Below are 52,232 nucleotides of genomic sequence, written 5' to 3' on the forward strand. Positions count from 1 at the left end.
GAGTACGAGGACGGCTACGCCAGCCAGGTCCGGTTCACCATCGACGCCGGGGTGCTGGCCGACGAGTACGTGCTCGCCTACGAGTACTCCGAGGACCTGACCCGCATCGAGTGGCACCTGGTGGCGCCCTCGAAGATGCAGCGCTCCCAACACGGGTCGTACGACCTGGTCGGCAACGCGGACGGGACGACCACGGTGACCTACACCCTGGAGGTGGAGCTCTCCGTGGGCATGCTGGGCATGTTTCGGCGCAAGGCCGAAAAAATGATCATGGATACGGCGTTGAAGCAGCTCAAGCTTCGGGTAGAAGAATCCGGTGCGGCGCGTTGACGCGACCTGCTGCGGCACGCCCGGCACGGTAGAGGAGCCGACCATGGGGGGTACCGAGCCGGGTTCGGCCCGGGAAGAGGCGGAGCGGCTGGTCGCCACGGCGCTCGCGGCGGCCCGGCTGGCCGGGGCTCGCGCTGGGTCCGGTTCCGGGGCGGGCCCGTGGGGTCCGGTCGGTGGGATGCTGTCGAGTGTCCTCGGTCACAGTGCCGGCGGGCGGGCGGCCGGCGGGCCCGCCGAGTCCGGCCGGGGCGGGTTCGCCACCGGTGCGGCAGAATGCTGCATCTGCCCGGTGTGCCGGGGTATCGCGGCGTTACGCGACCCGAGTCCGGAATTCGCCGAGCGGCTCGCCACCGGAGCGGGTGATCTGGCCGCCGGCGTGGCCAGCCTGCTGCGCGCGTTCGCCTCGGCCGACGACCCCGCCCACCGCCCGGCGGAGCCGGGCGACGCGGCGCCGCCCCCGCCCCGGGCCGGGGCGCGCCAGGAGTCGGGCGATCATGTGTGGCGCGAGGCCACCCGTACCGGGCATGATTCTCAGCCGGCGCCGGAGCAGGACGTGTGGTCCGCCGCGACCCGGGGGGAGGGTCGGGGCGTTCCGGTTGCCGACGTGCCGCCCGCCGACGACGCCGGGTCGGACGCGCCGGGGGACTCCCGGCCGACGGCCGGCCACCCCGGGGGGCCCGTCTCGCGGACGCCCGGCGGCGCGGGCGAGGACGCACCAGGCGACGAGGCCTGACCACCGCACATCCCGACCCACCCCACGGCGGTTTCGCCGTGACGGTGCCGGACAGCACAGCAGAGGGGAGTGGCAGCGGTGACGCTGACCATCGGAGTCGACGTCGGTGGCACGAAGGTGGCCGGCGGTGTCGTGGACGACACCGGCAAGGTTCTCGTGCAGGCCCGACGGGACACCCCCGCCGACAACGTGGCCAAGACCCGCGACGTCATCATCGATGTGGTCACCGAACTCGCCGCCGGCCGGCAGATCTACGCCGTCGGCATCGGCGCGGCCGGCTGGATCGACGTCAGCCGATCAAATGTCCTCTTCGCCCCGAACCTGGCCTGGCGCGACGAGCCGCTGCGTGAGTACGTCAGCGCCGCGACCGGCCTGCCGGTGATCGTGGAGAACGACGGCAACGTCGCGGCCTGGGCCGAGTTCCGCTACGGCGCGGCCCGGCACGCCGACGACTCGATGGTCATGTTCACCATCGGCACCGGCGTCGGCGGCGGCATCGTGCTCGGCGGTGAACTGGTGCGCGGGGCCAACGGCATCGCCGCCGAGCTGGGCCACATGCTCACCGTCCCCGACGGCCACCAGTGCGGCTGCGGCCGGCTCGGCTGCATCGAGCAGTACGCCAGCGGCAGCGCCCTCGTCCGGTTCGCCCGCGCCGCCGCCCGGCAGGAGCCGCACCGGGCCACCGCGCTGCTGGAACTGGCCGGCGGCGAGGCCGAGGCCGTCACCGGCCCGATGGTGACGGCCGCCGCCCAGGGCGGCGACCCCGTGTCCGCCGAGGCGTTCGCCCAGGTCGGGCGTTGGCTCGGCACCAGCCTCGCCGACATGGCGCAGATCCTCGACCCGCAGGTGCTGGTCGTCGGCGGTGGCGTCGTCGAGGCCGGCGATCTGCTGCTCGGCCCGACCCGGCGGTCCTTCACCGACGCGCTGGCCCAGCGCAGCCGGCTCCCGGTCGCCGAGGTGCGCCCCGCCGAGCTGGGCAACACCGCCGGCGTGATCGGCGCCGCCGACCTGGCCCGTCGGGTCTGAGGCGGGCCGGGATGAGCGAGAACTCGGGCGTGCCGCTGCGCGTCGTGTCGTACAACATCCACAGCCAGCGTGACGACACCGCCGCGCTGGCCGCGGTGGTCCGCGAGGCCGCGCCGGACGTGGTGATCGTGCAGGAGGCCCCCCGGCGGTTCCGGTGGCGGCAGAAGTCGGCCACGCTGGCCGGGTCCTTCGGGCTGGTGGTCGCCGCCGGCGGGCTGCCGTCGCTGGGCAACCTGCTGCTGACCAGCCTGCGGGTGCGGGTGCTCGACACCCGCTGCCAGCGCTACCCGCTGACTCCGGGCCGGCACCTGCGCGGCGCCGCGTACGCCGAGTGCCGGGTGGGCGGGGCACGGTTCCTGCTGGCCGGCTCGCACCTGTCCACCGACCCGGCCGAGCGGCCCGCCCAGGCGGCGGCGTTCAAGCGGGAACTGGCAGCCGCCGACCTGCCCGTGGTGGCCGGCGCCGACCTCAACGAGGGCCCCGACGGCCCGGCCTGGGCGACGGTGGGGGAGGGGCTGACCGACGCGGCGGTCGCGGCCGACCGGGCCGACCGGCACACCTACTCGTGCGCCGACCCGCGCCGGCGCATCGACGCGGTCTTCGTCGACCCCCGGATCACCGTGGTCGACTACGACGTGGTCGACACCCCCCAGACCCGCCGCGCCAGCGACCACTTCCCCGTCCTGGTCGACCTGCTGCTGCCGGCCACCGGCTGACCGCGCCGGGGCGTCCGACCCTCCACAGGGGCTGGACAAACCGGTTGGGTTACCGGAAGGATTTCGCAGCGACCGGCACTCGTGCCGCACCTAAGGAGAATCCGGTGTCCCCCTCCACCGACCCCGGCCGTCCCGAGCCGGAAGCGGCGACGCCCGCCCCGACCCGGGAGGGCCGCCCGGTCTCCGACCGGGGCGACACGGTCTGCGTCATCGGGGCCGGGGCCAGCGGCCTGACCGCGGTGAAGAACCTGCGCGAACACGGCTTCGGCGTCGACTGCTACGAACGGGAGACCGGCGTCGGCGGCGCGTGGAACTGGCGGCACGACCGCAGCCCCGTGTACGCCAGCACCCACCTGATCTCGTCGCCGCCGTTCACCCAGTTCCCCGACTTCCCGATGCCGGACGACTGGCCGGACTACCCGCACCACAGCCAGTTGCTGTCCTACTTCGAGCGTTACGCCGACCACTTCGACCTGCGCCAGCACGTCTGGTTCGGCACCGAGGTGGTCCGGGTCGAGCCGGTCGCCGGCGACCGCTGGGACGTCACCACCCGCAGCACCGGCGGGTACGGCCCGGAGCGCACCTCCCGGTACGCCGCCGTGGTCGTCGCCAACGGCCACAACTGGTCGCCGAAGCTGCCCCGCTACGAGGGGCTGGAGGAGTTCCGGGGCGAGATCATGCACGCCTCGTCCTACAAGGACCCGGCTCAGTTGCGCGGCAAGCGGGTGCTGGTCGTCGGGGCCGGCAACACCGGGTGCGACATCGCGGTCGAGGCGGCCCAGCAGGCGTCCCACTGCTGGCACTCCACCCGCCGCGGCTACTGGTACGCCCCGAAGTACGTCCTCGGGCGCCCCGCCGACCAGGTGAACGACCGTCTGCTGGCGCTGCGGGTGCCGCTGCGGATCCGGCAGTGGCTCTACCACTGGACGCTGCGGCTCACCGTCGGCGACCTGACCCGGTTCGGCCTGCCGAAGCCCGACCACCGGGTCTACGAGACCCACCCGATCGCCAACAGCCAGCTCGTCTACTACGTCGGACACGGCGAGATCGCCCCGGTGCCGGACGTGGCCCGGTTCCACGCCAAGGCGGTGGAGCTGACCGACGGCCGCCGGATCGAGCCGGAGCTGGTCGTCTTCGCCACCGGCTACCTTCCCCGCTTCGAGTTCCTCGACCCGAGGATCCTCGGCGACGCCGACGGGTCGGGCCGGCCCCGGCTGTGGCTCAACGCCTTCGCCCCCGGCCATCCGACCCTCGCCGTCGCCGGCCTGGTCCAGGCCGACTCGGGGATCTTCACCCTGTCGCACTGGCAGACCGTGCTCTTCGCCCGGCTGCTCACGCTGCGCCTCACCCGGCCCGACCGGGCCGCCGCGTTCGCGAAGCGGGCCGCGGCCGGGGTCGGCGAGCGCTACTCCGGCAAGGTCAAGGAGAGCAGCCGGCACTGGTTCGAGGTCGGCCACGCCGACTACCTGCGCGCCGTGCAGCGCGCGATGTACGACCTGGAGGAGAAGTGAGCGGCGGCGGGGAGCGGGTGCGGATCATGCGCGGCCGGGAGTGGGCCCGCCCGGTCCGCCCGGCCCGCCGCGAGGTGCTCAGCGCGCTCCCCGAGCTGGAGCAGGGCCGCCCGCCGCTGCTGTTCGTGCCCGGCTTCGGGCACGGCGCGTGGGCGTTCGCCGAGCACTGGCTGGAGCACGCCGCCGGGCGCGGCTTCCCGGCGTACGCGCTGAGCCTGCGCGGGCACGGCGGCAGCGAGCCGGCGCCGGAGGCGACGCTGCGGGCGTACACCCACGACGTGACGCAGGTGGCGGCGGGCCTGCCGCGCCAGGCGGTGCTGGTGGGGCACGGCGCCGGGGCGCTGGTGGTCCGGCATGCCCTGGCCCGCTACCCGGCCCGGGCGGCGGTGCTGGTCGCCCCGGTGCTCGGCGAGTGGGGGACGCTGGGCACCGCGCTGCGCCGCAACCCCGGCGGCACCCTGCCCGCCCTGGTCGGCGGCGGGCTGCGGCTCAGCCGCCGGCAGCTGTTCAGCCGCGAGTTGCCCGACGCCGAGGCCCGCCGGTACGCCTCCCGGCTCGGTCGGGCCGGCCGGCGCGCGCAGTGGCAGCTGCTGACCCATCGCGACCCGGAGCCCGCCGTGGGCCACCCGCCGGTGCTGGTGCTGGGCAGCCCGGACGACCGGGTGGTCCCGCCGGCCGCGCTGACCCGGGCCGCCCGGCGGCACGGCGGCGCGCCGCTGCTCTTCCCCGGGATGGGGCACGACCTCATGCTGGACGCCCGCTGGCGGGAGCCGATCGACGCCATCCTGGACTGGCTGGAGAAGGAGCACGCACCGGCCTGACCCGAGCCGGCGCGGCCGGCCGGTCAGCCGGTCGTGCTGATGTGGTTCAGCAGCGAGCCCTCGTCGTCGAGGGCGCTGAGGTAGGAGCGCGCCCAGGCGTGGATGTCGTGGCGGTGCAGGTGCTCGCGCATCGCGCGCATCCGGGCGGTCACGTCGGCCGGGTCGGCCTGGAGCGCGGCCAGCAGCTCCTGCTTGAGCCCCTCCAGGTCGTGCGGGTTGACCAGGTACGCCTGCGGCAGCTCCGCCGCCGCGCCGGCGAACTCGCTGAGCAGCAGGGCGCCGGTGTCGTCCACCCGTGCCGCCACGTACTCCTTCGCGACCAGGTTCATCCCGTCCCGCAGCGGGGTCACCGCCATCACGTCGGCGACCCGGTAGAGCGCGGCCAGTTCGGCCCGGTCGAACGGCTGGGTGAGGTAGTGGATGGCGGGCTCGCCGACCCGGCCGAACTCGCCGTTGATCCGTCCCACCTCGCGCTCGACCCGGTCGCGGAGGATCTGGTACTGCGTCACCCGCTCCCGGCTGGGCACCGCCACCTGCACCAGCACCGTGTCGCGCACCTTGACGTGCCCGCTGGCCAGCAGCTCGCTGTACGCCTTGAGGCGCTGCTCGATGCCCTTGGTGTAGTCCATCCGGTCCACGCTGAGGATGACGTGGTCGGGGTCGCCGAGGTCCTGGCGCAGCCGTCGGGCCCGGGCGGCCACGTCGGGGCGGCCCGCCAGGGCGGCCATCTCGGCGGTGTCGATCGAGACGGGGAACGCCCCGATCCGGACCACCCGGTCGCCGACGCTGATCCGCCGGTCGGTGGCCGGCAGTTCCAGCACCTTGGCCACCAGCTGGGCGAAGTTGTGCGCGGCCTGGGCGCGCTGGAAGCCGATCAGGTCGGCGCCGAGCATGCCGCGCAGCAGTTCCGCCCGGCGGGGGAGCTGCATGAACAGCTCCGGCGGCGGGAACGGCACGTGCAGGAAGAAGCCGATCCGCAGGTCGGGGCGCAGCTCGCGGAGCAGGCCGGGGACCAGTTGCAGGTGGTAGTCCTGCACCCAGACCACCGCGCCCCGCTCGGCCACCTCGGCCGTCGCCTCGGCGAACCGCTGGTTGACCCGCTGGTACGCCTCCCACCAGCGGCGGTGGTACTCGGGCTGCTCGACCGCGTCGTGGTACAGCGGCCACAGGGTCGAGTTGGCGAAGCCCTCGTAGTGGTCGCGAAGATCCTCGAAGCTCAGCGGCACGGTGTGCATCCGGACGCGGTCGACGTCGGGCAGGGCCGGTGCCGGCCCGGTGCCGCCCGCCCAGCCGACCCAGGTGGCCGGGGTGTGTCGGAGCAGGGGGTGCAGGGCGCTCACCAGCCCGCCGGGGCTGCTTCGCCACTCGCAGGCGCCGTCCGGCGCCACACTGTCGTCGATGGGGAGGCGGTTTGCCACCACCACGAGTGAACTCTGTCGCATCTCGGGCATTCCGATCAGCAGAGACCGACCGCCGCGAGCGAGGAACAACCGGGCAGTCAGTGGGGGAAGTGACGTACAGCGGTATTCCTACTGACAGTAAGTTACACCACTGTTACGCCTCTCGCGGTGGGCGGCGGCGTCCCGCAATCCGGGCACCCGGCGTCCGGGCCCGGGACGCGACGGAGCGTGCCCCCCCGGCCGCCTCAGACCCGGGCGCCGTTGTCCGGGTCGTCGTCGGAGTCACCGGGGCGCAGCCGCCAGATCAGCGTCACGAAGCCGGCCAGTATCCCGGTGAACCCGAACAGGGTGACCACCGACCTGTCCACCGGCAGCAGCGACGGCTTCAGGAAGAGCACGAAGCCGACGATGATGGCGAGCACGCCGGCCACCGCGTACTTGGAGATCCGGGGCAGGGGTGGGGGCGGCGGCGGGGTGTAGCGCTCCTCCGCGCCGTCGGGCAGGTCGGCGCCGAAGGTGTCCAGCCCGTCCAGCAGCGACGGCTCGTCCTGCCGGCCCTGGCCCACGGAGACGCCGGAGATGTCGGCGGCCCAGGGCAGCCGGCGCACGTCGGTGGCGGTCCCGCCCTCGTCCGCCCCGACCCGGCCGGCTCCGCCCGCCGCCGGCTCACCGGGCTCGTCGTCGACGTCCTCCGCCGCGGGCCAGGGGTGCGCCCCGGCGGCCGGGGCGGTGTGGAAGCCGGCCACGATGCGGGCCCACTCGGCGTCCACGTCCGGCTCGTTCCGGGCCGGCTCGGCGGGGGTCTCGTCGGCGAGCTGGGTGAGGTAGTCACGCGCCGTGGTCAGGTGCGACCGGTCGACGTAGAGCCGGTCGACCGGCCGGGACGGAACGGTGGTGGTGCGGGTGACGGGGTTCAGGTCGGCCGACGGCTGAAGGTACGCCGCGATGCCGCCGGCGGCCAGCACGTCGAGCAGGTGCTCGCCGACGCGCGGATCCACGTCGCCGGCGACGGCGTACTCGCTCGCGTCGAGCCCGTTGTCCCGCCGCCCTCGGCGGGCCCCACCCGCTGACACCGGAAATCCTCCCTCGGCGCACCTCGCGGTGCGGTCGCCCCGGCGCTCCGCACGCCGTGCCCTGAATCGTGACACGTCGGGGCCCCGTTCCGGGAGTGCGTTGTGGCGTGCCGCTCCTGGTTCGTCGGCTCATGGCCGACGGTTTCTCCCGCCGACGGCACCCCCGTGGCTGATGAAGTACATCATCCTCGCGAGCAACCACCTGTCCTTCTCCGATTCGATCTTCACGCTGCTGGTCGTCAAGCGAAAAGTCACATTCGCCGCCAAAGCGGAGTAGTTCACCGGTAAGGGGCTCAAGGGCCGGCTGGCGAAGCATCGCCGGCAACGTCCTCGCCGGTTGCGTTCTGTGCGTCCCTGCCGCGCGAGCACGACCGCACCTGCCTCAAGCCTGCCGGGAGCACGCCCGCACCTGCCTCAAGGCCCGTCCCGAGATCCTTGACGGGTTGACCGAGTGGACAGCCGGAAGGGCTACGTCTGCGGGCCAGCACCAGTACCGGCACCGGCGAGGCGGAGCAGGCCCGGCGCGTGGTTGCGGGTGGCGAACTCCCGCACCTGGGCCAGCACCTCGGCCGCGCCCGCCGAATCCACCTCGCCCAGGGTGGGCAGCGCGAGGGCGAGGGCGAGCGCGTGGTCGGTGACGTCGCCCATCCGGCGGTACTGTTCGGCCGCCGACCGGAACAGCCCGGCGGCGGCGAGGGTGTCCCCGGCCGCCCGGGCGAGCGCGGCCTCCGCCTCCTGGCCGGCGGCCAGGGCCCACGGGGTCGTCCGCGGCGAGCGGGCCAGCAGCTCCCGGACCCGTCGGGCGGCGTCCCCGCCGAGCACCACCGCGACGTGCCCGATCGCGGGAACCCACTCGGCGAACGGGATCATCCGGGTCCGCCGCCAGTCGTCGTCCAGTTCGGCGAGCAGCCGTAGCGCCTCGACCTCGCGTCCCTGCACCGCCCGGCAGAGCGCGGCGTGGGCCAGCGTCGAGCGGAGCACCCGGTGGAAGCCCGAGCGTCGGGCGGCCAGCACCGCCCGCTCCACCTGGCCGCCCTCGCCGCCCTCCTCGGCCCCGACCCCGCCGGCGCCGTTCGGCCCGGTGGCGGCCCGTTCCGGGTGGTCGCGCAGCGCCCGCAGCCAGCCGGAGACCGCGACGATGTGCAGGTCCCACTCGGCGGTGGGCCGCCGGGTCGACTCGGCCACCAGCGCTGCCGCCGAACCCCAGTCCCCGGCGTAGTACGACCGGGCCCACTGGTCCTCGAAGCTCGTCGCCAGGCTGTGCTCGCCGCCGAGGTCCAGCGAGCGTTGCTCGTCCACCAGCCGGGCCGACCCGGCCAGGTCGCCCTCCTCCTGCAACACCCAGGCCAGGTTGTGCACCGCCCGGCGGCGGCTGGTCAGCCGCTCCACCCGGCAGTGCTCGGTGATCTCGGCCAGTTCGGCGTACGCCTCGCCGACGCCGGACAGGTAGCGGGCCACGGCGAGGGTGATCCGGGCGTTCGCGCTCACCTCGCGCAGTTGCAGGCGTTCGGCGAGCCCGGCGGCGGTCCGGGCCGCCGCGCAGGCCGGGTCGGTCTCCGCGTTGAGCATGTGCACCCGGGCCAGTTCCAGCAGGGCGCCCGCCTTCTCCTCGGTGTCCGGCAGGTCGACGTAGATGCCCAGCGCCCGGTCCAGGCAGCGCAGCGTCTCCGACCGGTCGGCGCGGCTCCACGCCGCCGTGGCGAGCAGCGTCCAGGCCCGGGCCGCCCCCGTCCACTCGCCGGCCTCGGCCAGCCGGTCGGCCAGCTCGGTCAGCTTGCCCGCGCCCCCGGCCACCAGGAACGCGTCGCCGTCGCGGTAGAACGCCAGCTCGGCGTCGAACAGCTCCAGCGTCGGGTCGGGGTCGCCGGCCAGGGCCAGCGCCCGACCGACCAGGGTCGCGGCGGTGTCCAGCGCGTGCAGCTCGTTGGCCCGCCGGGCCGCGCGGTGCAGGGCGGCCCGCGCCGCCGGGGCGTACGGGCCGGTGTCCAGGCCGACTGTGCGGGCGATCTCGTGCGCCGTCCAGCGGTGGTTGGCCAGCACCTCGACGAGGTCGTGCTGCCGGCCGTCGGTGACCTGCTCCAGCCAGTCGGCGGTGCGCTGGTGGCGCAGCACCCGCTCGGCCCGGGGAAGCCGCTGGTAGCAGACGTCCCGGACCAGGATGTGCCGGAAGCGGTACTCGGGCTGCCCGGGCATCGCCGAGGTGGGCTGCTCGTACACCAGGTCGCGGCGTTGCAGCCGGTCCAGCGCCCGCTCGACCCACTCCACCGGCCGGCTCAGCGCGGTGGCCACCGGCGCCGGCCAGAACTGCACGCCGACCACCGCGGCGGCCTGGAGCACGGCCCGGTCGGACGGGTCGAGCAGGTCGAGCCGGTTGGCGATGACCGCCTGCACGGTGCGCGGCATCCCCGGGGAGCCGGCCGGGTCGAGCCGGACGTCCGGCCGGGTCGCGTCGAGCAGCCCGCCGTCGAGCAGCATCCGGGCGTACTCCTGGGCGTAGAGCGGGTTGCCGTCGGCGAACTCGATCAGCGGCCCCCGGGACTCGGGTGGCAGCGCGGCCTGCCCGAGCAGCAGCGAGTAGAGGGCGTCGATGTCCGCGTCGTGCATCGGCGGCACCGAGATCGACATCGCCCCACTGATCGTCCCGGTCCAGGCCGGGTGGCGCTCCCGCAGCTCCGGCCGGGCGGTGGCCAACACCAGCAGCGGCACGCCGCGTGCCGCCGCGCCGAGCTGCTCGACGAAGGCGAGCATGGCCTGGTCGGCCCAGTGCATGTCCTCGAAGACCAGCACCGTCGGGCCGGCGGCGGCCAGGGTGAGCAGGAACCGTCGCCAGGACGCCTCGGTCTCGCCCGGGGTGAGCCGCTCGCCGGGCAGGCCGATCAGCGGGCCGAGCTGACCGGCCAGCCGGACGCCGTGCCGGTCGGCCAGCCCGCCCAGGCGGCGCCGCAGCAGGTCGTCGAGGGCCGTCGGGTCGTCGATGTCCGACACGCCGACCCACCCCTTGACGATGTCGGCGAGGGCGGCGTAGGTGACGTTCTCGCCGAACGGCGGGCACTGCCCGACGAGCCAGGTGACCGGCGGCCCGGGCAGGCTGGCGGCGTGCCGGGCCAGCTCGCGCAGCAGCCGGCTCTTGCCCACCCCGGCCGGGCCGAAGACGGTGACCAGCTGCGAGGTGCGTTCGGTGATCGTCCGGTGCAGGGCGTTGACCAGCAGGCCGCGCTCGTGCTCCCGGTTGACCATCGGCGTCAGCTCGGCGGTGCTCAGGTCCCGCTGGGGCAGCGCGCGGACGGCCAGCCAGATCCGGCTGATCGCGGAGCGGCCCCGCAGTGTCACCGGGGGCTGGACGGCGTATTCCATGTCGTGCCGGGTGGCCGCCCAGGTGCTCTCGTCCACCACCACCCCGCCGGAGGGGGCGAGGGACTGCAACCGGGAGGCCGTGTTCACCACGTCCCCGGTGACGAAGCCCTGCCCGCCGTCGCGGGCGGCGGAGAGGTCGACCAGCGCCTCGCCGGTGGCGATGCCGACCCGGAACCCGAGCGGCGGGTGCGGGCCGGCGGGCTGGCGGGCCAGGTTCCGTTGCAGTTCCAGCCCCGCGCGTACGCAGCGCAGCGCGTCGTTGTCGGTGGCCACCGGCGCCCCGAACAACGCCATCACCGCGTCGCCGATGTACTTCTCGACCACCCCGCCGTACTGGTGCACCAGCCGGCGCACGGTGGCGAAGTAGCCCTGCTGGAGGCTGCGGGCCTGCTCCGGGTCGGCCCGCTCGGCGTACGTCGTGAAGTCGACGATGTCGATGAACAGGACGCTGACCTGGCGGCGGTCCTCCTGCACCGCCAGCGGCCGGTCGTGCAGCGGCTGGCCGCAGCTCGTGCAGAAGTTGGCCTCGGCGCCGTTGGGGTGCCCGCAGCGGGCGCAGCTTCGGCTCAATGCCTGCCCGCACCCGCCGCAGAAGCGGTCGTCGGGACCGGCTCCGCGTGAGCAGTGTCCACACTTGAGGTCGATGGTCGGCTCCGTAGCGCGAGGTGACCTTAGTATCACGCCCCCGTCGCTGAGTCGGCTACCCGATATGTGGACGGACTGTGCGGCTGATCGGGCCAGACTAACCTTCCACTCAGGAGATACCCCGTCAGGAGAGTGCCGTGCACGTACGACTGTCCGCCCCGTGGATGGATTCGCGCGGGACCGTGTGGGCCCCGGGCGACACGGTCGAGGTCGACGCCGTCACTCTCGCCTCACTGGAGGAGCAAGGCATGGTAGAAGCACCGGACGGCCAGGGCACTGGTCCCGAGAACACCACGAACAGCACGTCGACGCCCCCGCCGACGCCCAAGCCGACCGATCCGACAAAGATCGGCCCCGGCCCGGGTGCACCGCCTGCGGACGAGCCGGGCAACTGAATAACGGGACACGTCAATAACCGGTGAAAAGGGCCGGTGGGCCTCGCCCGCCGGCCCTTTTCGTCGTCAGGGGCCGCCGTGCCGGGGTGGCTCAGCGGTCGTTCATGCCGGCCCGGCGGCGCAGCGCCCCCACGTCGGTGACCACGATCCGCCGGCCCTCGGTACGCAGCCAGCCACGGCTGGCGAACGAGCCGATCGCCTGGTTGACGCTCTGCCGGGAGCCGCCGGCCATCTCCGCGAGCTGACTCTGGTTGAGCTCGATCGTGATCATCGGGGCCTGGCTCTCGCCGGCCAGGCGGACCAGCGTCTTGGCGACCCGACCGGGCAGGTCCAGGAAGACGTGGTCGGCGTTCTGCTCGGTCAGCCGGCGGATGAGTCCGCCGAGCGAGCGCATCACCGCGTCGAGGATGCGCGGGTTGGAGTGCACCAGCTCCATGAAGGCGGGGCGGGACAGCGCGAGCGCCGCGGAGTCCTCGATCGCCTCGGCCGACGCCGAGCGGGTGGACGCGTCGAGCAGGGAGACCTCGCCGAGCACGTCCGGGGGGCGGATCACCGACAGCACGGCCCGTTCGCCGGTCGGCGCGGTGCGGAACACTGCCACCGCGCCCCGGCGCAGCACGATCAGCGACTCGCCCGGGTCGTTCTCGACGAAGAGCAGCTGGCCCTTGCGATACGTTCGCGGCACCGCCGCCGCGATCACCCGCTGGCGCACCTCCGGCTCGAGGCCGGCGAACATGTCGACGCCGGTGAGGGCGTCACCCGGCTCCGGCAGGCGCATCTCCACGGCCCAACCCCTCCCCGGTCAAGGACCACAACTCGCAGCCGGGTGAACCTGACAGCCCCCGGTACGAGGTTCTGAACCGGTTCGGCGTCCGGTAGCGGTACACATCAGATCATGACGGTCCAGTCGCTTGCTGTACACCCCTGGAAACACTTCCGTGACACTCCCGAGCTGCGACGAAGGGCGGCGGGGCGGGCCCCGGCCGACGGCGGGTGACGCGGGTGGGCCAGGATGGGCACGATGGTCTACCGCTACTTCTACGACTGCGAGTTCATCGAGGACGGGCGCACCGTCGACCTGGTGTCGATCGGCGTCGTCGACGAGAACGGGCGCGAGTTCTACGCCGTCTCCACCGAGTTCGATGACTCCCGGGCCGTGCCCTGGGTGCGCCGCAACGTGCTGGACAAGCTCCCCTCGCCGGCCGACCGGGCCTGGCGGTCACGGGAGCGGATCCGCGACGACCTCCACGAGTTCCTGGTCGAGCCGGTCCGGGACCGGCCGGGCGAGCAACTGGAGCTGTGGGCCTGGTACGCCGCGTACGACCACGTGGTGCTGGCCCAGCTCTGGGGTGCGATGCCGGCGCTGCCCCGGGAGATCCCCCGGTTCACCAAGGACCTGCGGCAACTCTGGGACGACCGGGGACGCCCGCCGCTGCCGAACGCCGACGCCGCCCGGCACGACGCGCTGGTCGACGCCCGGCACAACCTCGCCCGCTGGCGCGCGATGACCGCCCGCTGACCTCGTCGGCTCCTTCAGGTTTGGTCGGGTCCGTCCCGGGCACCGCGTCGACATCCGGTCGATCGAGGGGGTATCGCCATGAGCAGTGAGCCGACTAGTGCCGCCGATGCCCGGCGCCGGGTCACCGAGCTGGTCCGGGAGGCACGGATCTGCATGCTGACCACCATCGGCCTGGACGGGCGGTTGGTCAGCCGGCCGATGGGGCTCCAGGCGGCGGAGTTCGACGGCGACCTGTGGTTCTTCGCCCACGCCGACTCGGCGAAGGTCCGCCAGCTCCGGGTGAACCCGGAGGTCAACGTGGGCTTCTCCGACCAGCGGAACAACGCCTGGGTGTCGCTGTCCGGCACCGCGCAGGAGGGGTACGACCGGGCCCGCGCCGAGCAGCTGTGGAACCCGTTGCTGAAGACCTGGTTCCCGGACGGCCCGGGCACCCCCGGGCTGACGCTGATCAAGGTGCACGCCAGCTCCGCGGAGTACTGGGGCTCGCCGAGCGGCACCGTGGTCAGCCTGCTCGGCTTCGCCAGGTCGGCGGTCACCGGGAAGCAGCCGAGGGCGGGGGCGAACCGGGAGGTGATCTTCTGAGCGGTGGGCGAGGGCTGCCCGGGGCGCGCGGTCGACGCGCAGCTACGACGGCTACAGTTCGCACTGACGGCCCGCCCCGGGCCGGCAATGGCGCCGATGGTCTGATCTGACACATATCCTGGGGCAAATCGGGCTTTTCCTGATGCTCCAGGAGGATGAGCAGATCATGCGTATCGGCGTGCTCACCGGCGGCGGCGACTGCCCAGGTCTCAACGCGGTAATCCGGGCGGTGGTCCGCAAGGGCGTCGCCAACTACGGTCACGAGTTCGTGGGCTTCCAGGACGGCTGGAAGGGCCCGCTGGAGGGCCTGTCCAAGCCCCTGGGCATCGCCGAGGTGCGGGGCATCCTGCCGCGCGGCGGCACCATCCTCGGCTCGTCCCGCACCAACCCGTTCAAGATCGAGAACGGCGTCGAGCGGATCAAGGACAACCTTGCCGCCCAGGGCGTGGACGCGCTGATCGCGATCGGCGGCGAGGACACCCTCGGCGTCGCGACCAAGCTGTACGAGCTGGGCGTCAACGTGGTCGGCGTGCCGAAGACGATCGACAACGACCTCGGTGCCACCGACTACACCTTCGGCTTCGACACCGCCGTCAACATCGCCATGGAGGCGATCGACCGGCTGCACACCACCGCCGAGAGCCACCACCGCACCCTGGTCGTCGAGGTGATGGGCCGGCACGCCGGCTGGATCGCCCTGCACGCCGGCCTGGCCGGCGGCGCCAACGTCATCCTGCTGCCCGAGCGGCAGTTCGACGTCGAGCAGGTCGCCGGGTACGTCGAGAAGCGCTTCCAGCACCAGTACGCCCCGATCGTCGTGGTCGCCGAGGGCGCCCAGCCGCTGGACGGCCAGATGGTGCTGCACAACCAGGAGCTCGACTCGTTCGGCCACGTCCGCCTCGGCGGCATCGGCCAGTGGCTCGCCGAGCAGCTGGAGGCCAAGACCGGCAAGGAGGCGCGGACCGTCGTGCTGGGCCACATCCAGCGCGGTGGCACCCCGACCGCGTTCGACCGGGTGCTCGCCACCCGGCTCGGCCTCCAGGCCATCGACGCGGTGCACGAGGGCGACTGGGGCAAGATGGTCGCGATGCAGAGCACGGACATCGTCCGGGTGCCGCTGGCCGAGGCCACCCGCGAGCTGAAGACCGTGCCGCTGGAGCGGTACGAAGAGGCCGAGGTCTTCTTCGGCAGCTGACGCCCACGCGGCGCGTGCGGCACCCCCTGGTGGGGCCGCCGCACGCGCCGCCGGGCTTCCGCCGCGGCCGGTCCAGGGCGTCCGCGGCGGCCGGCGCGCGGGCCGCGGCCTCCGGGGCGGGCGGCGACACCCTGGGGCGACGCGAGGCGGGCGACTGAGGGGGTACGGCCATGGCGGCGGGGAAACACACCGTGGCGGTGATCGGGGCCGGCAAGATCGGCGAGCTGATGCTCTCCGGTCTGCTGCGGTCCGGGTGGCCGGTGGAACGGCTGCTCGCCACCGCCCGGCGGCCGAGCCGGGCCGAGGAGCTGACCGCCCGCTACGGCGTCCGGGTGGTCGACAACCTGACCGCGGTGGACGAGGCGGCGGTGCTGGCCGTCTCCGTGAAGCCGCAGGACGCCTCCGCCCTGCTCGACGAGATCGGGCCGAAGGTGCCGGCCGACAAGCTGGTCATCTCGCTCTGCGCCGGCCTGCCCACCACCTTCTTCAACCGGCGGCTGCCCGCGGGGACCCCGGTGGTCCGGGTCATGACCAACACCCCCGCCCTGGTCGACGAGGCGATGAGCGCGATCTCGGCCGGCGCGCACGCCACCGGCGAGCACCTGGCCCTGGCCGAGGAGATGTTCAAGCCGCTGGGCGCGACCGTCCGGGTCCCCGAGTCCCAGCAGGACGCCGTGACCGCCCTGTCCGGCTCCGGGCCGGCGTACTTCTACCTGCTGGTCGAGGCGATGATCGACGCCGGAATCCTGCTCGGCCTGCCCCGACAGGTCGCCCACGAGCTGATCGTGCAGACCGCGATCGGCTCGGCGGTGATGCTGCGCGACTCCGGCGAGCACCCGGTGAAGCTGCGTGAGGCGGTCACCTCGCCCGCCGGCACCACGATCTCCGCCATCCGGGAGCTGGAGAACCACGGCGTCCGCGCGGCCATGCTCGCCGCGCTGGAGGCGGCCCGGGACCGGGCCCGCGAACTGGCCGCCCAGTCCGAGTAGCGGCCCGGTCCGGCACCGGTCACCGTCCCGCCGCAGCGTCGGTCGCCGGCTCCTGGACGGGCCGGCGGGACATGTCGTCCACCGGAATGCCCCATACTGTCGCGGTGTTCACACTCGCCCAGGCGCGGTACCTGGCGGCCACCCTGCTCCCACGCGTCGACGAACTGATCCGGCTCCGGGCCGACCTGGCCGAGCTGCGGGCCGACCTCGCCGACGGTGGGCTGAGCCCGCTCGGCGGCCTGGCCGAGGTCAAGGGCCTGGAGGCCCGGTTGCACGGGATCGTGGACGAGCTGCACGAGCACGACATCCAGGTCAAGGGCATCGCCCCGGTGCTGCTGGACTTCCCCGGCGAGCGGGCCGGCCGCCCGGTGCTGTGGTGCTGGCTGGAGGGCGACACCGACGTGCGGTGGTACCACCGCCCGAGTGCGGCTTCGCCGGCCGCCGCCCGGTGTGAGCGCAGGGCACCGCGCCGGCGACGACCGTCCGCCCCGCCACGGTCCGGTGTCCGACTGAGCCGCCCGGAGCCGGCTGCCCCGCCGTTAGCCTGGGCAGGTCTTTGCTCGAAGCGGGGGCGGGTCAATGCAGGTCAGGCTTCTCGGACCGGTCGACGTGATGGTGGACGACACGCCGCGAACGGTTTCCGGCCTGCGGCGCAAGGCCGTGCTCGCCGTGCTTGCCCTGCACTCGGGCGAGATCGTCAGCACCGGCCGCCTCGTCGACGTGATCTGGGGCGACCAGGCGCCCGCGACCGCGCAGAACACCTTGCAGAGCCACGTCTCCCACCTGCGCCGGACGATCGGCGTACGGAACGTGATCGTGTCGCGACCGCCCGGCTACGAGCTGGACGTGCCGGGTGAGGCCACCGATGTCGAGACCGCCGAGCGCCTCATCCGCGACGGCACGCGCACCACCGATCAGGCGTACGCCCGCTCGTGCCTGCGGGCCGCGCTCGGCCTGTGGCGCGGTCGGGCGCTGGTGGACGTCGCCGGCCTCGCCTGGCTGGACGAGCAGGCCGAGCGCCTGGAACACGTCCGGCTGGTGGCGGTGCGGGCCCTCGCGGATGCCCGGTTGGCCCTCGGCGAGCACGCGCAGCTCGTGCCGGAGCTGGACCAGCTCAGCCAGGAACACCCGCTCGACGAGCACATCTACCGACAGCTCATGTTGGCGCTCTACCGCACCGGCCGGCAGTCCGACGCGCTGGCGACGTACCGGCGGCTGCGTCGCACGCTCCGCGAGGAGCTGGGGATCGAGCCGAGCCCGGACCTGCGTGAGTTGGAAGGCGCCATCCTGATCCAGGACCCGGCCCTCGACCCGGCCCCGGAGCCGATCGAGGTGGCCGCCGGTGCGAGGCGCCCGTCGATCCCCGCACACCTGCCGCCCGCGGTGCGTGCCTTCGCCGGCCGTACCGCCGAACTCCACCGACTCGACGAGCTGCTCGCCGGGACGGACGAGAACGGTCCGACGGCGGTGGTCATCTCGGCCGTGTCGGGAACCGCGGGCGTGGGCAAGACGGCGCTGGCCCTGCACTGGGCCCACCAGGTCGCCGACCGTTTCCCCGACGGTCAGCTGTACGTGAACCTGCGCGGATTCGACGCCGGCGGCTCGGTGCTGGACCCCACCGAGGCGGTGCGGGGGTTCCTCGCCGCGCTCGGAGTTCCGGTGGAGCGCATCCCGGCGGACCTGCCGGCGCAGGCTGGTCTCTACCGCAGCCTGCTGACCGGCAAGCGGGTCCTCGTGCTGCTGGACAATGCCCGCGACGCGGAGCAGGTCCGCCCGCTGCTGCCCGGCTCGGCCGGCTGTCTCGCCGTGGTGACCAGCCGCAACCAGCTCACCCCGCTGGTCGCCATCGAGGGCGCCCACCCGATCGCCCTGGACGTGTTGCCGACCGCAGAGGCCGAGGACCTGCTGGCCCGCCGGCTGGGCGCCGACCGGGTGGCCGGGGAACCGGACGCGGTGCGCCAGATCATCACGAGTTGCGCACGGCTGCCCCTCGCGCTGGCCATCACCACCTCCCGGGCCGCGACGCGCCCCGGCTTCCCGCTGGCCGCGCTCGCCGAGGAGCTGCGGGACGCGGCGGACGCCCTCGACGCCTTCGACGGCGGGGACCCGGCCACCAACGTACGAGTGGTCTTCTCCTGGTCCTACCGCGCCCTGGGCCAGGATGCCGGCCGGTTGTTCCGGCTGCTGGGTCTGCATCCCGGCCCGGACATCGCCGTGCCCGCCGCCGCCAGTCTCGCCGGCATCGCGCCGCGCCAGGCGCGGGTCCTGCTGGCCGCGCTGGCGCGGGCCCACCTGCTCATCGAGCACGCGCCGGGGCGGTACCTCTTCCACGACCTGTTGCGGACCTATGCCACCGAGCTGACCCGCGACCTCGACAGCGAGGCCGACCGGCGCGCGGCGGAGCGCCGGCTGCTCGACCACTACCTGCACGTCGCGTACGCCGGTGCCCGGCTGTTGCAGCCGTTCCGTGAGCTGATCGACCTGGAACCCGCCCTGCCCGGCGTCACGACGGTGTCGCCGGCGGACGCCGAGCAGGCGATGGCCTGGTTCGACGCCGAGCATCCGGTGCTGCTCAACGCCGTGGCCCGGGCGGCCGAGGACGACATGCAGGGACACGCCTGGCGGCTGGCCTGGACCCTGTCCGACTTCCTGGACCGCAGGGGACACTGGCACGACTGGGTGGTGACCCACGAGACCGCGCTGGCTGCCGCCCAACGGTTGGCGGACCTCCGAGCCGCCGCGAGGGTCCACTGCGGCCTCGGCCGCGCCCAGGCCCAGTTGGGCCGGTTCGCCGACGCCCATGCCCACTTCCGATGGGCGGCCAGCCTGTCGGGCCAGCTCGCCGACCCGGCCGGTCAGGCGCACGCCGATCGCAGCATCGCCTGGTTGTACTCCCGACAGGGACAGCACCGGAGGGGACTCGTCCACGCGCTGCGCGCGCTCGAACTGTTCGAATCGGTCGGCGACCGTCCGATGCAGGCCCGGGCCCTCAACACGGTCGGCTGGCAGTACGCCCAACTGCGTGACCACGGGCCGGCACTGCGCTACTGCCGACGGGCGTTGCGCCTGCTCCGCGAGGTCGGCGACCGCTTCGGCGAGGCCAACACCTGGGACAGCCTCGGCTACACCCACCACCACCTCGGCGAGTACCAGGAGGCCACCGCCTGTTACCGGCGGGCGGTCGAGCTGTTCCGCGATGTCGGCGACCGCTACTACGAGGCCGACACGCTCAGCCACGCCGGGGACAGCCGCCAGGCGGAGGGCGACCTCGACGGCGCTCGCCGGTCCTGGCAGCGGGCCCTGGACATCCTCGACGCGCTCGGTCACTGCGACGCCGAACGGGTCCGCGTGAAGCTGCGCCGGTTCCGGCGACCGCCGCGACCGCTCGGCCCGGCTTCGCCGAACCACCTGGACGCCGGTTCGCCCAGGTGTGGCTGATCCGTCAGGACGTGTGTCGAGGTGCGAAAGACGCACGGCCGTCTCCGGCGGCAGGCAAGCGCGATCGCCACCAACCGGGCGCTGCCCTGACGATCAGCAAAGACCTACCAGCACCGGAGCGTTCCGGGGCCGGGCGGCCACCCGGGAACCGCCGGCGACCCGCCAGGCGCGCAAGATCGTGCTCGATCCCGGAAGGTGTGGCCTCCCACCCGTAACGAGGCCACACCTTCCCTGATCGAGCACGATCTTGTTCCCTGATCCAGCACGATCCGGGCCCGATCCTGTGCGCTCGTACGGACCCGGACCACGCCAGGGGTTCGCCAGGGCCCGCCCGCGCGGGAAGCAGGCCTGAACGCCCGAAGCGGGCCGGCCCCGGCGATCGGCCCGAGTGCCGCTCCGTTCGGATGCTCGGGTCGGCGGCGGTGCTCGGGCGGGTCAGGGCGAGCAGGTGCTCGGAATAGACGTTGTTGAAGCCCTTGACCACCCCTGACTTCGGCAGGTGCCGCTGGAGCAGCTCGTTGGTGGTGGACTCGTCGTCCAGCCCGGCGGGGGCGCATTCCCGGCCGATCCGGTCCGGTTGGTCCGCCACTCTGGACGGTTGCGGACCGAACCACCCCTATCCACCCCTGTAGGCAATCGGTGATCTTCCATAAGGCCTGTATTCAGTGATACCTATCTCTTACCACGACTTCCCACCCCCAGGAGTGCTACGTGCGGAGATCCCGCTTCATTACCCTCGCCGTGAGTGTCGCGGCGTCCCTCGGTGCCACGCTCACGCTGGCCGTTCCCGCCCAGGCGTCCGCCAGCGACCACTACGTCGCCCTCGGCGACTCGTACGCCTCCGGCGTCGGCGCCGACAACTACACCGCCGAGAGTGGTGCCTGCAAGCGCAGCACAAACGCGTACTCCGCGCTGTACAACACCAAGATCAAGCCCGCCTCGTACAAGTCGGTGGCCTGTTCCGGGGCGATCACGTCGGACGTGATCAACAAGCAGATCTCGGCGCTGTCGTCGAGCACCACGCTGGTCAGCGTCACCATCGGCGGCAACGACGTCGGCTTCTCCACCATCATGCAGACCTGTGTGCTCCAGGGCGAGAGCCAGTGCGTGGCCGCCGTTGCCGCCGCCGAGGTGAAGGCGCGCACGGAGCTGCCCGGCAAGCTGGCGAACGTCTACAACGGAATCAAGGCGAAGGCGCCCTCGGCCCGGGTTGTGGTCGTCGGCTACCCGGTCTTCTACCAGCTCGGCACGCCCTGCGTCGGGCTCACCACGACCTCCCGGACGAGGCTCAACGCGGGCATCAACCTGGTCGACGACATCATCCGCACCGCCGCCACCTCGGCCGGGTTCAAGTTCGCCGACGTGCGGTCGGCCTTCGTCGGCCACCAGCTGTGCAGCTACGGCGAGAAGTGGATGCACGCCCTGAACTTCCTCAACATCGGCGTCTCGTACCACCCGACGGCGGCCGGTCAGTCCGGCGGCTACTACCCGGTCTTCCGCTCCGCCGCGGGCTGACCGGGCCGGCCCCGGCCGGTGACCTCCGAGGCCGCGCCCCCACCCCGACGGGTGGGCGCGCGGCCTCGATCAATTCGGGGAGGGGCCGGCGGGCTACGCCGGCAGGATCTTCTCGATCGCCGCGCGCAGCTCGGGGGAGTCCGGCGCGACGGTCGGGGCGAACCGGGCGGCCACCGTGCCGTCCGGCGCCACCAGGAACTTCTCGAAGTTCCACCGCACGTCGCCGGCGTGCCCGTCGGCGTCCGGCGCGGTCACCAGCTCCGCGTACAGCGGGTGCCGGGCCGGGCCGTTGACGTCCACCTTCTCCGTGAGCGGAAAGGTCACCCCGTAGTTGACCTGGCAGAAATCGCCGATCTCGGCGGCGGTGCCCGGCTCCTGGCCGGCGAACTGGTTGCACGGCACGCCGAGCACCACCAGGCCCCGGTCGGCGTAGGTCTCGTGCAGGGCCTGGAGGCCGGCGTACTGCGGGGTGAGGCCGCAGCGGGACGCCACGTTCACCACCAGCAGGGCCCGGCCCCGGTGGCGGTCGAGGTCCGCCGGGCCGCCGGTCAGCGCGTCGATCCGAGTGTCGAAAACGGTCATCCGTCGAGGCTACCGACCGGCCGCGTCGGCCGGACGGGCCCCGGTTTCTCCTAGATCGACGCATGTACATCTTGACGAAGTGATGACGCCGTGAGTAGCGTCTCAGCATCCTTTAGGAAAGTTTCCTAACTGTTTGGGGAGACGCCAGATGAAGAGATCGTTCCGCCGGGCCCTCTGGGCCGGCGCCGTGGTCGCGGTGACCGCCGCAGCGGTCCCGATGACCTCGGCGTTCGGCGCCGGAAGTGTGACCGCCACGTTCGCCAAGGCGCAGGACTGGGGGACCGGTCACGAAGCCCGGGTGACCGTCGCCAACGACTCCGCCGCCAGCATCAGCAACTGGCGCATCGAGTTCGACCTGCCGGCCGGCACCACCATCAGCAGCTCCTGGGACGCCGACGTCACCAGCAGCGGCAACCACTACGTCGCGGTGAAGAAGAGCTGGGGCGGCCCGATCGCCCCCGGGGCGAGCTTCAGCTGGGGCTACAACGGCGTCGGGGCGTACAAGGCGCCGCTGAACTGCACCATCAACGGCGCGCCGTGCGCCGGGGGCGTCACCCCGACCACCAGCGCCCCGCCGCCGACGACGACCCCGCCGACCACCGCGCCCCCCACGACCCCGCCGCCGACCACCCCGCCGCCGACCACCCCGCCGCCGGGCGGCAAGAAGGTCGTCGGCTACTTCGCCGAGTGGGGCGTCTACGGCCGCAACTACCACGTCAAGAACATCCACACCAGCGGGTCCGCCGCGAAGCTGACCCACATCCTGTACGCCTTCGGCAACACCGCCGGCGGTCGCTGCAGCATCGGCGACAGCTACGCCGACTACGACAAGGCGTACACCGCCGCGGACAGCGTCGACGGCGTCGCCGACACCTGGGACCAGCCGCTGCGCGGCAGCTTCAACCAGCTCCGCAAGCTGAAGAAGATGTACCCGCACCTCAAGGTCATCTACTCCGTCGGCGGTTGGACCTGGTCGGGCGGCTTCACCCAGGCCGCGCAGAACCCGACCGCGTTCGCCGAGAGCTGCTACAACATGGTCGAGGACCCGCGCTGGGCGGACGTCTTCGACGGCATCGACGTCGACTGGGAGTACCCGAACGCCTGCGGCCTCACCTGTGACACCAGCGGCCCCAACGCCTTCAAGAACGTGGTCGGCGCGCTGCGGACCAGGTTCGGCTCCTCGGCGCTGGTCACCGCCGCCATCACCGCGGACGGCAGCGACGGCGGCAAGATCGACGCCACCGACTACGCCGGCGCGGCGGCGAACCTCAACTGGATCATGCCGATGACGTACGACTTCTTCGGCGCCTGGGCGGCGCAGGGTCCCACCGCCCCGCACTCGCCGCTCACCTCCTACCCGGGCATCCCGCAGCAGGGCTTCTGGAGCGACGCGGCGATCCAGAAGCTCAAGAGCAAGGGCATCCCGTCCGACAAGCTGCTGCTCGGCATCGGCTTCTACGGCCGAGGCTGGACCGGGGTCACCCAGGCCACCCCGGGCGGCACCGCCACCGGCGCGGCCCCCGGCACGTACGAGGCCGGCATCGAGGACTACAAGGTCCTCAAGAACACCTGCCCGACCACCGGCACCGTCGCCGGCACCGCGTACGCCAAGTGCGGCAGCAACTGGTGGAGCTACGACACCCCGTCGACCATCGGCGGCAAGATGACGTACGCGAAGAACCAGGGCCTCGGTGGCGCATTCTTCTGGGAGCTCTCCGGCGACACGAGCAACGGTGAGCTGATCGGTGCCATCAAGGGCGGCCTCGGCTGAGCCGAGGGCCGACGCAACACCCACACGGCGGGGAGGGACCAGGCACCGGTCCCTCCCCGCCCGCTCGTGCCGCCGGCACCCCGATGACACCCCGACGACGCCCGACCCGTGGACACCCCGCCCCACCCGCCCCGCCCGCCCCGACGTGGCGCACCGGGTGCTCGGCGGGGCCGGGGTGATGTGTCAGACTCGCGCATCGGCACCTGCCCGTGCCGGGTCGAGGGGAGGGACGGATGGCTGTGGCTCACTCCAGGTCGGCGCTCGTCGCGGCGCTCGCGCTCCTGCCGTTCGCCCTGTTCGGCTGCGGGCTCGGCGGCGACGACGACGAGAAGGCGGCGGAGCAGCCCGGGCGGGCGCCCGCCGAGGAGGCGGCCACCAAGGCCCGCGAGCGGGTGCAGGCGTACCTCGACGCGATGATCGCCAAGGACGCCGCGGCCGGGCGCAGCCAGCTCTGCACCCCCGCCCAGGGGAGCTTCGACTCCGCCGCCACCGGCCCGAACGGCGACTTCGCCGACCACTTCACCGTGACGGAGGCGGCCATCACCGACGTCCGCCCCGGCTCGGCCGGGCAGGAGGTCAGCACGTCGGTCACCGTCACCGTCGGCGCCCGGAAGGCCAACCGGCCGCTGCTGTTCACCGTCACCCGCAGCGGCGCCGACTGGTGCGTCGCGGGGGAAGCGCCGGGCGGGCACACCCCGGCGCCGACGGTCACCCCCTGACATCCTCCCGCCACGCCGGGCTGCGGCCTCCCGGCGCTCCCAACCTCCGGAACCGTCCCCCTCGACGCCCGGTCCCTCCGGGGGCCGCCGTACGCTTTCCCCATGCGCCATGAGTGGCATCAGCTGAGCCATCCCGCGGTGGGCAGCCCCGGCCTGCAGACCAGCCGTCCGACCGTCGACTCCGCCGAGGACGCAGCCCTCGGCCTGGACCGCTGGCGGGACCTGCCCCGGGCACAGATCCCGCCGTGGCCGGACCCGGCCGCGGTCGCCGAGGTCTGCAAGGTGCTCGACACCGTGCCGTCGGTCGTCGCGCCCTACGAGGTCGACCAGCTCCGGAACCGCCTCGCGCTGGTCTGCGAGGGCAAGGCGTTCCTGCTCCAGGGCGGCGACTGCGCGGAGACCTTCGTCGACAACACCGAGCATCACCTGCTCGCCAACGCCCGCACCCTGCTCCAGATGGCGATCGTGCTGACCTACGGCGCGTCGCTGCCGGTGATCAAGGTCGCCCGGGTCGCCGGGCAGTACACCAAGCCCCGGTCGCTGCCGACCGACGCCCGGGGGCTGCCCGCCTACCGTGGCGACCTGATCAACTCGCTGGAGGCCACGCCGGAGGCGCGCGTCGCCGATCCGCAGCGCATGATCCGGGCGTACGCGAACTCGGCCGCCGCGATGAACATGCTCCGGGCGTACCTGGCGGGCGGGCTGGCCGACCTGCACGCGGTGCACGACTGGAACAAGGGCTTCGTCAAGAACTCCCCGGCCGGCGAGCGCTACGAGGCGATCGCCCGGGAGATCGACCGGGCGCTGGCCTTCATCAGCGCCTGCGGGATGACCGAGGACGACGCGCTGCGCACCGTCACCCTCTACTGCTCCCACGAGGCCCTCGCGCTGGAGTACGACCGGGCGCTCACCCGGGTCTCCGGCAACCGGGGGTACGGCCTGTCCGGGCACTTCCTCTGGATCGGCGAGCGGACCCGGCAGATCGACGGCGCACACATCGACTACATCTCCCGCATCGCCAACCCGATCGGCGTGAAGCTCGGCCCGACCACCACCCCGGACGAGGCGATCGAGCTCTGCGAGAAGCTCAACCCGGACAACATCCCCGGCCGGCTGACCCTGATCAGCCGGATGGGCAACCACAAGGTCCGCGACGCCCTGCCGCCGATCGTGGCGAAGGTCACCGCCGCCGGCGCGAAGGTCGTCTGGCAGTGCGACCCGATGCACGGCAACACCCACGAGTCCTCCAACGGCTACAAGACCCGGCACTTCGACCGGATCGTCGACGAGGTTCTCGGCTACTTCGAGGTGCACCGGGGCCTGGGGACCCACCCGGGCGGCCTGCACGTCGAGCTGACCGGTGAGGACGTCACCGAGTGCCTCGGCGGGGCCCAGGGCATCGAGGACCTCGACCTGCCGGACCGGTACGAGACCGCCTGCGACCCGCGGCTGAACACCCAGCAGTCGCTGGAGCTGGCTTTCCTGGTGGCGGAGATGCTCCGTGGCTGACGCGAGGAGTGAGCTTGCGAGCCCCGCAGTCGGCGGCTGAAGGGACAACTGTGGCTGACGCGAGGAGTGAGCTTGCGAGCCCCGCAGTCGGCGGCTGAAGGGATGATTGTGGCTGACGTGAGGAGGGACAACTGTGGCTGATCTTCTCGTCGACCTGCGATCGGACACCGTGACCCGGCCCACCGCCGGGATGCGGGAGGCGATGGCCAACGCCGAGGTCGGCGACGACGTCTACGGCGAGGACCCGACGGTCAACGCCCTGGAGACCGAGGTCGCCGCCCTGTTCGGGCACGAGGCGGCGCTGTTCGCCCCGACCGGGTCGATGGCCAACCAGATCGCCCTGCAACTGGTGGTGCCGCCCGGCGACGAGCTGCTCTGCGACGCCGACGCGCACATCGTCACGTACGAGATCGGCGCGGCGGCGGCGTACGGCGGGATCTCGTCTCGGACCTGGCCGGCGGACGGCGCGGACATCAACCCCGAACTGGTCGCCGGCATGGTCCGGCCGGACGGCTACTTCGCGGTGCCGACCCGGGCCATCGCCGTGGAGCAGACCCACAACCGGGGCGGCGGCGGGGTGATCCCGCTGGACACCCTGCGCGAGCTGCGCCGGGTCGCCGACGCCAACGGGCTGGCCCTGCACTGCGACGGCGCCCGGATCTGGCACGCCCACGTCGCGGACGACGTGCCGCTGGCCACCTACGGAGCCTTGTTCGACACCATGTCGGTCTGCCTGTCCAAGGGCCTCGGCGCGCCGGTCGGCTCGCTCGTCGTCGGCAGCGCGGAGAAGATCGAGCGGGCCCGGTTCGTCCGCAAGCGGATGGGCGGCGGGATGCGCCAGGCCGGCGTGCTCGCCGCCGCCGGCCGGTACGCCCTCGCGCACCACGTCCAGCGGCTCGCCGACGACCACGCGAAGGCCGCCCGGCTGGCCGAGGCGGTCGCCCCGTTCGGGGTGCTCGCCTCGCCGGTGCGGACGAACATCGTCCCGCTGGACCTGACCAAGTTTCCGCTGGACGCCCGGGGCCTGGCCGCCGCCGCCCGCGCCGAGGGCGTGCTGATCTCGGTCCTCGGCCCGCGCACCGCCCGCCTGGTCACCCACCTGGACGTCGACGACACCGCCATCGCCCACGCCACCCAGATCCTGACAACCCTCCTCCGCCGCTAACCCCCAGATTGCTCCGGTGAGCAAGAGGTTCGCGTCGGGATCCGGCGCTCGGACGACGTAGAACTCTTGATCAACATGCCCGTCCGCGGCCGGCCGGCGGGTCAGGGGTGGAGGCGGGCGAGGGTGGCTATGTCGGCGGCGTGGCCCTCGTGTTTCTCCGTGGGGGTCTCCACCACCACCGGGATGCCCGCCGTGGCGGGGTGGGCCATCAGCTCGGCGAACGCCGGCTCGCCGATGCCGCCCTTGCCGATGTTCTCGTGCCGGTCCCGGGTCGAGCCGCACAGGTCCTTCGAGTCGTTGGCGTGCACCAGCCGCAGCCGGTCCGGCCCGACCGTGGCGACCAGCGTGTCCAGGCAGGCCGTCATGCCGCCCTCGACGGCCAGGTCGTGCCCGGCGGCCCAGGCGTGGCAGGTGTCGAAGCAGACGCCCAGGCCGGGGTGCCGGTCCACCGAGTCCAGGTACGGGCCGAGATGCTCCACCCGGGAGGCCAGCGACCGGCCGCCACCCGCGCTCGGCTCGACCAGCAGCAGCGGGCCACCCACCGCCAGCGTCTCGTCGAGCAGGGGCAGCAGCGCCTCGCGTACCTGACGCATGGCCGCGTCGGCGTGACCTGCGTCGACCGCGCTGCCGGCGTGGAAGACCACCCCGGAGGCGCCGATCGCCCGCCCCCGGCGCAGCGCGTGGGCCAGGGTCTGCGCCGACCGCTCGACCGTGGCCGGGGTGGGGGAGCCGAGGTTCACCAGCAGCGATGCGTGGACGAACACCGGCACGCCCCGCTCGGCGCAGCCGTCGCGGAACAGCGCGTCCTGGGCCGGGTCGCCCGCCGGGAGCGCCCAGCCCCGGGAGTTGGAGACGTAGACCTGGACGGCCTCGGAGCCGGCCGCGTCGACGTACGGCAGGGCCGCCCTCGCCAGCCCGCCCGACGTGGGGGTGTGCGAGCCGACCGGCCGGCGCAGGGCGGACGCCGACATCTCTACAGACACCCGATCGTGATCTGGGTGCCCGGCGCCACCTGGGCGTTCTCGCCCGGGTTCTGGAACCGGACGATGCCGTTCGGGTTGAACTGCACGTTCACCGGGAAGCCCTGGCTCTCCAACTGCTGCTTGGCCTGCTGACAGGGCAGGTCGAGCACCCGGGGCACGACCACCGGGGCGGGGCCCTTGCTGACGTCCAGCTTGACCTGGGCCCCCTTCTCCACGCCCGCGCCGTCCGCCGGGCTCTGCCCGAGGATCTCGTCCTTCGGCTTGTCCGAGTCCTTGTACGTCTCGACCGGCACCAGGCCGAGCTGGGACAGGGCGGCGCGGGCCTCGTTGACGTTCTTGCCGACGAGGTTCGGCACCGAGATCGGGGCCTTGCCCTTGCTCAGGATGACGGTGACCTTCGCGCCCGGCTTGACCTCGGCACCGACCTTCGGGTTGGTGTCCACCACCACGCCCTCGGGCAGGTTGTCGTCGTACCGGGGGGCGCCCTTGGCGACCACCAGCTTGGCGTTGACCAGGTCGGCCTGGGCCAGCTCGAACTCCTTGCCGACCACGTCCGGCACGGGGAACCGGTCGGGCCCCAGCGAGAGGGTGAGGGTGATGGCGCCGCCCTTGAGGATCCGGGCGGCCGAGGCCGGGCTCTGTGCCACCACGCCGTCGCGCGGGACCTTCTCGTCGTAGCGGGGCTTGGCGTACTCGAGGGTGAAACCGCCCCGGGTCGCCTGCGCCTGTGCCTCGGCCTTGCTGAGGCTGACCAGCTGCGGGGCCACCGTGTACCGGCCCACCCCGAACCACCAGCCGGTGAGCGCGGCGATCAGGACGAGCGCCACGGCCGCCGCCAGCAGGCCCATGCGCCCCCGCCGGTCGCCAAGCACCCGGGCCCGCAGGGCGGCGATCCGGCCGCCCGGACCGGAGCTCTCCGGCTCGGCCCGCCGCCGGTGCGGGCGCTGCTCCTTGTGCTCGGGCAGCCGGGCCCAGGCCGGGCGCTCGGTGGGCCGGACCGCCGCTACCACCATGGTGGGCTGAGTCAGCGGGGTCGCGCCGTCGGTCACCGCACGCAGCACGGCGGTGTGCGCGTTCGGGTTGCCCAGCTCGTCGCGGGCGACCTGGACCTCGGCCAGCAGGACGCCGGCGTCGGCCGGCCGCGCCTCCGGGTCGCGTCGGGTGGCCCGGGCGACGAGTTCGTCGAGCGCCTTCGGCAGCCCCGGCACCAGCGTCGACGGGGTCGGTACGTCGTTGTCGACGTGCTGCCAGGCGACGTCCACCGGCCGGTCGCCGTCGTACGGGACCCGGCCGGTGAGCATCTCGAACAGCACGATGCCGGCCGAGTAGACGTCGGTGCGGGTGTCGGAGTGCCCATCGGTGACCAGTTCCGGCGCGACGTACGCCACCGTGGCCATGAGCTGGTTGCCCGGCTCGTCCTCGGCGCTGGCCTCCACCGCCCGGGCCAGCCCGAAGTCGGCGACCTTGACCACGCTGTCGACCAGGTTGGCGACCCCGCCGGTGGGCGCCTCGGCGACCAGCACGTTCTCCGGCTTGACGTCGCGGTGCACCAGGCCGGCCCGGTGCGCGGCGGCGACCGCGGCGAGCATCTGCTCCATGATCGACAACGCCTCGTCCGGGTGCAGCCGGCGCCGCTCGGCGAGGACGTCCCGCAGCGTCCGGCCGCGCACGTACTCCATCACCAGGTACGGCAGTCCGGCGTGGGTGCCCTGGTCGTAGACCGCCACCACGTTCGGGTGGGTCAGCCGGGCGATGGTCTTCGCCTCGTCGGTGAACCGCTCCAGGAACCCGGCCATCCGGGCCCGCGTCTCGGCGGCCTGGGTCGGGTGAATGATCTTGACCGCGACGGTGCGCTCCAGGCGCTCGTCGGTGGCGGTGTACACGGTCGCCATGCCGCCACGGGCCACGCGACCGCGAATGCGGTAGCGCCCGTCGATCAGCGAGCCCAGCAACGTGTCGGCGACCTGTGTGTCCATCGGCAGGCAGTCTATGTGTCCAGAGGGCAGAGGTTGAACAGGATGCTACAGATGGTTGGCGAGAGGGTCCGCCCCGCCGCGCTCACGTCGCCCCCGGAGCCCTCCCGGCACCCGTCCGGACCGGTCGAGGGGGTGCCCTCGCCGCTGCTGGCGGCGGCGTGGCAGGGTGATCGGGTGACCGACTCCGTACCCTCCGACCAGGCTGCCTCCGGCACCCGCCCCGCCGGCCCGACCGATCCGGCCCGCTGGCTGACCCTGCCGGACGTCGCCGAGCGCCTCGATCTGTCGATCAGCAAGATCCACCAGATGATCCGGGACCGGGAGCTGCTCGCGGTGCGCCGCGACGGCGTCCGCCGGATTCCCGTCGACTTGGTGGCCAACCAGACCGTGCTCAAGCACCTGCCCGGGGTGCTCACCCTGATGACCGACGCCGGCTACGACGACGAGGCCGCGCTGCGTTGGCTCTACGAGCCCGACGACACCCTGTCCGGCGGTACCCCGGCCGCCACGCTCGGCGGCGACCACGCCCGCGAGGTCAAGCGCCGCGCCCAGGCCCTCGGCTTCTGACCCCTGACCCACCCCGCCCGACCCCTGTCTCCCGTCGCACCGGGCGGGTCGGGCGGGGCTGCGCCGTACCGGGCGGGCTTGGCCGGGCTGGCGGGTCGGCCGGGCCGGGCGGGGCGGGGCGGGGTCAGTCGGCGCGGCGGGTGGCGGCGACGGCGAGGTCGACCAGGGCCTGGCGGGCCTCCGTCTCCAGGTCGACGGCGGCCAGCGCGGCCAGCGCCGTGTCGGTCAGCGTGGCGATCCGCTCCTCGGTGCGGGCCAGCGCCCCGGTCGAAGTGATCAGCTCGCGCAGCCGGGCCACCCCGTCCTCGTCCAGGCCCGGGTCGCCGAGCCGGCCGAGCAGTAGCTCCCGGCCGGCCGCGTCGGTGGCCTCCACGGCCACCGCGACCAGGTACGTCCGCTTGCCCTCGCGCAGGTCGTCGCCGGCCGGCTTGCCGGTCTGCGACGGGTCGCCGAACACCCCCAGCACGTCGTCGCGCAACTGGAACGCCTCGCCCAGCGGCAGCCCGTACGCCGAGTAGGCCCCCCGGACGTCCGCCGTCGCGCCGGCCAGCGCGGCGCCCAGCAGCAGCGGACGCTCGACCGTGTACTTCGCCGACTTGTACCGGGCGACCTTGCCCGCGCGCTCCACCGAGGTGTCGCCGGTGGCCTGGGTGAGCACGTCGAGGTACTGCCCGACGGTGACCTCGGTGCGCATCTCGTCGAAGACCGGGCGGGCCCGGGCCACGATCCGCGGGTCCAGCCCGGCGGAGTGCAGCAGCTCGTCGGACCAGACCAGACACAGGTCGCCGAGCAGGATCGCCGCCGCGTCGCCGAACCCGTCGGCGTTGCCGACCCACCCGTGGCCGCGATGCCGGGCGGCGAACCGCCGGTGCACCGCCGGCTCGCCGCGCCGGGTGTCCGAGCGGTCCATGAGGTCGTCGTGGATCAGTGCGCTGGCCTGCACGAACTCCAGCGCGGCCAGCGCGGTCACCACCTGGTCCGAGTCGCCCCCGCCGGCACCCCGGAACCCCCAGTACGCGAAGGCCGGGCGCAGGCGCTTGCCGCCGCCCAGCACGAACGCCTCGATCGCCTCCGCCACCGGCACCAGGTCTTCGTCGACGCCCTTCATCCAGGCGTGCTGACCGGCCAGGAACTCGGTCAGGGCCTTGTCGACCCGCTGACGCAGGCCGGCGCGGTCGACGGGGGACACGGGAGCAGCGTGGGTCACGCCCCCGACGCTAGCCGGTCGCCCGGGACCACGCCGCATCCGTGGCCCGTGGCACGCCGTGGGCCACCCCGGCCGCCGGGCGCCGCCGCCCCGGGGTCAGCGCCTGGTCGCGGGCGGTGACCGCCGGCCCGCCCGGTGGACGGGCCGGCCGGGCGGCGGTGCCGGGCGGGTGGTGGCGCCGGTCGGGGCAGGTGACGGGCCGGCGCGCAGGCGAGGGTGGCGTGTCGCCGTACCGCCGGCTCGCGGGCGTGCCGGGCCGGCCGGCGGCGTGCCCCGGCGAGCTGGCCGGCTGTGCTCGGCGGCCTCGGCCAGCAGCCCGACCGGCACGGCGAGGGTCACGGCCAGCCATCCCAGCCAGAAGCCCCCCGGCACGCGGAGCTGCCGCTCCCAGCGGGACACCTCGTGCCGGCTCAGCGTGGGCACGCCCGAGGCGGCGCACAGCTCGGCGGCGAGGAGCTGTTGACTGCGGCCCCGGGCCAGCCGGAGCCGGGCGAGCAGCGGCCCGAGCGGCTCGGGGCCGGGCGGTGTGGGCGGCATCTTCGGTCCTCCGGGAGGGGTCGGCGCGGTGGCGGCGTCGACCTGCCCGAACGGGCGGGACCGGTGTGCCGCCGGTCGGTGCTGACCCCCGCGCGGGCCCCCGGGGAGCCGGCCCCGTCCGCGCTGACCACCTGTCTACTCCGGGGATACGACGGCGGCCGTCGTGGCGTGGTGCGGGAGGAATCTCCGGGCCGGTACGGCCGCCTGCTGGGCGCCGGGACCTGGACCGGTCCCGTCTCGCGGGTCCTGGTGCGGTCGCGCCAGGTGGGAAAGCCCTGGGCCCGGCAGGCGTCGGCCGCTAGAGTTCAGGCGTGGCGCTTGGTCTTCCATCGATTCTCCCCAATCCGCAGCCGGCGATCGGGGAGTTGATCCGCGACCGTCAGCCCACCTTCTCGTTCGAGTTCTTCCCGCCCAAGACCCCGCAGGGCGAGCGGCTGCTCTGGCAGGCGATCCGCGAGCTGGAGTCGCTGCGTCCGTCGTTCGTCTCGATCACCTACGGGGCCGGCGGCTCGACCCGGGACACCACGGTCGCGGTGACCGAGCGGATCGCCACCGAGACCACCCTGCTGCCGATGGCGCACCTCACCGCGGTCAACCACTCCGTCGCCGAGCTGCGCAACGTCATCGGCCGGCTGGCCGGCGTCGGGGTGCGCAACATTCTGGCCGTGCGGGGCGACCCGCCGGGCGACCCGGGCGGGGAGTGGGTCCGCCACCCCGAGGGCGTGCTCTACGCCGAGGACCTGGTCCGGCTGGTCCGCGACGCCGGCGACTTCAGCGTCGGGGTGGCCGCCTTCCCGTACAAGCACCCGCGCTCGGCCGACGTGGCCGGCGACACCGCGAACTTCGTCCGCAAGTGCCGGGCCGGTGCGGAGTTCGCGATCACCCAGATGTTCTTCGACGCCGACGACTACCTGCGGCTGCGCGACCGGGTGGCGGCGGCCGGCTGCGCCACCCCCATCCTGGCCGGGGTGATGCCGGTCACCCAGCTGAGCACCATCGAGCGTTCGACGCAGCTTTCCGGGGCGCCGTTCCCGCCGGCCCTGGCCGCGCGGTTCGCCGAGGTGGCCGACGACCCGGAGGCGGTCCGCCGGCTCGGCATCGAGCAGGCGGCCGAGATGTGCCGACGGCTCCTGGACGAGGGCATCCCCGGGATTCACTTCATCACCCTCAACCGGTCCACCGCGACCCGGGAGGTCTGGCAGCAGTTGCAGGTCGACACCCGGGTGTGACCCCCGTGGCGCGACACCTGAGCGCCGGTGCGACGGTTGTTCCGTGGTGGGCAGTCAGCTGAACTGGGACGAATACGCGACGGTGTGGGCACGGCTGCATGGGGGCTTCGATCCCCGGGTGGCGGCCCCGGTGGTCCGCGCCTGGCTGCGGTTCGCCTACCACGTCGGGTACGTGCTGGGCCGGCTGCGGGTCACCCCGACCGCGGTCACCGTGGCGGGCGTGCTGCTCTGCCTCTGCGTACCGCTGTTCGCCGTCCGGCCCGTGAACGGGCCGATCATCGGGGCGCTGTTCGTGCTGGCCGCCTCGGTGGCCGACAGCGTCGACGGTGCGGTGGCGGTCGCCACCAACCGCACCACCCGGCTCGGGTACGTCTACGACTCCGTGGCCGACCGGCTCGGCGAGGTCGCCTGGCTGGCCGCGTTCTGGCTGTTGGGCGCGCCGGGCCCGCTGGTCGTAGCCGCGGGCGGGCTGTCCTGGCTGCACGAGTACGTCCGGGCCCGGGCGGTCTCGGCCGGGATGCGGGAGATCAGCGTGGTCACCGTGGGGGAGCGCCCCACCCGGGTCTGCGTGGCCCTGGTCGGGCTGCTGCTGGCCGGGCTGGCCGGACTGATCGACCCGGACCTGACCGCCGGCACCATCACCATGGCCACCGCCGTCTGGGTGCTGCTCGCCGGCTTCGGCCTGGGCCAACTCCTCTCCACCGTCCGCCGCGCCCTCATCGACGCCGACTGACGACCCCCCTGTGGGTGGAGTCGGCTCTCTCAGGCCCAGGCGGGGCCGATCTCGTCGGCGACGATCTGCGCGGAGAGGGTGACCATCGGGAGGCCGCCGCCCGGGTGGGAAGAGCCGCCGACGAGCCAGAGGCCGGCCGCCGGGCCCCGGTTGGCCGGGCGGAGCAGGCTGCCGGCCGTGCCGTAGATCGACCCGCCGGGCGCGCCGGTGCTGGCGTCCAGGTCGGCCGGGGTGCGCACCTCCCGGAAGGCCAGCCGGTCCCGCACGTCCACGCCGCGCGCGGCGAGCACGTCGAGGACCCGGTCGGCGTACGCGTCGGCGAGCCCCGGCCGGCGCCAGTCCACCGCCCCGGTGGCGGTGCCGTGCCGGGCGGCGTTGACCAGCACGAACCACGCCTCGTGCCCCTCGGGTCGGACGGCCGGGTCGTCGGCGACGGTGACGAAGACCGTCGGGTCGGGCGCGGGACGGGCCCGGATCCCGCGCCCCGGGTGGCCGAAGACCGCGTCGAACTCGGCGTCGTAGTCGCGCGGGAAGAACACGTTGTGGTGGGCCAGCCCGGTGTCGCCGGCCACCCCGAGCAGCAGCACGAAGCCGGCGAGGCTGCGGTCGGTGAGCCCGGCCAGCCGGCGCGGGCTGGGCAGCAGGTCCCGGTAGACGGTCAGGGCGTCCACGTTGGCCACCACCACGTCGGCGGGGACGGGCGCGGCGACGCCGGCGAGGCGTACCCCGTGCACCCGGCCGCCTGCGGCGTCGATCCGGGTGACCGCGGTGCCGGTCCGCACGACCACGCCGAGGTCCAGGCACCGGGTCAGCAGTGCGTCGGCGAGGGTGCCCAGGCCGCCGCGCAGGTACCAGCCGCCGAACGTCAGCTCGGCGTACGGCACGGCGACCAGCGCGGCCGGGGCCCGGCGGGGGTCGGCCCCGGTGTAGGTGGCGTACCGGTCCAGCAGCATCCGCAACCGGGGGTCGGACAGGTGCCGGCGGCCCAGCCCGCGCAGGGTGCGGCCGGGACCGATCGCGGCGAGGTCGCCCAGCCGCCAGGCCAGCCCGGCGAGGTCCAGCGGGGAGTCGACGGCCCGGCGCAGGACGTCCCGGTGCGAGGCGTCCCAGACCCGGGCGGCGCGTCGCCACAACCGCTGCCAGTCGGCGGCGGCCCGGTCGCCGAACGCCGCCCCGACGCGGGCGGCGAACTCCGCCGGGTCGGCGCACGAGTCGAGCGTGGCCCCGTCGGGGAAGACGTGCCGGACGATCGGGTCCACCGGGACCAGGTCGAGGTACTCGTCGAGCTTCGCCCCGGTCGCCTCGAACAGGTCGTGGAAGACCTCCGGCACGGTGAGCAGACTCGGTCCGGTGTCGAAGTGGAACGACCCGCCGGGGGTGTCGTGGACGTACCGGCCGAGCTTGCCGCCGACGGTGTCGGCCCGCTCGAAGACGGTCACCTCGTGCCCGGTGGCGGCCAACCGGGCGGCGGTGGCCAGCCCACCCACCCCGGCGCCGACGACCACGATCCGCGCCATGACGTGCCCTCCTAGCTGACCGGGCGGCCTCGCCAGGACAGGCGACGCCGCTTCCGCAGATGGTACGACCGCAGGGTCAGCCAACCGAGGACCACGACCGACACGGGGTGGCCGAGCGCGTCGGGCCACCACCGGCCACCGGTCGCCCGGGCGCTGACCGCCCGCCCGGCCGCCCCGAGCAGGTAGGCGAGGAAGGCCGCCGCCGCGACCGCCGGAGCGCCCGCCGCGAGGGCCCCCAGCGCCAGCAGCGGGGGAGCGGTGTACAGCAGGAGCAGCAGGGTCAGCACGGCCGCCGCCGCGCCCGGGTGGCCGAACGTGGCCCACAGCGACTTGGTGTAGCCGTCGCGCAGCTGCGGCCAGTCGTCGTACATCCGGCAGGCGGCCAGCCGGGAGCCGTCGGCGAGGGCGATCCTGCCGCCGGACCGCTTGACCGCCCGGGCCAGCTCGATGTCCTCCAGGACCCGTGCGCGCACGGCTGCGTGCCCGCCGGCCGCGTCGTACCCGGCCCGGTCCGCCACCAGGAACTGCCCGCCGGCCGCGGCCAGCGACGGCCGCGGCGAGCGCTCCATCGCCCGCAGCGGCAGGAAGGTCAGCCACAGCCACTGCAACAGCGGCTGCACCAGCCGGTCGGCCGCCGTCGCCACCACGATCCGGGGGTACGGCGACAGCAGCGTCACCCGCGCGGCGCGCAGCTCCGCCACCGCCGTCGCCACCGCGTACGGGGTGAGCACCACGTCGGCGTCGACGAACGCCAGCACGGTGGCGGCCGGGTCGGCCCGGGTGGCGAGCTGGTGGCAGGCGTGCGGCTTGCCCAGCCAGCCCGGCGGCGGGGCGACCCCGGTGAGCAGGGTGACCCGGGGATCGACGCCGGCCACCGCGCGGACCACGTCGGCGGTGCCGTCGGCCGAGCCGTCGTCGAGCACCACGATCCGCAGGTCGGGCACGCCCCGCTGGGCGAGCAGCGCGCGCAGGCACGGGGTGACCCGGGCGGCCTCGTCGCGCAGCGGCAGCAGCAGCGCGACGGTCTCGGCGACCTCGACCGGCCCGTCGGCGGGGCGGCGCAGCCACCGGGTGGCATTGACCCAGGTGTGCGCGGTGAGCGCGGCGACGCCCGCGACCAGCAGCAGGACGCCGGTCATGCGGTGGCGTCGACCGGCCGGCGCTCCCGGCGTTCCCGGCGCAGTGCCAGGGCCAGCGGCACGGCGGCCACCGCCATCCCGGCAGCGCCCCATGCCGCCGAGGCGGGCAGGCCGAGGAAGACCGCGTGGGCCAGGATGCTGGACAGGTACGTCCACAGGTAGAGCGCGAACATCGGGGCGTCCCGGGAGTCCGTGTGGTCGATCACCGGCCCGGCCAGCGGGCGCAGCGCCGCCATCAGCAGCACCGCGAACAGCAGCCAGCCCAGGTAGTTGCTGACCGGCACGCCGGGCAGGCCGGGCAGCGCCGGGGTGGCGTCCCGCCACACCCAGTAGCCCTCGGCGACCATCTGCGGGTCGAGGAAGAGGTCCCAGGCGGCCAGCCCGACGGCTGCGAGGGCCACCCGGCCGACCCCGGGCGGGGCGAGTCGGGCCGCGGTCAGCCAGGCCGGCCAGGCCATCCACGTCCAGGCGAGCGGGATGATCAGCGGCACCCCGGCCAACTTCGGGCCCAGTTCGCCGGAGTAGTCGTAGCTGCCGAACGGGAAGCCGGTGGCCACCCCCAGGGCCTCGATCGCGAAGCCGCCGCCGGCGGCCACGGCGACCAGCGCCGCCGCCGCGCGGGGGCCCCGGCTCAGTCGCGCGTGACCGACCGAGAGCAGGCACCCGAGCACGACGGTGGCCACGGTCAGCCCGGCCCGGGTGGCGCCGGTGGTGAGCGGGTAGCAGATCTGGGCCAGGACCAGCACGCCCAGCCCGGCCCAGGGCAGCCGGCCGTCGAGCCCGGCCTGAAGCAGCCGGGGCCGGGGCAGCCGGCCGTCCGGGCCGGCCCGGGGCAGCCGGGGTCGGGTCACGGCACGCCCGGGCCCGGGGCGGAGGCCGCCTGGTCCGCGGGGGCCTGCGGGGTGAGCGGGAGGTCCCGGCCGAGGATGCCGAACGAGCGTTCGTCGCCGGGGAAGTAGAAGTGGCGCAGTACGTCGACGAAGCCGAACCGGCGGTACAACCGCCAGGCGCGGGAGCGCTGCTCGTCGGCCTCCGGGGTGGACAGCAGGGTGGTGCCGCCCGGTGCCATGGTGAGCAGGGCGGTGAGCTGCCGGGCGCCCAGGCCGTGCCCCTGCGCGGGCGGCCGGACGTGCAGCTCGACCACCTCGAAGCAGTCGGCGAGCCAGTGCCGTCGGGCGTCGCCGTCCAGCGCCCGGTGCACCTGGTCGTGCCACCACTGGCCCGCCGCGCCGAGGTACCCGTACCCGAAACCGGCCAGGTGGCCCTCGGAGGTGAGGCTGGCGACGGCGCGGAAGCCGGGGCGGCGCACGTGGGTGGCGATGTAGCCGCGCCGGGCCGCCAACAGGTCCGTCCGGTAGTTCATCGCCTCGCCGTAGACGGTCACCACGTCGTCCAGCCGCCGGAGCAGGTCGTCCGGCGTCCAGCGCACCAACCTCATGCCCGCCCATCCTTCGCCGTCTCCGGATCGCCGTCGGCGACCCAACCCAGCACCGACCGGTCGCCGACCACGTCGCGCACCTCGAACCGCGCGAAGAGTTCCTCCGCGTACCACCCCTCGGTGGGGGTGCGCGTGATCGCGGCGCGGTGCTCGGGCTGACGGTACGCGAACGCGACGAGGTCCGCCGTGCCGCGCCACACGCTGACCGTGCCCTGCCAACCCAGCGGGGCCTCGCCGACGCCGAACCGGGCCAGCAGGCCGGGCGCGGCGTGCAGGGCGGCGGCCACCGGCGGCACCGCCCGCCAGAAGGTGGCCGCCCGGCGGGCCCGCAGCCGGGCCCGGGTCAGCGCCAGCACCGGGCCGGTGACCCGGCCGCCGGACGGCTCGCCGAACGGGCGTCGGCCGGACCACTCGCCCCGGCTGGTCAGCGGGCGCAGGTCCACCCGGGCCGAGGAGCGGGCGACGCGGGCCCAGGAGCGGCCCACGGGCGAGTCGGCGAAGCCGGCCGCGGCGGCCGGGGAGTCCCAGACGGCCAGCGCCGCCCAGCGGGTCAGGTCGGCGTCGCCGGGGCCGAAGCCGGTGCCGGTCCCGGTGCCGAGCAGCTTGCCGAACCGCACCCCGCCGGTGCGGCGCAGCCGCGTCGGGTGCGTCGCCATCCGGGCCAGCGCCCCGGGCAGCGCCGCCCGAGGGATCCGCCAGACGTGCAGGGTGACCAGCTCGGGTACGCCGCTCACGCCACCTCGGCCGGGGTGCCGGCGGTGATCCGGAGCAGCTCCGCGTACGTGGTGGGGAAGACCGCCCGGGGCACCCCGCCGGCCGCCCAGACCTCGTCGTACCCCTCCAGGGCGGTGTCGACCAGGGTGCGCAGCGGCGCGGGGTGGCCGAGCGGGGCGACCCCGCCGATCACCTGGCCGGTGTGCTGCCGGACGAACTCGGGGGTGGCCCGGCGCAGGTGGGTGACCCCGAGGGACGCGGCCAGGCCGGCCGTGTCCACCCGGTGCGCGCCGGAGGTGAGCACCAGCAGCGGAGCGTCGTCGGCGGCGAAGACCAGCGAGTTGGCGATGGCGCCGACGCCCACGCCGAGCGCCTCCGCCGCCGCGGCGGCGGTGTGCACCGCCTCGGGCAGCAGGCGAACCGCGCTGGGTCGGCCGGCGCCGTCGAGCGCGCCCGCGGCGTCGAGGGCCTCCCGCATCGCCCGTACGTTCGGGTGTGACTGCATGACGCCCATTCTTCCCGGCCCGCTCCCGCCCAGCTCCCAGGGGCGGCCCGAGCCTCGTCCGGCCCGCTCGTTCCCCGGCCCCTTGAGTGGCCGGGCGGGCGGTGCCGGGCCGGGCGTGACGGTGTCGGGCGCGGGCGGCGCGGTCGCCCGGGGCGTGGCCACCCGGGCCGTCTCGGCCAGCGCCACCCCGAGCAGCACCAGCGCCCCACCGCCGAGTTGTGCGGTGTTGAGCGTCTCGCCGTCGCCGATGACCATCCAGGCGACCGCCGCGGCGAGTACCGGCTCCACCATGCCGACGATCCCGACGCTGGTCGCCGGCAGGTGCCGCATCGCGCCCGCCACCAGCAGGTACGGCACGATCGAGCCGAGCACCACCACGTACCCGCAGAGCAGGGCGACCGGGACGCCCGTCGCGCTGGCGGTCAGCGGCCCCCAGCCGCCGGTGTCGGCGGTGACCGCCCGGGTGAGCAGCCCGGCCACGGCGGACGCGCCGAACGCCCAGGTGCACAGCGACAGGGTGTCCCGCCCCTGCACCCCGCGCGCGCCGAGCACGTAGTAGACGGCCAGGAAGACCGCCGCGCCGAGGCCGGCGAGGATGCCGAGCCCGTCCAGCTTCAGCTCGCCCCACACCTCGGCCACGCAGCCCAGCCCGGCGAGGCTCAGCGCCAGTCCGGCCCAGAGCCGGGGGCGGACCCGGTGTCGCTGGCCGAATCGGGCCCAGAGGGCGACCAGCAGCGGGGCGGAGTACTCGAACAGCAGGCCGAGGCCGACCGGCAGCCGGGAGATGGCGACGAAGTAGAGCATCGGGACCAGGAAGAAGCCGGTCAGGCCGTACGCGACCAGCAGCGGGATCTGCCGGGGGGTGGCCCGGAGCCGGCGTACGCCCGGGCGCAGCACCAGGCTCAGCAGGAGCAGGCCCGCGACGGCGCCGAGCGCGCGCAGCAGGGTGAGCTGCTGAGCGTCCAGGCCGGCCCGGAGCACCAGCTTGGAGACCGTGCCGTTGACGGCGAACAGGGCTCCCGAGCCGAGCACCATGGCGACGCCGAGGGCGGGGCGGGGGGTCGTCACGAGCAGAGGCTAGCGCCGCGGTCGTCAGGGGCGTAGGGGTGTGGCGCTCGTTACCCGTCCGCGCCCCGCGCGGGCACCGGTCGGTAGGGCCCCGTCGGGTGCGGGAAGCCGGTCCGGCGTGCGGGGCCGACCGGCCGTCGTCGCTGCGCCGCGCCGTCCGCCGCACGTTGCGTTTTCGTCGGGCGCGGGGTGTACTGTCAGCAGCAGTTAGAACGAGTGTTCGATTGTCTCGAACATTCGTTCCAACGGCCCGGGCGGTGTTTCGCGGCACCGGCCCCGGGCGGTGCGGCTCCGCGGGCCGCACCTTGGGTCCCGGGCAGTCGCGAGTCCGGGCCCGTCAGGCAGGAGCGTCGCCCGCCGCCCACGACCCCCGGGCGGCGGGCGACGAACCCGCCGGTACGCCGGCCGGGTGCGGTGTGGGGAAGCGTCCACACCCGGCCGGCCCCCAACGGTGCGTCTTCCTCCGCACCACTCGACGGCCCGTGCGCCGGCGGCCCCGGCCGCCCGCGCCCCGCCCCGGTCACGTGGAGGAGACAGCCCATGCCGACCAACCCGGCCCAGCCACCGACGGTGCCGGCACACGTGCTGCCGCACCGCACCCCGGCCCAGCTTCTCGCGGTGGCCCGCCACGGGCTGACCGAAGCCGCCCGGACCGGCCCCGACGGGCTGCGCTACGCGGCGGCCCACCTGGCCGCGCTCCGCGCCGCCGCAGCCCTGCTCGCAGCCCGGGCCCGTCCCGCCCCGGCCCGGCGCAACCGGATCACCAGCGTCTGGGTCCTGCTCGCCACCGTCGCCCCCGAGCTCGACGAGTGGGCGGCGTTCTTCGCCGCCGGTGCCAGCAAGCGCGCCGCGGCCGAGGCCGGCATCCCCCGGGTGGTCACCGCCCGGCAGGCAGACGACCTGCTCCGCGCGGCTGAGCAGTTCGTGACGGTGGTGGAGACCGCCCTCGGGCTGGCCCACCAGCCGGCGCTCGACGGCCTGGCCGCCTGAACGAACCGCCCGACGGGCGCTGGTCCCCGGAGGGGCGGCCTCCGCCCAGCCCGCGCAGGGCGCCGATTCCGCACGACGAGCACGACGGGGGGTAGGTCCGATGGCGGGCCGAACGGTGATCGGTTCCGCCGCGCTCGCGAGCCTGGTGCGCCCGGCGAGCGCGCCGGACCCGACCGGCGGGCAGCGGGTGCTCCCGGTGCCCCCCGAGCTGACCGGCCTGCTGCCCAACCGAGGGCTGCGCCGGGGCAGCACGATCGCGGTCGCCACCGGCCAGCCCCGGCACAGCGGCGGCACGTCGCTGCTGCTGGCGCTGCTCGCCGAGGCGTCCCGAGCCGGTTCGTGGTGCGCCGTGGTGGGGGTGCCGACCTTCGGCGCGGGCGCGGCTGCCGAGGCCGGGCTCGCCCTGGACCGGCTCGCCCTGGTGCCGCAGCCGGGGCCGGAGTGGCCCACCGTCGTCGCCGCGCTGATCGACGGGGTCGACGTGGTGGTGGCCGCCGTGCCGGACACCGTCTCCGCCTCGGTCGCCAACCGGCTGGCCGCCCGGGCCCGGCAGCGGGGCAGCGTGCTCGTCCCGTACGGCCGCTGGGACGGCGCGGACATCACGTTGCAGGTGGTCCGGGGTGTCTGGGAGGGGCTGGGACAGGGCCGGGGCCGGCTGCGTCGGCGCGAGGTCACCGTCTCCGCCCGGGGGCGGGGCGCGGCCGCCCGGCCCAAGGAGATCAAGGTCTGGCTCCCCGGCGACGGGCTCACCCGGGTCATCCCCCGCCCGGCAGTCGTCCCGGCCGCCTCTGTCACCGGCCGGTCGGCCGCCGGCCGGCTCCGCCCGGTGCCCCCGGCGTTCCCGCCCGTCTTCGACGTCCCGCCCGCCTTCGACGTCCCGCCCGACCGGGGCGGGCTTGCCGTGGTCGGTCCCGCGTGACCGGGGTGCCGACGCGCACGCTGCTGCTCTGGTGCCCGGACTGGCCGGTGCTGGCCGCCGAGATCGTCGACGGGGTGCCGGCCATCGGGCCGGTCGCCGTGCTGCACGCCAACCGGGTGGTCGCCTGCTCCGAGCGGGCCCGCGCCGAGGGCGTCCGTCGAGGGCTGCGCAAGCGGGAGGCGCAGGGACGCTGCCCGCAGCTGACCGTCGTCGACCACGACCCGGGCCGGGACGCCCGGGCGTTCGAGCCGGTGGTCGCTGCGGTCGAGGAGGTCGCCGCCGGGGTCGAGGTGGTCCGCCCGGGCGCCTGCGCGCTGGCCGCGCGGGGTCCGAGCCGCTATCTCGGCGGCGAGGAGCCGGCCGCCGAGCGGCTCGTCGAGCACGTCGCGCAGACCTGCGCGGTGGAGAGCCAGGTGGGGATCGCCGACGGGGTGTTCGCGGCCGGCCTCGCCGCCCGCGTCGGGCAGGTGGTGCCCGCCGGCGGCACGCCCGGGTTCCTAGCGGGCCTGCCGGTGGAGGCGCTCGGCCGGCCGGCCCTGGCCGACCTGCTGCGTCGGCTCGGTGTCCGTACCCTCGGGGACTTCGCCGCGCTGCCGGCGGGGGACGTGCTGGCCCGGTTCGGGTTCGACGGTGCGCTGGCCCACCGGCTCGCCGCCGGCCGGGACCACCGGCCGTTGGCCGTCCGCCAGCCCCCGGCCGACCTGGCGGTCACCGCCGACCACGACGAGCCGATCGACCGGGTGGACGCGGCGGCCTTCGCCGCCCGTGCGCTGGCCGAGCGGTTGCACGACCGGCTGGCCGCGCACGGGCTGGCCTGCACCCGGCTCGGCATCGAGGGGGTCACCGCGCACGGCCAGGAGCTGCACCGGGTCTGGCGGCACGACGGCCTGCTCACCGCCGCGGCCATCGCCGACCGGGTGCGCTGGCAGCTCGACGGTTGGCTCTCCGGCAGCACCGGGCGGCCCGGCGCCCGCCCGGCCCGGCCGACGGCCGGGATCATCCGGCTGCGGCTGGTGCCCGACGGGGTGCTCGCCCAGGCCGGCCTGCAACCCGGGTTGTGGGGGGAGGTGGGCGAGGAGCGGGAACGGGCGCACCGGGCGCTGAGCCGGGTGCAGGGCATCCTCGGCCCCGAGGCGGTGGTCACCGCGGTGCTCGGCGGCGGGCGGTCCCCGGCCGACCAGGTGCGGCTGGTGCCCTGGGGCGACGAGCGGCTGCCCGCCCGCCCGGGCGAGCCCACCTGGCCGGGCCAGGATGCCCGGCCGGCGCCGGTGGAACCGGCGGGGTCCGGCGCTGCCGTCGGGTCCGGGGCTGCCGTCGGGTCCGGCGTTCCTCCATGGCCGGGGCGCCTTCCGCCGCCCGCGCCGGCCGTGGTGCTCCCCGCGCCGCTGGCCGCGACGGTGTACGACGCCGTCGGCGCCCCGGTCGGGGTCAGCGCCCGGCTCCAGGTGAGCGCCGCCCCCGCCCGACTGGTGGTCGGCACGGCCCGTCCGGTGGACATCGTCGGCTGGGCCGGCCCGTGGCCGGTGGACGAGCGCTGGTGGGCGCCGGCCGAGGCCCGCCGCCGGGCCAGGTTCCAGGTCTGCCTGGCCGACGGTAACGCCCTCCTCCTCGCGGTCGAGGCCGGCCAGTGGCTGGTGGAGGCCATCTATGACTGACCGACGGGCCGCCGAACCGGGGGCGTGGTGAGTTTCCACAATCCGCGGATGCAGTGGGCGGAGTTGGAGCGGGTGCTCTCCGGGCGGTCCGGCGGCGCGGTGGCGGGTGGGCGGCACCTGCACGTGGTGGATCCACTCGCCGTCGACGCCGACGGGGGCGACGCGCCGGCCCGGGAGCGCCGGCGGGAGCCGTACCGGCCGCCGGAGCTGTCCCGGCCCGGCGGCGCGGTGCCCTACGCCGAGTTGCACGCGCACAGCAACTTCAGCTTCCTGGACGGGGCCAGCCACCCCGGGGAACTGGCTGAGGAGGCGGCCCGGCTCGGGCTCACCGCGCTCGCCGTCACCGATCACGACGGCTTCTACGGCGTGGTCCGCTTCGCCGAGTCGGCCCGTACGTTGGGGCTGCCCACGGTGATCGGTGCGGAGCTGTCGCTGGGCCTGGCCGGGCCGCAGCCGGGGGCCCGGGGTGGCAACGGTGGGCCCGACCCGCGCGGCACCCACCTGCTCGCCCTCGCCCACGGCCCCGAGGGGTACGCGCGGCTGGCCCGTACCATCGCCCGCGCCCAGCTACGCGGCGGGGAGAAGGGCCGCCCGGACTACGGCGAGTTGGAGGAGGTCGCCGCTGAGCTGCGCGACCACGTGCTGGTGCTCACCGGCTGCCGCAAGGGGCACGTGCCGGCGGCGCTGCTCACCGAGGGCGTCGACGCGGCGGCCCGGGAACTGGACCGGCTGACCGCGCTGTTCGGCGCGGACACGGTGGCGGTGGAGCTGACCGACCACGGCCATCCGGTCGACGCCGACCGCAACGACGCCCTCGCCGAGCTGGCCGCCGCGGCGGGGCTGCCCACGGTGGCCACGAACAACGTGCACTACGCCACGCCGGGCCGGCGCCGGCTGGCCACTACCCTGGCCGCGGTGCGGGCCCGGCGCAGCCTGGACGAGATCGACGGCTGGCTGCCCGCCGCGTCCACCGCGCACCTGCGCAGCGGGGAGGAGATGGCGGCCCGGTTCGCCGCGTACCCGGGTGCGGTGGCCCGGGCCGCCGAGTTCGGCGCGGAGCTGGCGTTCGACCTCCAGCTCGTGGCGCCGCGGCTGCCGGCGTACCCGGTGCCGCCGGGGCACACCGAGATGACCTGGCTGCGCCGGCTCACCATGGACGGCGCCCGGGAGCGGTACGGGCCACCCGGGGCGCACCCGGCGGCGTACCGGCAGCTCGACCACGAGCTGCGGATGATCGACGAGCTGGGCTTCCCCGGCTACTTCCTGGTGGTGTACGACATCGTCGCGTTCTGCCGCCAGCAGGACATCTACTGCCAGGGCCGGGGGTCTGCGGCGAACTCGGCGGTCTGCTACGCGCTGCGGATCACCAACGTGGACGCCGTCCGGCACCGGCTGCTCTTCGAGCGCTTCCTCGCCCCGGAGCGCGACGGCCCGCCCGACATCGACGTGGACATCGAGTCCGACCGCCGGGAGGAGGTGATCCAGCACGTCTACGCCCGGTACGGCCGGGAGCACACCGCCCAGGTCGCCAACGTCATCTCGTACCGGCCCCGGTCGGCGGTGCGGGACGTGGCGAAGGCGTTCGGCTTCTCGCCCGGCCAGCAGGACGCCTGGAGCAGGCAGATCGACCGCTGGGGCTCCGTCGCGTCGGTGGATGTGGAGGGCATCCCCGAGCAGGTCGTCGCGTACGCCGACGAGTTGCAGACGTTCCCCCGGCACCTGGGCATCCACTCGGGTGGGATGGTCATCTGCGACCGGCCGGTGATCGAGGTCTGCCCGGTGGAGTGGGGCCGGATGCCCGGGCGCAGCGTGCTGCAGTGGGACAAGGACGACTGCGCCGCCGTCGGCCTGGTCAAGTTCGACCTGCTCGGCCTCGGCATGCTCTCCGCCCTGCACTACGGCTACGACATGATCGGCGAGACCCTCGACCTGGGCGACATGACGCTGGACGACCCCGAGGTGTACGACATGCTCTGCCGGGCCGACTCGGTCGGGGTGTTCCAGGTGGAGAGCCGTGCCCAGATGGCCACCCTGCCCCGGCTCAAGCCCCGCGAGTTCTACGACCTGGTGGTGGAGGTGGCGCTGATCCGTCCCGGCCCGATCCAGGGCGGCTCGGTGCATCCGTACATCCGGCGCAGGAACGGCCAGGAGCCGGTGACCTTCGCGCATCCGCTGATGCGCAACGCGCTGGAGAAGACCCTCGGCGTGCCGCTGTTCCAGGAGCAGCTCATGCAGCTCGCCATCGACCTGGCCGGCTTCGACGCGGCCGGGGCCGACCAGCTCCGCCGGGCGATGGGGGCCAAGCGCTCGGTGGAGCGGATGGCGCAGATCGCCGACCGGCTCTACGCCGGGATGGCCGAGCGGGGCATCGCCGGGGAGCTGGCCGACGACGTCTACCGCAAGCTCACCGCGTTCGCCAGCTACGGCTTCCCGGAGAGCCACGCGATGAGCTTCGCCTACCTGGTGTACGCCAGCTCCTGGCTCAAGCGTTACCACCCGGGCCCGTTCCTGGCCGCCCTGCTCAACGCCCAGCCGATGGGCTTCTACTCGCCGCAGACCCTGGTCGACGACGCCCGCCGGCACGGGGTGGAGGTTCGCCGGCCGGACGTCAACGCCAGCGGCGCGAAGGCCGTCCTCGAATCCACCCCGGTCACCCGGTGGGGGAGCGCCCCCGGGGAGCCCCCGCACTCCTGGGGCCTCGGTGGGCCGGCCGTCCGGCTCGGGCTGGGCGGCGTGCGTACCCTCGGCGACGGTGTGGCCGAGCGGATCGAGGACGAGCGGGCGGCGCACGGGCCGTACCGGGACATGCCGGACCTGGCCCGGCGCGTGGGTCTCACCGCCGCGCAGCTGGAGGCGCTGGCCACCGCGGACGCCTTCGCCTGCTTCGGGCTGACCCGGCGGCAGGCGCTCTGGGCCGCCGGGGCGGCGGCCCAGGACCGGCCGGGCCGGCTGCCGGGCACGGTGACCGGCGCGACCGCCCCGACCCTGCCGGGGATGGAGGCGGTGGACCGCCTCGTCGCCGATGTCTGGGCGACCGGGCTGTCGCCGGAGAGCCACCCGGCCCGGTTCATCCGGGACCGCCTCGACGCCCTCGGCGCGGTGCCGATCGCCCGGCTCGGCCGGGTGGAGCCGGGCCGGCGGATCCGGGTCGGCGGGATCGTCACCCACCGGCAGCGGCCGGCCACCGCCGGCGGCGTCACCTTCCTCAATCTGGAGGACGAGACCGGCATGCTCAACGTCACCTGCTCGCCGGGGCTGTGGCAGCGCCACCGGCGGGTGGCGCGGACCAGCGCCGCACTGGTGGTGCGCGGCCGGTTGCAGCGGCACGAGGGGGTGATCAGCCTCACCGCCGACCGGCTCGACCCGATCGAGCCGCCGGTCGCCCCGGCCTCCCGCGACTTCCGGTGATCGACGTTACAGTGTGGCGGGCGATCGCGAGGGAGACTTGTGATCGCGCGGGCAGAGTGGCCCGGGTTCCACGAGGGGGTAGGACGAGTGGCGGGTAACGACACGTACACCGGTGCGGTGGCGAACGCCCGACGCACCCGGCTCGATGCCGGTTGGGTCGCGGCGCACACCACCGAGATTCGCGAGTACTCGGTGACCGAGGGCCCGGTGGCCAACGCCCGCCGGTCCCGTGCCGAGGACGACCCGGCCGGCGGCGGCGAGTCCTGACACCACCTGGTCCGGGGCCCGCCCGGCGCATCCGGTCGCCGTTCCCCGGCCACCGGATGCACCGGGCGGCTGGACCGGGTGACTAGGCTCGACCGTGTGGAGCAGACCCGTGGCCGGCTCACCGGCCCGCCGTTGACCCCCCGTACCGCCGTCATCTGGTCCGTGCTCCGGGCCGAACTGGACCGCCGCGCCGATGACCGGCTCACCGTCCTCGACGTCGGTGGCGGCACCGGCGGGTTCGCCGTGCCGCTGGCCCAGGCCGGGCACCGGGTCACCGTGGTCGACGCCAGCCCCGACGCCCTCGCCGCGCTGACCCGCCGGGCCGCCGAGGCCGGCGTCGCCGACCGGGTACGCGCCGTGCAGGGCGACGGCGACGCGCTCGCCGGGCTGGTCGCGCCGGCGAGCGTCGACCTGGTGCTCTGCCACTCCGTGCTGGAGGTGGTCGACGACCCCGCGCCGGTGGTGGCCGCGCTGGTCGCCGCGCTGCGCCCGGGCGGCGCGGCCAGCGTCCTGGTCGCCGGGCAGGCCGCAGCGGTGTTCGGCCGGGCGATGAACGGCCACCTCGACCTGGCTGCCACCGTGGCCGCCGACCCGGCCGGCGCCGCCGGCCCCCGGGACACCCTGCGCCGGCGCTACGACGCCGACCGCGCCGCGGCGCTGCTCACCGACGGGGGCCTCGCGGTCGAGGAGATCCACGGGGTACGCGTCCTGGCCGACCTGCTCCCCGCCGCCGTCGCGGACGGCCAACCGGCCGCCCTGGTCGAGCTGGAGCGGGCCCTGGCCGCCCGACCGCCGTACCGGGACCTCGCCGCCCAGCTGCATCTGTTCGCGCGCCGGCCGGTATGACCGGGCCCGTGCCGCCCCCGCCCGGCGTTCCGGCCCGCCCGGCGCCGTCGGGCGGGCCGGAGTTCCCGGTCGCGCCGGACCGCCCGGCGCCGGGGCCGGGGTTCCCGGTCGCGCCGCCGCTGGAGCCGGTCGCGCCCCGGTACGGCGGCGGAAGCCTGGCCGACGTGCTGCCCAGCGCGTTGGCGGTGCTCGGGGTGCCGGGGGCCGTGGACCTGCTCGGGCTGGCCCCCCGGCTGGCCGGGGTGCGGCGGGTCGCCGTGCTGCTGGTCGACGGGCTCGGCTGGTACCAGATCCCCACCGCCGCCCCGTACGCCCCGACCCTGGCCGGGCTGGCCGCGACCGTGGGCCGCCCGCTCACCTCCGGTTTCCCGTCGACCACCCCGACCAGCCTGGTGACCCTGGGCACCGGCGTGGCCCCCGGCGCGCACGGGGTGCTCGGCTTCAAGGTCCGGGTGCCCGGCACCGATCGGGTGCTCAGCCACATCGAGTGGACCGGCGACCCGGAGCCGCTGCGCTGGCAGCCCGTCGCCACCCAGTTCGAACGGGCCCGCGCCGCCGGGGTCGCGGTGACCGTGGTGAGCCGCCCCGAGTACGCCGGCAGCGGCCTCACCCTGGCCGCCAACCGGGGCGGCGACTACCGGGGCGCCGCCGATGCCGACGCGCTGGCCACCGCGATGCTCACCGCGCTGGCCGCCGGGACCGGGCCGACCCTGGTCTCCGGATACCACCCCGACCTGGACCGGCACGGCCATCTCAGCGGGGTCGACTCCGCGCCGTGGCGGGTCGCCGCCGCTGTGGTGGACGGGCTGCTCGCCCGGCTGGTCGACGGCCTTCCGCAGGACGCCGCGCTGCTGGTCACCGCTGATCACGGCCAGCTCGACGTGCCGGCGGCGGACCGGGTCGACTTCGACGCCGACCCCGGGCTGCGGGCCGGGGTGCGGGTGCTGGCCGGCGAACCCCGGGTCCGTTACCTGCACGTCGAGCCCGGCGCGGCCGACGACGTGGTGGCTGCCTGGTCGGCGGTGCTCGGCGACGCGGCCCGGGTGCTGCACCGGGGCGAGGCGGTGGCCACCGGCTGGTTCGGCCCGGTGCCGGAGGAGCACCTGCGCCGGGTCGGCGACGTGGTGGTGGTCTGCCGGGGCACGTCCGCGGTGGTGGCCACCCGGTCGGAGAAACCGATCGAGTCGCGCCTGGTGGCGTACCACGGGGCGGACACGGCCGCCGAGATGACCATCCCGCTGCTGGTGGTCCGCGGCTGAGCCGCCGTGCGGTCCCCGGGGTGTCGTACCCGGGGGCTAGCCTGCGGGGATGGGCCGCAGTCAGTCGTTGCCGCGCGGGGGCGACCCGCGCTTCGGGCCCGACGGCGACGACTCCGGCTGCCCGATCCTGCACGTCGACATGGACGCCTTCTTCGCCTCTGTCGAGGTGCGCCGCCGCCCCGAGCTGCGCGGCCGGCCCGTCGTGGTCGGCGGGGTCGGGCCGCGCGGCGTGGTCAGCTCCGCCAGCTACGAGGCCCGACGGTACGGCGTCCGCAGCGCCATGCCCACCGGGCGGGCCCGGGCGCTCTGCCCGCACGCGGTCTACCTGTCGCCCGACTTCGCGCAGTACACGGCGGCCTCCCGGGCGGTCATGCAGGTCTTCCGGGACGTCACCCCGCTGGTCGAGCCGCTCTCGCTCGACGAGGCGTTCCTCGACGTGGCCGGCGCCCGCCGGCTCTTCGGTGCGCCGGCCGAGATCGCCCGGCGCATCCGTGCCCGGGTCGAGCGGGAGCAGGAGCTGACCTGCTCGGTGGGGGTCGCGCCGAGCAAGTTCGTGGCCAAGCTCGGCTCCACCCGGGCCAAGCCCGACGGGCTGCTGGTGGTGCCCGCAGACCGGGTGCTCGAATTCCTGCACCCGCTGCCCGTCTCCGCGCTCTGGGGGGTGGGGGAGCGGTCCACCGAGACGCTGCGCCGGCTGGGGCTGAACACCGTCGGTGACCTGGCCGAGGCGCCCTTCGGCATGCTCCGCAAGGCGGTCGGTGCGGCCGCCGCCGGCCACCTGCACGAGCTGGCCTGGGGGCGGGACCCACGCCGGGTCACCCCGGAGCAGGTGGAGAAGTCGATCGGCGCCGAGGTGACCTTCGACGTCGACGTCGGCGACCCGCTGGAGATCCGCCGGGCGCTGCTGGCCCTCGCCGAGAAGGTCGGCGTCCGGCTGCGCCGGGCCGGCCAGGTCGGCCGGACGGTGTCGATCAAGGTGCGGATGGCAGACTTCCGCACGGTCAACCGCTCCCGCACCCTCGGCGTCCCCACCGACACGGCCCGTGAGATCTTCGACACCGCATGGGCGCTCTACACCGTTCTCGCCCCCGGCGAGCGGATCCGCCTCGTCGGGGTACGGCTGGAGGGCCTCGCGCCGGCGGAGCAGACCCCGCAGCAGCTCACCCTCGGCGCCCCCGAGCGCGGCTGGCGGGAGGCGGAGGCGGCGGCGGACGCAGCGGCTGCCCGTTTCGGGCGGTCCGTCATAGGTCCGGCGAGTCTGCTTCGTCGTCGCGACCGGGAGCGAAATGAAAATCCGCCCCGCCCATAGGTCGTCCCGCTTTCCGACGCGCGACCCCCCTCGTAGACTTGGCGGTAAGCAGCCGGTCGGCTGCCACGGTCTATCGGCCCGCCCGGGCCGACCCACGTGACCGGGGAGGAGTGCCGTGCCGCTCTCGGAGCACGAGCAGCGGCTGTTCGAGCAGATCGAGCGGTCGCTTGCCGAGGACCCCAAATTCGCCTCGGCCGTGCGTGCCAGCGATCCGCGCTTCCATGCGCGGCGTCGCCTGCTCGTCGCTGCCGGCGCGATCATCGTTGGGCTGGCCCTGCTGGTCTACGGTGCGGTGATCAAGACTCCACCGCTCGCGGTGGCGGGTTTCGTCGTCATGCTGGGTTCGGCGGCGTACGCGGTGCAGTCGCACCGTAAGGCGCAGTCCCCCGACCTGCACGTGGTCGGCGGGACGACCAGTCGGCGCCGTCCGCGTGGGCGGTCAGGCCGGCGGTCGTCGTTCCTGGACCGGATGGAGGACCGGTGGCGGCAGCGCCCGGAGGGGCACCGCTGACCCGGCCCCTCCACTGATCCCTGGTCCCGCCGCCCGGCGGGGCCGCGCCGACTTCGGCCCGTCCGACGACGGGCCGCCGTTTCACGCCCGCGCCCGGCACACAACCCGGGCCCCGCCCCGCCTCGTGTCCCCGCCCCGCCTCGTGCCCCGGCGGGGTCAGCGGCCGGTGCGGGAGGCCAGCAGGCGGCGGGGGCTCCAGCGCAACAGCCGGTACCGGGCGTCGCCGGCGGTGGCCACCATCCGCGAGGACGTGTCGCTCACCGCAGTCCGCCAGGGCAGCAGCACCGACGGGGGCAGGGCGGCGGCCAGCAGCCTGGTCCGCCGGTCGGCCCGGGCGGCGAGCACGCCGCGGACGCTGCGCAGGGCCGGGGTCAGCTCCTCACCGGCGAGCGGGTCCCGGGCGTAGCGGGCCCGCTCCTCGGCGCGCCCGAGCAGCCGCGCCGCCGCGGCGGCGGAGGGGGGCTCGG

General features: G+C 74.7%; 43 protein-coding genes and 4 pseudogenes (1 of these 47 cut by a window edge). 30 read left to right on the forward strand and 17 right to left on the reverse strand.

Annotation, left to right across the window (positions count from 1 at the left end; all coding sequences use genetic code 11):
* From ABT023_RS07825 to ABT023_RS07850, 6 genes are all read left to right on the forward strand, one after another.
* Nucleotides 1-330 carry the 3' portion of an SRPBCC family protein gene (locus ABT023_RS07825; RefSeq protein ID WP_350882854.1) on the forward strand. It extends 126 nt beyond the left edge of the window, so 330 of the gene's 456 nt are visible here — the last part of the coding sequence; its start codon lies beyond the left edge, outside the window; its stop codon occupies nucleotides 328-330.
* 43 nt (nucleotides 331-373) lie between these two features.
* Entirely contained in the window at nucleotides 374-1,063 is a 690-nt protein-coding gene (locus ABT023_RS07830; protein ID WP_350882856.1) for a hypothetical protein, read from the forward strand.
* A 78-nt stretch (nucleotides 1,064-1,141) separates the two neighbouring features.
* Nucleotides 1,142-2,089: an ROK family glucokinase gene (locus tag ABT023_RS07835; RefSeq protein ID WP_350882858.1), complete on the forward strand. Its 948-nt coding sequence runs from the start codon at nucleotides 1,142-1,144 to the stop codon at nucleotides 2,087-2,089.
* Between the two features lie 11 nt (nucleotides 2,090-2,100).
* Complete coding sequence (locus ABT023_RS07840; RefSeq protein WP_350882860.1) at nucleotides 2,101-2,805, forward strand: endonuclease/exonuclease/phosphatase family protein; 705 nt, start codon at nucleotides 2,101-2,103, stop codon at nucleotides 2,803-2,805.
* 104 nt (nucleotides 2,806-2,909) lie between these two features.
* Nucleotides 2,910-4,316, forward strand: coding sequence for a flavin-containing monooxygenase (locus ABT023_RS07845; RefSeq protein ID WP_350882862.1), 1,407 nt, complete (start codon nucleotides 2,910-2,912; stop codon nucleotides 4,314-4,316).
* Between the two features lie 26 nt (nucleotides 4,317-4,342).
* The gene (locus tag ABT023_RS07850; RefSeq protein ID WP_350882942.1) at nucleotides 4,343-5,137 is read left to right on the forward strand and encodes an alpha/beta hydrolase; all 795 of its coding nucleotides are present in this window, start codon (nucleotides 4,343-4,345) and stop codon (nucleotides 5,135-5,137) included.
* Nucleotides 5,138-5,160: 23 nt separating this feature from the next.
* Here the strand turns inward: ABT023_RS07850 and ABT023_RS07855 are convergent, their stop codons facing one another.
* Nucleotides 5,161-6,579, reverse strand: a complete 1,419-nt coding sequence (locus ABT023_RS07855; protein WP_350882864.1) for an alpha,alpha-trehalose-phosphate synthase (UDP-forming) — start codon at nucleotides 6,577-6,579, stop codon at nucleotides 5,161-5,163.
* Between the two features lie 203 nt (nucleotides 6,580-6,782).
* Complete coding sequence (locus ABT023_RS07860; protein WP_350882866.1) at nucleotides 6,783-7,610, reverse strand: DUF308 domain-containing protein; 828 nt, start codon at nucleotides 7,608-7,610, stop codon at nucleotides 6,783-6,785.
* A 181-nt stretch (nucleotides 7,611-7,791) separates the two neighbouring features.
* On the opposite strand from ABT023_RS07860, the pseudogene ABT023_RS07865 reads away from it, so the two are divergent.
* Nucleotides 7,792-7,884 (forward strand): annotated as a pseudogene (locus ABT023_RS07865) (1-acyl-sn-glycerol-3-phosphate acyltransferase); the annotation flags it as partial.
* Between the two features lie 194 nt (nucleotides 7,885-8,078).
* Here the strand turns inward: ABT023_RS07865 and ABT023_RS07870 are convergent.
* Nucleotides 8,079-11,645 carry an ATP-binding protein gene (locus ABT023_RS07870; protein WP_350882868.1) on the reverse strand — a complete coding sequence of 1,189 codons (3,567 nt, stop codon included), beginning with the start codon at nucleotides 11,643-11,645 and terminating at the stop codon, nucleotides 8,079-8,081.
* A 450-nt stretch (nucleotides 11,646-12,095) separates the two neighbouring features.
* On the reverse strand, nucleotides 12,096-12,788 hold the full coding sequence (locus ABT023_RS07875; protein ID WP_161690328.1) for a Crp/Fnr family transcriptional regulator: 693 nt from the start codon (nucleotides 12,786-12,788) through the stop codon (nucleotides 12,096-12,098).
* Between the two features lie 237 nt (nucleotides 12,789-13,025).
* On the opposite strand from ABT023_RS07875, the gene ABT023_RS07880 reads away from it, so the two are divergent.
* From ABT023_RS07880 to ABT023_RS07910, 7 genes and pseudogenes are all read left to right on the forward strand, one after another.
* Nucleotides 13,026-13,523 carry a polyadenylate-specific 3'-exoribonuclease AS gene (locus ABT023_RS07880; protein ID WP_350882944.1) on the forward strand — a complete coding sequence of 166 codons (498 nt, stop codon included), beginning with the start codon at nucleotides 13,026-13,028 and terminating at the stop codon, nucleotides 13,521-13,523.
* A gap of 78 nt (nucleotides 13,524-13,601) precedes the next feature.
* Nucleotides 13,602-14,105, forward strand: a complete 504-nt coding sequence (locus ABT023_RS07885) for a pyridoxamine 5'-phosphate oxidase family protein (protein WP_350882870.1) — start codon at nucleotides 13,602-13,604, stop codon at nucleotides 14,103-14,105.
* Nucleotides 14,106-14,271: 166 nt separating this feature from the next.
* Entirely contained in the window at nucleotides 14,272-15,300 is a 1,029-nt protein-coding gene (locus ABT023_RS07890) for a 6-phosphofructokinase (RefSeq protein ID WP_350882946.1), read from the forward strand.
* A gap of 170 nt (nucleotides 15,301-15,470) precedes the next feature.
* On the forward strand, nucleotides 15,471-16,289 hold the full coding sequence (gene proC, locus ABT023_RS07895; protein WP_350882872.1) for a pyrroline-5-carboxylate reductase: 819 nt from the start codon (nucleotides 15,471-15,473) through the stop codon (nucleotides 16,287-16,289).
* Between the two features lie 86 nt (nucleotides 16,290-16,375).
* Nucleotides 16,376-16,657: pseudogene (locus ABT023_RS07900) on the forward strand (DUF2203 family protein); the annotation flags it as partial.
* A 211-nt stretch (nucleotides 16,658-16,868) separates the two neighbouring features.
* Complete coding sequence (locus ABT023_RS07905; protein ID WP_350882874.1) at nucleotides 16,869-19,727, forward strand: AfsR/SARP family transcriptional regulator; 2,859 nt, start codon at nucleotides 16,869-16,871, stop codon at nucleotides 19,725-19,727.
* Between the two features lie 741 nt (nucleotides 19,728-20,468).
* Nucleotides 20,469-21,242, forward strand: coding sequence for an SGNH/GDSL hydrolase family protein (locus tag ABT023_RS07910; RefSeq protein WP_350882876.1), 774 nt, complete (start codon nucleotides 20,469-20,471; stop codon nucleotides 21,240-21,242).
* A 93-nt stretch (nucleotides 21,243-21,335) separates the two neighbouring features.
* Here ABT023_RS07910 and ABT023_RS07915 read toward each other — a convergent pair whose 3' ends face one another.
* Entirely contained in the window at nucleotides 21,336-21,824 is a 489-nt protein-coding gene (locus ABT023_RS07915) for a glutathione peroxidase (RefSeq protein ID WP_350882878.1), read from the reverse strand.
* Nucleotides 21,825-21,972: 148 nt separating this feature from the next.
* On the opposite strand from ABT023_RS07915, the gene ABT023_RS07920 reads away from it, so the two are divergent.
* The 4 genes from ABT023_RS07920 (at nucleotide 21,973) to ABT023_RS07935 (ending at nucleotide 26,988) form a co-directional block, all read left to right on the forward strand.
* Nucleotides 21,973-23,595, forward strand: coding sequence for a glycosyl hydrolase family 18 protein (locus ABT023_RS07920; RefSeq protein ID WP_350882880.1), 1,623 nt, complete (start codon nucleotides 21,973-21,975; stop codon nucleotides 23,593-23,595).
* Between the two features lie 233 nt (nucleotides 23,596-23,828).
* Nucleotides 23,829-24,314, forward strand: a complete 486-nt coding sequence (locus tag ABT023_RS07925; protein ID WP_350882882.1) for a hypothetical protein — start codon at nucleotides 23,829-23,831, stop codon at nucleotides 24,312-24,314.
* A 102-nt stretch (nucleotides 24,315-24,416) separates the two neighbouring features.
* On the forward strand, nucleotides 24,417-25,823 hold the full coding sequence (locus tag ABT023_RS07930; protein ID WP_350882883.1) for a class II 3-deoxy-7-phosphoheptulonate synthase: 1,407 nt from the start codon (nucleotides 24,417-24,419) through the stop codon (nucleotides 25,821-25,823).
* Between the two features lie 133 nt (nucleotides 25,824-25,956).
* On the forward strand, nucleotides 25,957-26,988 hold the full coding sequence (locus ABT023_RS07935; protein WP_350882885.1) for a threonine aldolase family protein: 1,032 nt from the start codon (nucleotides 25,957-25,959) through the stop codon (nucleotides 26,986-26,988).
* Nucleotides 26,989-27,089: 101 nt separating this feature from the next.
* Here ABT023_RS07935 and ABT023_RS07940 read toward each other — a convergent pair whose 3' ends face one another.
* Both ABT023_RS07940 and pknB read right to left on the reverse strand, forming a co-directional pair.
* Nucleotides 27,090-27,959 (reverse strand): deoxyribonuclease IV, encoded by an 870-nt coding sequence (locus ABT023_RS07940; protein WP_350882948.1) that lies wholly within the window; start codon nucleotides 27,957-27,959, stop codon nucleotides 27,090-27,092.
* Between the two features lie 2 nt (nucleotides 27,960-27,961).
* A complete protein-coding gene (gene pknB / locus ABT023_RS07945; RefSeq protein WP_350882887.1) occupies nucleotides 27,962-29,947 on the reverse strand; it encodes a Stk1 family PASTA domain-containing Ser/Thr kinase in 1,986 nt (661 codons plus the stop codon).
* A 174-nt stretch (nucleotides 29,948-30,121) separates the two neighbouring features.
* Between pknB and ABT023_RS07950 the strand changes: the two genes are divergently transcribed.
* Nucleotides 30,122-30,514, forward strand: coding sequence for an Rv2175c family DNA-binding protein (locus ABT023_RS07950; RefSeq protein WP_350882950.1), 393 nt, complete (start codon nucleotides 30,122-30,124; stop codon nucleotides 30,512-30,514).
* Between the two features lie 124 nt (nucleotides 30,515-30,638).
* Here ABT023_RS07950 and ABT023_RS07955 read toward each other — a convergent pair whose 3' ends face one another.
* A complete protein-coding gene (locus ABT023_RS07955; RefSeq protein WP_350882889.1) occupies nucleotides 30,639-31,721 on the reverse strand; it encodes a polyprenyl synthetase family protein in 1,083 nt (360 codons plus the stop codon).
* A gap of 96 nt (nucleotides 31,722-31,817) precedes the next feature.
* Nucleotides 31,818-32,258, reverse strand: coding sequence for a helix-turn-helix domain-containing protein (locus ABT023_RS07960; RefSeq protein WP_350882891.1), 441 nt, complete (start codon nucleotides 32,256-32,258; stop codon nucleotides 31,818-31,820).
* A 311-nt stretch (nucleotides 32,259-32,569) separates the two neighbouring features.
* On the opposite strand from ABT023_RS07960, the gene metF reads away from it, so the two are divergent.
* Entirely contained in the window at nucleotides 32,570-33,487 is a 918-nt protein-coding gene (metF, locus tag ABT023_RS07965; RefSeq protein ID WP_350882893.1) for a methylenetetrahydrofolate reductase [NAD(P)H], read from the forward strand.
* A gap of 43 nt (nucleotides 33,488-33,530) precedes the next feature.
* Nucleotides 33,531-34,220: a CDP-alcohol phosphatidyltransferase family protein gene (locus tag ABT023_RS07970; protein WP_350882895.1), complete on the forward strand. Its 690-nt coding sequence runs from the start codon at nucleotides 33,531-33,533 to the stop codon at nucleotides 34,218-34,220.
* Nucleotides 34,221-34,249: 29 nt separating this feature from the next.
* Here the strand turns inward: ABT023_RS07970 and ABT023_RS07975 are convergent, their stop codons facing one another.
* The 7 genes and pseudogenes from ABT023_RS07975 to ABT023_RS08005 all read right to left on the reverse strand — a co-directional run.
* Nucleotides 34,250-35,737: a phytoene desaturase family protein gene (locus ABT023_RS07975; RefSeq protein ID WP_350882897.1), complete on the reverse strand. Its 1,488-nt coding sequence runs from the start codon at nucleotides 35,735-35,737 to the stop codon at nucleotides 34,250-34,252.
* A gap of 11 nt (nucleotides 35,738-35,748) precedes the next feature.
* Complete coding sequence (locus tag ABT023_RS07980; protein ID WP_350882899.1) at nucleotides 35,749-36,876, reverse strand: glycosyltransferase family 2 protein; 1,128 nt, start codon at nucleotides 36,874-36,876, stop codon at nucleotides 35,749-35,751.
* Entirely contained in the window at nucleotides 36,873-37,685 is an 813-nt protein-coding gene (locus tag ABT023_RS07985) for a carotenoid biosynthesis protein (protein WP_502890616.1), read from the reverse strand. Before ABT023_RS07985 ends, ABT023_RS07980 begins: the two co-directional genes overlap by 4 nt.
* Nucleotides 37,686-37,723: 38 nt before the next feature.
* Nucleotides 37,724-38,314, reverse strand: a complete 591-nt coding sequence (locus ABT023_RS07990) for a GNAT family N-acetyltransferase (protein ID WP_350882901.1) — start codon at nucleotides 38,312-38,314, stop codon at nucleotides 37,724-37,726.
* Nucleotides 38,311-39,048 carry a monooxygenase gene (locus tag ABT023_RS07995; protein ID WP_350882902.1) on the reverse strand — a complete coding sequence of 246 codons (738 nt, stop codon included), beginning with the start codon at nucleotides 39,046-39,048 and terminating at the stop codon, nucleotides 38,311-38,313. The genes ABT023_RS07990 and ABT023_RS07995 overlap by 4 nt, the downstream gene beginning before the upstream one ends.
* Entirely contained in the window at nucleotides 39,045-39,533 is a 489-nt protein-coding gene (locus ABT023_RS08000) for a YbaK/EbsC family protein (protein ID WP_350882954.1), read from the reverse strand. The genes ABT023_RS07995 and ABT023_RS08000 overlap by 4 nt, the downstream gene beginning before the upstream one ends.
* 189 nt (nucleotides 39,534-39,722) lie before the next feature.
* Nucleotides 39,723-40,568: pseudogene (locus ABT023_RS08005) on the reverse strand (EamA family transporter); the annotation flags it as partial.
* Between the two features lie 573 nt (nucleotides 40,569-41,141).
* Between ABT023_RS08005 and ABT023_RS08010 the strand changes: the two are divergent.
* The 9 genes from ABT023_RS08010 to ABT023_RS08050 all read left to right on the forward strand — a co-directional run bounded on the left by ABT023_RS08010 (nucleotide 41,142) and on the right by ABT023_RS08050 (nucleotide 51,765).
* A complete protein-coding gene (locus tag ABT023_RS08010; RefSeq protein WP_350882904.1) occupies nucleotides 41,142-41,591 on the forward strand; it encodes an SAV_6107 family HEPN domain-containing protein in 450 nt (149 codons plus the stop codon).
* Nucleotides 41,592-41,691: 100 nt separating this feature from the next.
* A complete protein-coding gene (gene imuA' / locus ABT023_RS08015) occupies nucleotides 41,692-42,510 on the forward strand; it encodes a DnaE2-dependent mutagenesis accessory factor ImuA' (protein ID WP_350882906.1) in 819 nt (272 codons plus the stop codon).
* Nucleotides 42,507-44,165 (forward strand): DNA polymerase Y family protein, encoded by a 1,659-nt coding sequence (locus ABT023_RS08020; RefSeq protein ID WP_350882908.1) that lies wholly within the window; start codon nucleotides 42,507-42,509, stop codon nucleotides 44,163-44,165. Before imuA' ends, ABT023_RS08020 begins: the two co-directional genes overlap by 4 nt.
* A gap of 27 nt (nucleotides 44,166-44,192) precedes the next feature.
* On the forward strand, nucleotides 44,193-47,573 hold the full coding sequence (locus tag ABT023_RS08025) for an error-prone DNA polymerase (protein ID WP_350882910.1): 3,381 nt from the start codon (nucleotides 44,193-44,195) through the stop codon (nucleotides 47,571-47,573).
* Nucleotides 47,574-47,660: 87 nt separating this feature from the next.
* Entirely contained in the window at nucleotides 47,661-47,840 is a 180-nt protein-coding gene (locus tag ABT023_RS08030; protein ID WP_350882911.1) for a hypothetical protein, read from the forward strand.
* Between the two features lie 78 nt (nucleotides 47,841-47,918).
* Entirely contained in the window at nucleotides 47,919-48,686 is a 768-nt protein-coding gene (locus ABT023_RS08035) for a methyltransferase domain-containing protein (protein WP_350882913.1), read from the forward strand.
* Nucleotides 48,683-49,945: an alkaline phosphatase family protein gene (locus ABT023_RS08040; protein ID WP_350882915.1), complete on the forward strand. Its 1,263-nt coding sequence runs from the start codon at nucleotides 48,683-48,685 to the stop codon at nucleotides 49,943-49,945. The genes ABT023_RS08035 and ABT023_RS08040 overlap by 4 nt, the downstream gene beginning before the upstream one ends.
* A gap of 49 nt (nucleotides 49,946-49,994) precedes the next feature.
* Nucleotides 49,995-51,254 (forward strand): DNA polymerase IV, encoded by a 1,260-nt coding sequence (locus tag ABT023_RS08045; RefSeq protein ID WP_350882917.1) that lies wholly within the window; start codon nucleotides 49,995-49,997, stop codon nucleotides 51,252-51,254.
* A 115-nt stretch (nucleotides 51,255-51,369) separates the two neighbouring features.
* Nucleotides 51,370-51,765 (forward strand): SCO2097 family morphological protein, encoded by a 396-nt coding sequence (locus tag ABT023_RS08050; protein WP_350882919.1) that lies wholly within the window; start codon nucleotides 51,370-51,372, stop codon nucleotides 51,763-51,765.
* Nucleotides 51,766-51,921: 156 nt separating this feature from the next.
* On the opposite strand, the pseudogene ABT023_RS08055 reads toward ABT023_RS08050, so the two are convergent.
* A pseudogene (locus ABT023_RS08055) lies at nucleotides 51,922-52,232 on the reverse strand (transglutaminase domain-containing protein); the annotation flags it as partial.

Origin of the sequence: Micromonospora sp. NPDC002296 (assembly GCF_040296145.1) — a bacterium.
GTDB lineage: Bacteria > Actinomycetota > Actinomycetes > Mycobacteriales > Micromonosporaceae > Micromonospora.

What these genes read in the sequence shown, in the direction of transcription:
- ABT023_RS07925 (WP_350882882.1), top strand. Translation starts at nt 23,829, where the DNA reads ATGGCTGTGGCTCACTCCAGGTCGGCGCTCGTCGCGGCGCTCGCGCTC.
- ABT023_RS07830 (WP_350882856.1), top strand. Translation starts at nt 374, where the DNA reads ATGGGGGGTACCGAGCCGGGTTCGGCCCGGGAAGAGGCGGAGCGGCTG.
- ABT023_RS08040 (WP_350882915.1), top strand. Translation starts at nt 48,683, where the DNA reads ATGACCGGGCCCGTGCCGCCCCCGCCCGGCGTTCCGGCCCGCCCGGCG.
- ABT023_RS07880 (WP_350882944.1), top strand. Translation starts at nt 13,026, where the DNA reads ATGGTCTACCGCTACTTCTACGACTGCGAGTTCATCGAGGACGGGCGC.
- ABT023_RS07930 (WP_350882883.1), top strand. Translation starts at nt 24,417, where the DNA reads ATGCGCCATGAGTGGCATCAGCTGAGCCATCCCGCGGTGGGCAGCCCC.
- imuA' (WP_350882906.1), top strand. Translation starts at nt 41,692, where the DNA reads ATGGCGGGCCGAACGGTGATCGGTTCCGCCGCGCTCGCGAGCCTGGTG.
- ABT023_RS07960 (WP_350882891.1), bottom strand. Translation starts at nt 32,258, where the DNA reads ATGCCGCCCACACCGCCCGGCCCCGAGCCGCTCGGGCCGCTGCTCGCC.
- ABT023_RS07905 (WP_350882874.1), top strand. Translation starts at nt 16,869, where the DNA reads ATGCAGGTCAGGCTTCTCGGACCGGTCGACGTGATGGTGGACGACACG.
- ABT023_RS07885 (WP_350882870.1), top strand. Translation starts at nt 13,602, where the DNA reads ATGAGCAGTGAGCCGACTAGTGCCGCCGATGCCCGGCGCCGGGTCACC.
- ABT023_RS07850 (WP_350882942.1), top strand. Translation starts at nt 4,343, where the DNA reads ATGCGCGGCCGGGAGTGGGCCCGCCCGGTCCGCCCGGCCCGCCGCGAG.
- ABT023_RS07890 (WP_350882946.1), top strand. Translation starts at nt 14,272, where the DNA reads ATGCGTATCGGCGTGCTCACCGGCGGCGGCGACTGCCCAGGTCTCAAC.
- pknB (WP_350882887.1), bottom strand. Translation starts at nt 29,947, where the DNA reads ATGGACACACAGGTCGCCGACACGTTGCTGGGCTCGCTGATCGACGGG.
- ABT023_RS08045 (WP_350882917.1), top strand. Translation starts at nt 49,995, where the DNA reads ATGGGCCGCAGTCAGTCGTTGCCGCGCGGGGGCGACCCGCGCTTCGGG.
- ABT023_RS07975 (WP_350882897.1), bottom strand. Translation starts at nt 35,737, where the DNA reads ATGGCGCGGATCGTGGTCGTCGGCGCCGGGGTGGGTGGGCTGGCCACC.
- ABT023_RS07920 (WP_350882880.1), top strand. Translation starts at nt 21,973, where the DNA reads ATGAAGAGATCGTTCCGCCGGGCCCTCTGGGCCGGCGCCGTGGTCGCG.
- ABT023_RS07990 (WP_350882901.1), bottom strand. Translation starts at nt 38,314, where the DNA reads ATGAGGTTGGTGCGCTGGACGCCGGACGACCTGCTCCGGCGGCTGGAC.
- ABT023_RS07980 (WP_350882899.1), bottom strand. Translation starts at nt 36,876, where the DNA reads ATGACCGGCGTCCTGCTGCTGGTCGCGGGCGTCGCCGCGCTCACCGCG.
- proC (WP_350882872.1), top strand. Translation starts at nt 15,471, where the DNA reads ATGGCGGCGGGGAAACACACCGTGGCGGTGATCGGGGCCGGCAAGATC.
- ABT023_RS07915 (WP_350882878.1), bottom strand. Translation starts at nt 21,824, where the DNA reads ATGACCGTTTTCGACACTCGGATCGACGCGCTGACCGGCGGCCCGGCG.
- ABT023_RS08000 (WP_350882954.1), bottom strand. Translation starts at nt 39,533, where the DNA reads ATGCAGTCACACCCGAACGTACGGGCGATGCGGGAGGCCCTCGACGCC.
- ABT023_RS07855 (WP_350882864.1), bottom strand. Translation starts at nt 6,579, where the DNA reads ATGCGACAGAGTTCACTCGTGGTGGTGGCAAACCGCCTCCCCATCGAC.
- ABT023_RS07840 (WP_350882860.1), top strand. Translation starts at nt 2,101, where the DNA reads ATGAGCGAGAACTCGGGCGTGCCGCTGCGCGTCGTGTCGTACAACATC.
- ABT023_RS08010 (WP_350882904.1), top strand. Translation starts at nt 41,142, where the DNA reads ATGCCGACCAACCCGGCCCAGCCACCGACGGTGCCGGCACACGTGCTG.
- ABT023_RS07940 (WP_350882948.1), bottom strand. Translation starts at nt 27,959, where the DNA reads ATGTCGGCGTCCGCCCTGCGCCGGCCGGTCGGCTCGCACACCCCCACG.